This window comes from Neorhizobium sp. R1-B (assembly GCF_004368875.1).
GTDB lineage: Bacteria > Pseudomonadota > Alphaproteobacteria > Rhizobiales > Rhizobiaceae > Neorhizobium > Neorhizobium huautlense.
Genome location: NZ_SOEM01000008.1, coordinates 55,828 through 108,027 on the forward strand (window position 1 = coordinate 55,828; position 52,200 = coordinate 108,027).

Annotated in this window: 67 protein-coding genes and 1 pseudogene (2 of these 68 cut by a window edge); 30 read left to right on the plus strand and 38 right to left on the minus strand. The window is 60.9% G+C overall.

The window, feature by feature from the left end; genetic code table 11:
- Positions 1–283 carry the 3' portion of a DUF2336 domain-containing protein gene (locus tag EDE05_RS13325; protein WP_134101327.1) on the plus strand. Its footprint begins 752 nt before the window's first position, so the window shows 283 of its 1,035 coding nt (coding positions 753–1,035); the start codon falls outside the window, past its left edge; the stop codon is at positions 281–283.
- A 7-nt stretch (positions 284–290) separates the two neighbouring features.
- On the opposite strand, the gene EDE05_RS13330 is transcribed toward EDE05_RS13325, so the two are convergent.
- A complete protein-coding gene (locus EDE05_RS13330; protein ID WP_134101330.1) occupies positions 291–632 on the minus strand; it encodes a DUF1491 family protein in 342 nt (113 codons plus the stop codon).
- Positions 633–749: 117 nt separating this feature from the next.
- On the opposite strand from EDE05_RS13330, the gene EDE05_RS13335 reads away from it, so the two are divergent.
- The 3 genes from EDE05_RS13335 to EDE05_RS13345 all read left to right on the plus strand — a co-directional run bounded on the left by EDE05_RS13335 (position 750) and on the right by EDE05_RS13345 (position 2,107).
- Positions 750–1,085 (plus strand): GIY-YIG nuclease family protein, encoded by a 336-nt coding sequence (locus EDE05_RS13335; RefSeq protein ID WP_134101333.1) that lies wholly within the window; start codon positions 750–752, stop codon positions 1,083–1,085.
- A 108-nt stretch (positions 1,086–1,193) separates the two neighbouring features.
- Positions 1,194–1,361: a Thivi_2564 family membrane protein gene (locus EDE05_RS13340; RefSeq protein WP_105371678.1), complete on the plus strand. Its 168-nt coding sequence runs from the start codon at positions 1,194–1,196 to the stop codon at positions 1,359–1,361.
- Between the two features lie 497 nt (positions 1,362–1,858).
- Complete coding sequence (locus EDE05_RS13345) at positions 1,859–2,107, plus strand: hypothetical protein (RefSeq protein ID WP_134101337.1); 249 nt, start codon at positions 1,859–1,861, stop codon at positions 2,105–2,107.
- Between the two features lie 79 nt (positions 2,108–2,186).
- Here EDE05_RS13345 and EDE05_RS13350 read toward each other — a convergent pair whose 3' ends face one another.
- On the minus strand, positions 2,187–3,002 hold the full coding sequence (locus tag EDE05_RS13350) for an oxidoreductase (RefSeq protein WP_134101341.1): 816 nt from the start codon (positions 3,000–3,002) through the stop codon (positions 2,187–2,189).
- An 89-nt stretch (positions 3,003–3,091) separates the two neighbouring features.
- On the opposite strand from EDE05_RS13350, the gene EDE05_RS13355 reads away from it, so the two are divergent.
- Positions 3,092–3,523, plus strand: a complete 432-nt coding sequence (locus EDE05_RS13355) for a helix-turn-helix domain-containing protein (protein ID WP_134101345.1) — start codon at positions 3,092–3,094, stop codon at positions 3,521–3,523.
- A 49-nt stretch (positions 3,524–3,572) separates the two neighbouring features.
- Here the strand turns inward: EDE05_RS13355 and EDE05_RS13360 are convergent, their stop codons facing one another.
- The gene (locus EDE05_RS13360; RefSeq protein ID WP_134101349.1) at positions 3,573–4,073 is read right to left on the minus strand and encodes a DUF2243 domain-containing protein; all 501 of its coding nucleotides are present in this window, start codon (positions 4,071–4,073) and stop codon (positions 3,573–3,575) included.
- 212 nt (positions 4,074–4,285) lie between these two features.
- On the opposite strand from EDE05_RS13360, the gene EDE05_RS13365 reads away from it, so the two are divergent.
- Together EDE05_RS13365 and EDE05_RS13370 are read left to right on the plus strand one after the other, a co-directional pair.
- Positions 4,286–5,794 carry an ATPase domain-containing protein gene (locus tag EDE05_RS13365; protein ID WP_134101353.1) on the plus strand — a complete coding sequence of 503 codons (1,509 nt, stop codon included), beginning with the start codon at positions 4,286–4,288 and terminating at the stop codon, positions 5,792–5,794.
- Positions 5,787–7,844 (plus strand): hybrid sensor histidine kinase/response regulator, encoded by a 2,058-nt coding sequence (locus EDE05_RS13370; protein WP_166675461.1) that lies wholly within the window; start codon positions 5,787–5,789, stop codon positions 7,842–7,844. Before EDE05_RS13365 ends, EDE05_RS13370 begins: the two co-directional genes overlap by 8 nt.
- A gap of 74 nt (positions 7,845–7,918) precedes the next feature.
- On the opposite strand, the gene EDE05_RS13375 is transcribed toward EDE05_RS13370, so the two are convergent.
- Entirely contained in the window at positions 7,919–8,851 is a 933-nt protein-coding gene (locus tag EDE05_RS13375; protein ID WP_134101357.1) for a peptidoglycan-binding domain-containing protein, read from the minus strand.
- Entirely contained in the window at positions 8,823–10,355 is a 1,533-nt protein-coding gene (locus tag EDE05_RS13380; protein WP_166675454.1) for a PAS domain-containing sensor histidine kinase, read from the minus strand. Before EDE05_RS13380 ends, EDE05_RS13375 begins: the two co-directional genes overlap by 29 nt.
- Positions 10,356–10,816: 461 nt before the next feature.
- Between EDE05_RS13380 and EDE05_RS13385 the strand changes: the two genes are divergently transcribed.
- Together EDE05_RS13385 and EDE05_RS13390 are read left to right on the plus strand one after the other, a co-directional pair.
- Positions 10,817–11,242: a DUF5330 domain-containing protein gene (locus EDE05_RS13385; protein WP_134101623.1), complete on the plus strand. Its 426-nt coding sequence runs from the start codon at positions 10,817–10,819 to the stop codon at positions 11,240–11,242.
- Positions 11,243–11,432: 190 nt separating this feature from the next.
- Positions 11,433–11,852, plus strand: coding sequence for a SufE family protein (locus EDE05_RS13390; RefSeq protein ID WP_112802767.1), 420 nt, complete (start codon positions 11,433–11,435; stop codon positions 11,850–11,852).
- A gap of 40 nt (positions 11,853–11,892) precedes the next feature.
- Here the strand turns inward: EDE05_RS13390 and EDE05_RS13395 are convergent, their stop codons facing one another.
- The 11 genes and pseudogenes from EDE05_RS13395 to EDE05_RS13445 all read right to left on the minus strand — a co-directional run bounded on the left by EDE05_RS13395 (position 11,893) and on the right by EDE05_RS13445 (position 20,869).
- Positions 11,893–12,306, minus strand: coding sequence for a hypothetical protein (locus EDE05_RS13395; protein ID WP_132410625.1), 414 nt, complete (start codon positions 12,304–12,306; stop codon positions 11,893–11,895).
- An 88-nt stretch (positions 12,307–12,394) separates the two neighbouring features.
- The gene (locus EDE05_RS13400) at positions 12,395–13,198 is read right to left on the minus strand and encodes a DUF6456 domain-containing protein (RefSeq protein ID WP_134101365.1); all 804 of its coding nucleotides are present in this window, start codon (positions 13,196–13,198) and stop codon (positions 12,395–12,397) included.
- Entirely contained in the window at positions 13,191–13,613 is a 423-nt protein-coding gene (locus EDE05_RS13405; RefSeq protein ID WP_166675455.1) for a helix-turn-helix domain-containing protein, read from the minus strand. The genes EDE05_RS13400 and EDE05_RS13405 overlap by 8 nt, the downstream gene beginning before the upstream one ends.
- Before the next feature lie 299 nt (positions 13,614–13,912).
- Entirely contained in the window at positions 13,913–14,344 is a 432-nt protein-coding gene (locus EDE05_RS13410) for a MucR family transcriptional regulator (RefSeq protein WP_105371694.1), read from the minus strand.
- A 441-nt stretch (positions 14,345–14,785) separates the two neighbouring features.
- The gene (gene mnhG / locus EDE05_RS13415; protein WP_105371695.1) at positions 14,786–15,124 is read right to left on the minus strand and encodes a monovalent cation/H(+) antiporter subunit G; all 339 of its coding nucleotides are present in this window, start codon (positions 15,122–15,124) and stop codon (positions 14,786–14,788) included.
- Entirely contained in the window at positions 15,121–15,525 is a 405-nt protein-coding gene (locus tag EDE05_RS13420) for a cation:proton antiporter (protein ID WP_134101369.1), read from the minus strand. The genes mnhG and EDE05_RS13420 overlap by 4 nt, the downstream gene beginning before the upstream one ends.
- Positions 15,522–15,995, minus strand: a complete 474-nt coding sequence (locus EDE05_RS13425; protein WP_134101372.1) for a Na+/H+ antiporter subunit E — start codon at positions 15,993–15,995, stop codon at positions 15,522–15,524. Before EDE05_RS13425 ends, EDE05_RS13420 begins: the two co-directional genes overlap by 4 nt.
- Positions 15,992–17,557 (minus strand): Na+/H+ antiporter subunit D, encoded by a 1,566-nt coding sequence (locus EDE05_RS13430; protein ID WP_134101375.1) that lies wholly within the window; start codon positions 17,555–17,557, stop codon positions 15,992–15,994. The genes EDE05_RS13425 and EDE05_RS13430 overlap by 4 nt, the downstream gene beginning before the upstream one ends.
- Before the next feature lie 77 nt (positions 17,558–17,634).
- On the minus strand, positions 17,635–18,012 hold the full coding sequence (locus tag EDE05_RS13435) for a Na+/H+ antiporter subunit C (RefSeq protein ID WP_105371699.1): 378 nt from the start codon (positions 18,010–18,012) through the stop codon (positions 17,635–17,637).
- A gap of 86 nt (positions 18,013–18,098) precedes the next feature.
- A pseudogene (locus tag EDE05_RS13440) lies at positions 18,099–18,515 on the minus strand (Na+/H+ antiporter subunit B); the annotation flags it as partial.
- Positions 18,512–20,869: a putative monovalent cation/H+ antiporter subunit A gene (locus EDE05_RS13445; RefSeq protein WP_134101378.1), complete on the minus strand. Its 2,358-nt coding sequence runs from the start codon at positions 20,867–20,869 to the stop codon at positions 18,512–18,514. The gene EDE05_RS13445 and the pseudogene EDE05_RS13440, both read right to left, overlap by 4 nt.
- A 171-nt stretch (positions 20,870–21,040) precedes the next feature.
- On the opposite strand from EDE05_RS13445, the gene msrB reads away from it, so the two are divergent.
- On the plus strand, positions 21,041–21,451 hold the full coding sequence (gene msrB / locus EDE05_RS13450) for a peptide-methionine (R)-S-oxide reductase MsrB (protein WP_105371701.1): 411 nt from the start codon (positions 21,041–21,043) through the stop codon (positions 21,449–21,451).
- 49 nt (positions 21,452–21,500) lie between these two features.
- Here the strand turns inward: msrB and EDE05_RS13455 are convergent, their stop codons facing one another.
- From EDE05_RS13455 to EDE05_RS13465, 3 genes are all read right to left on the minus strand, one after another.
- Positions 21,501–22,307 carry a class I SAM-dependent methyltransferase gene (locus tag EDE05_RS13455; protein WP_208325211.1) on the minus strand — a complete coding sequence of 269 codons (807 nt, stop codon included), beginning with the start codon at positions 22,305–22,307 and terminating at the stop codon, positions 21,501–21,503.
- Positions 22,308–22,391: 84 nt separating this feature from the next.
- Positions 22,392–23,267, minus strand: coding sequence for an aldose 1-epimerase family protein (locus EDE05_RS13460; protein ID WP_134101382.1), 876 nt, complete (start codon positions 23,265–23,267; stop codon positions 22,392–22,394).
- Between the two features lie 77 nt (positions 23,268–23,344).
- Positions 23,345–23,713 (minus strand): helix-turn-helix domain-containing protein, encoded by a 369-nt coding sequence (locus EDE05_RS13465; RefSeq protein ID WP_134101385.1) that lies wholly within the window; start codon positions 23,711–23,713, stop codon positions 23,345–23,347.
- Positions 23,714–23,819: 106 nt separating this feature from the next.
- On the opposite strand from EDE05_RS13465, the gene EDE05_RS13470 reads away from it, so the two are divergent.
- Complete coding sequence (locus tag EDE05_RS13470) at positions 23,820–24,698, plus strand: NAD(P)-binding domain-containing protein (RefSeq protein ID WP_134101388.1); 879 nt, start codon at positions 23,820–23,822, stop codon at positions 24,696–24,698.
- Positions 24,695–25,120 (plus strand): GFA family protein, encoded by a 426-nt coding sequence (locus tag EDE05_RS13475; protein ID WP_134101391.1) that lies wholly within the window; start codon positions 24,695–24,697, stop codon positions 25,118–25,120. The genes EDE05_RS13470 and EDE05_RS13475 overlap by 4 nt, the downstream gene beginning before the upstream one ends.
- A gap of 2 nt (positions 25,121–25,122) precedes the next feature.
- On the opposite strand, the gene EDE05_RS13480 is transcribed toward EDE05_RS13475, so the two are convergent.
- The gene (locus EDE05_RS13480; RefSeq protein ID WP_112802747.1) at positions 25,123–25,533 is read right to left on the minus strand and encodes a cupin domain-containing protein; all 411 of its coding nucleotides are present in this window, start codon (positions 25,531–25,533) and stop codon (positions 25,123–25,125) included.
- Between the two features lie 192 nt (positions 25,534–25,725).
- Between EDE05_RS13480 and EDE05_RS13485 the strand changes: the two genes are divergently transcribed.
- Positions 25,726–26,445 carry a hypothetical protein gene (locus tag EDE05_RS13485; protein ID WP_134101398.1) on the plus strand — a complete coding sequence of 240 codons (720 nt, stop codon included), beginning with the start codon at positions 25,726–25,728 and terminating at the stop codon, positions 26,443–26,445.
- A 343-nt stretch (positions 26,446–26,788) separates the two neighbouring features.
- The gene (locus EDE05_RS13490; protein WP_134101401.1) at positions 26,789–27,424 is read left to right on the plus strand and encodes a DUF1062 domain-containing protein; all 636 of its coding nucleotides are present in this window, start codon (positions 26,789–26,791) and stop codon (positions 27,422–27,424) included.
- Here the strand turns inward: EDE05_RS13490 and EDE05_RS13495 are convergent.
- Positions 27,415–28,341 (minus strand): SDR family oxidoreductase, encoded by a 927-nt coding sequence (locus EDE05_RS13495; protein WP_134101404.1) that lies wholly within the window; start codon positions 28,339–28,341, stop codon positions 27,415–27,417. The two genes, EDE05_RS13490 and EDE05_RS13495, sit on opposite strands and share 10 nt — an antisense overlap.
- 96 nt (positions 28,342–28,437) lie before the next feature.
- Here EDE05_RS13495 and EDE05_RS13500 point away from each other — a divergent pair, with 96 nt between their 5' ends.
- A complete protein-coding gene (locus EDE05_RS13500; protein ID WP_134101408.1) occupies positions 28,438–29,007 on the plus strand; it encodes a TetR/AcrR family transcriptional regulator in 570 nt (189 codons plus the stop codon).
- Here the strand turns inward: EDE05_RS13500 and EDE05_RS13505 are convergent.
- Entirely contained in the window at positions 28,998–29,933 is a 936-nt protein-coding gene (locus EDE05_RS13505) for a DMT family transporter (protein ID WP_166675456.1), read from the minus strand. The genes EDE05_RS13500 and EDE05_RS13505 overlap by 10 nt on opposite strands.
- Positions 29,934–30,020: 87 nt before the next feature.
- Between EDE05_RS13505 and EDE05_RS13510 the strand changes: the two genes are divergently transcribed.
- From EDE05_RS13510 to EDE05_RS13520, 3 genes are all read left to right on the plus strand, one after another.
- A complete protein-coding gene (locus tag EDE05_RS13510) occupies positions 30,021–30,563 on the plus strand; it encodes a MarR family transcriptional regulator (protein WP_245519907.1) in 543 nt (180 codons plus the stop codon).
- A 3-nt stretch (positions 30,564–30,566) separates the two neighbouring features.
- On the plus strand, positions 30,567–30,956 hold the full coding sequence (locus tag EDE05_RS13515) for a hypothetical protein (protein ID WP_134101418.1): 390 nt from the start codon (positions 30,567–30,569) through the stop codon (positions 30,954–30,956).
- A gap of 198 nt (positions 30,957–31,154) precedes the next feature.
- Positions 31,155–31,568, plus strand: a complete 414-nt coding sequence (locus EDE05_RS13520; protein ID WP_134101421.1) for a hypothetical protein — start codon at positions 31,155–31,157, stop codon at positions 31,566–31,568.
- Positions 31,569–31,710: 142 nt separating this feature from the next.
- Here EDE05_RS13520 and EDE05_RS13525 read toward each other — a convergent pair whose 3' ends face one another.
- Positions 31,711–32,409 carry an IS1595 family transposase gene (locus EDE05_RS13525; protein ID WP_166675457.1) on the minus strand — a complete coding sequence of 233 codons (699 nt, stop codon included), beginning with the start codon at positions 32,407–32,409 and terminating at the stop codon, positions 31,711–31,713.
- Between the two features lie 578 nt (positions 32,410–32,987).
- Between EDE05_RS13525 and EDE05_RS13530 the strand changes: the two genes are divergently transcribed.
- Both EDE05_RS13530 and EDE05_RS13535 read left to right on the plus strand, forming a co-directional pair.
- Positions 32,988–33,230, plus strand: a complete 243-nt coding sequence (locus EDE05_RS13530) for a helix-turn-helix transcriptional regulator (RefSeq protein WP_105371715.1) — start codon at positions 32,988–32,990, stop codon at positions 33,228–33,230.
- Complete coding sequence (locus tag EDE05_RS13535; RefSeq protein WP_134101427.1) at positions 33,227–34,588, plus strand: type II toxin-antitoxin system HipA family toxin; 1,362 nt, start codon at positions 33,227–33,229, stop codon at positions 34,586–34,588. The genes EDE05_RS13530 and EDE05_RS13535 overlap by 4 nt, the downstream gene beginning before the upstream one ends.
- Before the next feature lie 215 nt (positions 34,589–34,803).
- Here the strand turns inward: EDE05_RS13535 and EDE05_RS13540 are convergent, their stop codons facing one another.
- Complete coding sequence (locus EDE05_RS13540) at positions 34,804–35,301, minus strand: GNAT family N-acetyltransferase (protein WP_134101431.1); 498 nt, start codon at positions 35,299–35,301, stop codon at positions 34,804–34,806.
- A 115-nt stretch (positions 35,302–35,416) separates the two neighbouring features.
- Between EDE05_RS13540 and EDE05_RS13545 the strand changes: the two genes are divergently transcribed.
- Positions 35,417–35,890, plus strand: coding sequence for a hypothetical protein (locus tag EDE05_RS13545; RefSeq protein ID WP_112802727.1), 474 nt, complete (start codon positions 35,417–35,419; stop codon positions 35,888–35,890).
- A 2-nt stretch (positions 35,891–35,892) separates the two neighbouring features.
- Here EDE05_RS13545 and EDE05_RS13550 read toward each other — a convergent pair whose 3' ends face one another.
- The 3 genes from EDE05_RS13550 to EDE05_RS13560 all read right to left on the minus strand — a co-directional run bounded on the left by EDE05_RS13550 (position 35,893) and on the right by EDE05_RS13560 (position 37,443).
- The gene (locus EDE05_RS13550) at positions 35,893–36,561 is read right to left on the minus strand and encodes a hemolysin III family protein (protein ID WP_112802725.1); all 669 of its coding nucleotides are present in this window, start codon (positions 36,559–36,561) and stop codon (positions 35,893–35,895) included.
- Positions 36,562–36,696: 135 nt separating this feature from the next.
- Positions 36,697–37,017: a TraR/DksA C4-type zinc finger protein gene (locus EDE05_RS13555; RefSeq protein ID WP_134101434.1), complete on the minus strand. Its 321-nt coding sequence runs from the start codon at positions 37,015–37,017 to the stop codon at positions 36,697–36,699.
- Between the two features lie 15 nt (positions 37,018–37,032).
- On the minus strand, positions 37,033–37,443 hold the full coding sequence (locus EDE05_RS13560) for a universal stress protein (RefSeq protein WP_134101437.1): 411 nt from the start codon (positions 37,441–37,443) through the stop codon (positions 37,033–37,035).
- 202 nt (positions 37,444–37,645) lie between these two features.
- Here EDE05_RS13560 and EDE05_RS13565 point away from each other — a divergent pair, with 202 nt between their 5' ends.
- Together EDE05_RS13565 and EDE05_RS13570 are read left to right on the plus strand one after the other, a co-directional pair.
- Positions 37,646–38,509, plus strand: coding sequence for a VOC family protein (locus tag EDE05_RS13565; RefSeq protein WP_134101440.1), 864 nt, complete (start codon positions 37,646–37,648; stop codon positions 38,507–38,509).
- Between the two features lie 88 nt (positions 38,510–38,597).
- Positions 38,598–39,758, plus strand: a complete 1,161-nt coding sequence (locus tag EDE05_RS13570) for an AI-2E family transporter (RefSeq protein WP_112802717.1) — start codon at positions 38,598–38,600, stop codon at positions 39,756–39,758.
- A 5-nt stretch (positions 39,759–39,763) separates the two neighbouring features.
- Here EDE05_RS13570 and EDE05_RS13575 read toward each other — a convergent pair whose 3' ends face one another.
- Positions 39,764–40,156, minus strand: coding sequence for a DUF930 domain-containing protein (locus tag EDE05_RS13575; protein WP_105371732.1), 393 nt, complete (start codon positions 40,154–40,156; stop codon positions 39,764–39,766).
- A gap of 416 nt (positions 40,157–40,572) precedes the next feature.
- Here EDE05_RS13575 and EDE05_RS13580 point away from each other — a divergent pair, with 416 nt between their 5' ends.
- The 4 genes from EDE05_RS13580 (at position 40,573) to EDE05_RS13595 (ending at position 44,189) form a co-directional block, all read left to right on the plus strand.
- On the plus strand, positions 40,573–42,681 hold the full coding sequence (locus EDE05_RS13580) for a S9 family peptidase (protein ID WP_134101443.1): 2,109 nt from the start codon (positions 40,573–40,575) through the stop codon (positions 42,679–42,681).
- Positions 42,682–42,715: 34 nt separating this feature from the next.
- A complete protein-coding gene (locus EDE05_RS13585; RefSeq protein WP_134101447.1) occupies positions 42,716–43,228 on the plus strand; it encodes a DUF1697 domain-containing protein in 513 nt (170 codons plus the stop codon).
- Between the two features lie 13 nt (positions 43,229–43,241).
- Positions 43,242–43,781 (plus strand): hypothetical protein, encoded by a 540-nt coding sequence (locus EDE05_RS13590; RefSeq protein WP_134101451.1) that lies wholly within the window; start codon positions 43,242–43,244, stop codon positions 43,779–43,781.
- Between the two features lie 138 nt (positions 43,782–43,919).
- The gene (locus tag EDE05_RS13595; RefSeq protein WP_134101454.1) at positions 43,920–44,189 is read left to right on the plus strand and encodes a hypothetical protein; all 270 of its coding nucleotides are present in this window, start codon (positions 43,920–43,922) and stop codon (positions 44,187–44,189) included.
- A 55-nt stretch (positions 44,190–44,244) separates the two neighbouring features.
- Here EDE05_RS13595 and dmeF read toward each other — a convergent pair whose 3' ends face one another.
- The 3 genes from dmeF to EDE05_RS13610 form a co-directional block, all read right to left on the minus strand.
- Entirely contained in the window at positions 44,245–45,237 is a 993-nt protein-coding gene (dmeF, locus tag EDE05_RS13600; RefSeq protein WP_134101457.1) for a CDF family Co(II)/Ni(II) efflux transporter DmeF, read from the minus strand.
- 30 nt (positions 45,238–45,267) lie between these two features.
- Positions 45,268–45,540 (minus strand): Ni(II)/Co(II)-sensing transcriptional repressor DmeR, encoded by a 273-nt coding sequence (dmeR, locus tag EDE05_RS13605; RefSeq protein ID WP_112802707.1) that lies wholly within the window; start codon positions 45,538–45,540, stop codon positions 45,268–45,270.
- A 74-nt stretch (positions 45,541–45,614) separates the two neighbouring features.
- Positions 45,615–45,821: a hypothetical protein gene (locus EDE05_RS13610; RefSeq protein WP_105371739.1), complete on the minus strand. Its 207-nt coding sequence runs from the start codon at positions 45,819–45,821 to the stop codon at positions 45,615–45,617.
- A gap of 84 nt (positions 45,822–45,905) precedes the next feature.
- Between EDE05_RS13610 and EDE05_RS13615 the strand changes: the two genes are divergently transcribed.
- Both EDE05_RS13615 and EDE05_RS13620 read left to right on the plus strand, forming a co-directional pair.
- The gene (locus EDE05_RS13615; RefSeq protein ID WP_112802705.1) at positions 45,906–46,322 is read left to right on the plus strand and encodes a helix-turn-helix domain-containing protein; all 417 of its coding nucleotides are present in this window, start codon (positions 45,906–45,908) and stop codon (positions 46,320–46,322) included.
- Between the two features lie 211 nt (positions 46,323–46,533).
- The gene (locus EDE05_RS13620) at positions 46,534–47,031 is read left to right on the plus strand and encodes a GNAT family N-acetyltransferase (protein ID WP_134101460.1); all 498 of its coding nucleotides are present in this window, start codon (positions 46,534–46,536) and stop codon (positions 47,029–47,031) included.
- 19 nt (positions 47,032–47,050) lie between these two features.
- On the opposite strand, the gene EDE05_RS13625 is transcribed toward EDE05_RS13620, so the two are convergent.
- The 6 genes from EDE05_RS13625 to EDE05_RS13650 all read right to left on the minus strand — a co-directional run bounded on the left by EDE05_RS13625 (position 47,051) and on the right by EDE05_RS13650 (position 50,506).
- The gene (locus EDE05_RS13625; RefSeq protein WP_105371742.1) at positions 47,051–47,383 is read right to left on the minus strand and encodes a type II toxin-antitoxin system HicB family antitoxin; all 333 of its coding nucleotides are present in this window, start codon (positions 47,381–47,383) and stop codon (positions 47,051–47,053) included.
- Positions 47,380–47,634, minus strand: a complete 255-nt coding sequence (locus EDE05_RS13630) for a type II toxin-antitoxin system HicA family toxin (RefSeq protein ID WP_105371848.1) — start codon at positions 47,632–47,634, stop codon at positions 47,380–47,382. Before EDE05_RS13630 ends, EDE05_RS13625 begins: the two co-directional genes overlap by 4 nt.
- Before the next feature lie 40 nt (positions 47,635–47,674).
- Complete coding sequence (locus EDE05_RS13635) at positions 47,675–48,592, minus strand: cytochrome c (protein WP_134101463.1); 918 nt, start codon at positions 48,590–48,592, stop codon at positions 47,675–47,677.
- Between the two features lie 64 nt (positions 48,593–48,656).
- On the minus strand, positions 48,657–49,100 hold the full coding sequence (locus tag EDE05_RS13640) for a cytochrome c (protein WP_112802697.1): 444 nt from the start codon (positions 49,098–49,100) through the stop codon (positions 48,657–48,659).
- A 164-nt stretch (positions 49,101–49,264) separates the two neighbouring features.
- A complete protein-coding gene (locus EDE05_RS13645) occupies positions 49,265–49,708 on the minus strand; it encodes a cytochrome c (protein ID WP_134101466.1) in 444 nt (147 codons plus the stop codon).
- Between the two features lie 165 nt (positions 49,709–49,873).
- On the minus strand, positions 49,874–50,506 hold the full coding sequence (locus EDE05_RS13650) for a LysE family translocator (protein WP_132410568.1): 633 nt from the start codon (positions 50,504–50,506) through the stop codon (positions 49,874–49,876).
- Positions 50,507–50,639: 133 nt separating this feature from the next.
- On the opposite strand from EDE05_RS13650, the gene EDE05_RS13655 reads away from it, so the two are divergent.
- Positions 50,640–51,332 carry a YafY family protein gene (locus EDE05_RS13655; protein WP_134101470.1) on the plus strand — a complete coding sequence of 231 codons (693 nt, stop codon included), beginning with the start codon at positions 50,640–50,642 and terminating at the stop codon, positions 51,330–51,332.
- Positions 51,333–51,362: 30 nt separating this feature from the next.
- Here the strand turns inward: EDE05_RS13655 and EDE05_RS13660 are convergent, their stop codons facing one another.
- Positions 51,363–52,200 carry the 3' portion of a metallophosphoesterase gene (locus EDE05_RS13660; protein ID WP_134101474.1) on the minus strand. 5 nt of this gene lie beyond the right edge of the window, so only the last 838 of its 843 coding nucleotides appear in the window; its start codon lies off the right edge, out of view; the stop codon is at positions 51,363–51,365.

Below are 52,200 nucleotides of genomic sequence, written 5' to 3' on the forward strand. Positions count from 1 at the left end.
GCGGGGAGAGGACGCGATCTTCATCCTGCAACGGATCTACGATCATCTCGGCAGCCATGAGGATGGCGTCACGCGCGCTGAAGCGCTCTGGACCATGCTCGACGAGGACGAATGCGGCAGGCGGATCGAAGCCTGGCGCCGGGCCGACAGTTATACCTATGCGGAACCGAAACAGCAGCCGGCCGCGGCCAACCAGACGCAAGAGCACGAGGCCGAACCCCGCATCCTGCGCACCAGCGCCAGCCTCCGGCGCGCGGCGGCCGGCGTCCACCGGGCTCGCTAGAGCGGGATCAGGCCGGCCTCACCACCTCGAAAAGATCGGTAACGTCTTCGGTCTCCAGTTCCACGAGCCAGAGGTCCGGATCAAAACGCAGCTCGCGCGACAGGATCTCGCGGACCGCGTCCGGCTCAGCCTTTTCCGCCCTCACCTCGAATTTGCGCTGCCCGTCGTCCTCGCCGAAGAAGTTCTGCGGTGCCGGAGCATAGAGTGTTTCCGACCCATCGCGAAAGCGGTGGCGGATGAAGACGGCGCCCGCTTCCTCCGCGCCCTTCTTTTCGACTGCGGCAAAACCACCGAGCCCGAAGACGCGGCGGATCAGGGCGGAGACGAAGATATGGGATTTCAGACGCATTCCCCCTCTTACGGCGGTTCATCGCCCGGCGCAAATGAGGAGCGGTATTTTACCCGGGTATAATATTGCAATAATTTTATCCGGGTGATATTGAGGATCTCAAATGAGGAAGCCGATATGACCATTACCGACAGAAAAGCGGCAATCGCCGCCTACAAGGAAAGAAAGGCGCCCGCGGGCATCTATGCGATCCGCTGTCTCGCCACCGGCCAGCAATGGGTCGGCCGGGCGGCCGATCTCGACAAGATCAGGAACCGCATCTGGTTCACGCTGCAACACGGCAGCCACGTAACCAAAAGCCTTCAGGCCGCCTGGAACGCTTACTCGGACGCGGACTTCGAGATCAGACGGCTGGAGGAGATCAGCGAGGAACTGACGGGTTATCTGAAAGACCGGACGCTGAAGGGCCGCCTTATCCACTGGGCTTTCGAGCTTGGAGCCGAGCCGATCTGAGGGCCTTTCAATGCCTGCACGAGCTCGACCGCCCCCCTTTCCTTTCCCGCGCCGCACCATAGTTAAAGCCTCGTGCCATAAGGCATTGTCTTCAAAAAGGAGTTGGGCTTGGGTACTTCCGTTCTGATCAGCATTCTGATCACCTTCCTGGTGATCGTTCTGGTTCTCTATCTCATCGCACGCCTGCCGATCGACGGCCGCGCAAAACAGATTGCGCGCATCATCGTCATTCTGATCGGCATCATCTCGCTCCTGAAATATCTCGCGGTATTCTGATCCCGATTGCGGCCGGATCACCTCGACTTCAGAAAAGTCCGGCCGCAATCGCCGTCTCCAGTTGCGCGCGCGGCAGGCGCCACGAGGGTTTTCCACAGCTAATGACCAGAGGAAGCGGGATCGATCATCCGAGCTAGAAGGGCCGGAAAGCGGTCTTCCGTTTGCGGTCGGCAACGTAGCCCATGCTAATAAATAGAAGCCCATTTCCTCTATCCGGCAGCGATGAAAATAAATTCGTGACCGCGGAGCATTTGCCGCCCCACAAAGAAATTCATTCCCACACCCTTCTCGCCAGCGCGTGATACGTCACGCAGGACTTGCCTCAAACAGCGGCAGAACTGCCGATTTCCAAGGCAAAACATCTTCCTTCGGCTGTTTGCCTACCTCTTTAGGCTGAATTGCATGGGAGGGATGACTCTTCCAACTTGCCTCAGCCGATCGGGCTAATCCGCAGCCGTTCGGCGACACGTGAGGCTCAAGAGGAGGGGCGTAGCGACATGAAATTTTTTCTTCACGTAGACGAGCAGAGGGGTCTCATTCACGATCTGGAAGGGATTGATTTTCCTTCCGTCGAGAAAGCCGTTGTCGAGACCTTCTTCGGCATGCGTGATATCGCTGCGGACTGTCTGAGGAGCGGCGAGGAGCTGACTCTTAAGGCCATCGCGATTGCCGACGAAACCGGCTTTGTCTTCGCGACAATCACCTCCAACGACGCGCTGCAGGGCCTTTTCCCGACGTTCAGTTGACGTGCGACTTATATGGGGGAAGAGAGGCGCCAGGCCGCACCGGGTCCTGTGACGGGCATTGCGCTGGCGCCGGCAGCTGTTAGACGGGTAAGTTCATTTGCTTGCGCAGGCTCTGGTCGAAGGCGCTTGACGGAACGAGGCGTCGCAGAAGATGAAGCCGGCGCGCCCGCTTGCCGGCGGGGTAACGGAGTTTCGGCGATGTGGCAGCGGCGGCGCTAACGACGGTGGCGGCGACCGATTCCGGCGCGTCGCCCGCCTCGATGGCGCTATTCCAGACCGCATTCATCGATGCTCGCGCCTTGTCGTAGATGCCGAGCATCCGATCAGGTTGGGTCGCGTTCTGTTCGAATGATGTACGGGTGAATGCGGGTTCGACGAGCAGGACGCGGATGCCGTCGGTGCGGACTTCGTGATCGAGCGATTCGGAATAGCCTTCGATCGCGTGTTTGGTCGAGGAATAGAGTGCGCTGAACGGGCTCGGAAGGAAGCCGACCACCGAGGACATATTGATGATACGGCCGCCGCCCTGACGCCTCATGACCGGCAGGACTTCATTGGAAACGCGCATTACGCCGAAGACATTGACTTCGAACAGGGTCTTCGCCTGATCAACCGAGGATTCTTCTGCGCCGCCGATCAGGCCGCTACCGGCGTTGTTGACGAGCAGGTCTATGCGGCCGGCTTGGCTCACCACGTCCGCCACCATCCGCCGTACGGACTCCTCGTCCGTCACGTCACAGACAAGCATCGTCATCCCGCTTGCTGCGTCCGGCACGGCCTTCCGGCTGGTCCCGAATACCCGGTATCCCTCACGCTGCAGCGCTCGCGCCGTCGCTAGTCCGATGCCGGAGGAAGCGCCCGTGACCAAGGCGACACCGTGTTTTGTATTGCTCATCTGTCTCAGCTTTCATTTTTCGGTGGAGCATCTATGCAAGGCTAGTTACTATCATTTCGAAAGTAAGTCACTATCAAAAAGATATCGACATGCAAAATCTTCTGGACCAACCATGCCTGATCGCCCGCAGCCTCGCATTGATGGGGGATGCATGGAGCATGCTGATCCTGCGGGACGCCCATGCGGGGCTCACCCGCTTTGACGAGTTCCGCAAAAGCCTCGGCATCGCGCCGACGATCCTGACCCGCCGGCTTTCGGCACTGACCGACGAAGGGTTGCTGGAAAAGCGCCGCTACTCCGAGAGGCCGCCGCGGGACGAATATGTGCTGACGACGGCCGGGCGCGACTTTCTTCCGGTCCTGTTCGCAATCGGCGCGTGGGGACGAAAGCATCGCGGCGGCGGGCAGGTAACTCGGTTTTTCGACGCCGAGACGGGAACGGAGATCGATCCCGTCACTATCGACCGCTCGACCGGCACTCCGATCGGCACACGCCCCATTCGCATCGTGACGCCCGAATAAAGCAGAAAGGGTCCGGTTTCCGTGACTCGGAGCTTATCAGCTGACTTTTTTATCGCGCCATCGTCTGCTGTGCCCACTGCTCCTTCTTACCGGCACGAAGGAGCAGCCAGCCAATGATGACCATGATCGCGCCCCAGATTAAAAATCCGATATCCCAGTAGATACGGTAAGCCTCAGCCACGGTTTCATTGACGTGATGGAGGCCGAGCAGCTGGTGGTTAATCAATCCCTCGATGAAGTTGAAGGCACCGAAACCAATCAGCATAGTGCCAATAAGGAGCTTGCTGGACCAGTACAGGTGGCGGCGGTGGGCGTGGCGCCAGAGGATGAACAGCCCTGCTGCGACGAAGAGATACGTGCTGCTATGGAATATGCCGTCCCAAAGCGTGTTCAGCTCCAGATCTTCAATGGTTGAGATCGGATACCGGGAACTGAGCATATGATGCCATTGGAGCACCTGGTGCAGGACGATGCCGTCTAAAAAGCCTCCAAGGCCGACACCGAACAGGATGCCGGCACTTATGGGAAATGTTCGTTCTTGCGGCTGCATGACCAGTATGCTCCTGCACTTGCGTTCTTTCGCGAACCTATAAAGCTCCCCGAGGTTCCGTCGGCCTTCCGAATTTAAGATGTTGTGGCCGCTTGCTGCCCGAAACGCCGGTGCAAGGCCGAAATGCACCCCTATAATTTCCCAACGGAAACATGCCCGACTTGCAACCAAATACGTCCGCGCTAGTTCTTTTCTTCGATCCAGGAGGAAATATGAACGAAGTTTCGAGTAAAAAAGCTAAGACCGGCGTACAAGGGCTGGACGATATATTGTCCGGCGGCCTCACCCGAAGTCATGTGTTCCTGCTTGAAGGTTCGCCGGGGACAGGCAAAACAACAATCGCGTTGCAGTTCCTCACGCAAGGTGCGGAGCTTGGCGAACGCTGCCTTTATATAAGCCTCTCCGAAACCGAGGAGGAGTTGCGGGACAGCGCCCGGTCCCACGGTATGGAAATTGACGAGCAGATCGAGATCTTCGAACTTGTACCGCCCGAAAGTCTGCTTGATGCCGATCAGCAGCAAAGCCTTTTATATTCGTCCGACCTTGAGCTGGGGGAGACGACCAAGCTCATATTCCAGGCCTTCGAGCGGGCGAAGCCGGCCCGGGTCGTTATCGACAGCCTTTCGGAAATCCGGTTGCTTGCGCAGAGCTCGCTCCGCTACCGTCGCCAGATCCTTGGGTTGAAGCATTTCTTCTCCCGCTCGGATGCAACGGTATTGCTTCTTGACGATATGACCGCGGAACATATGGACAAGACCGTCCACAGCGTGGTCCACGGCGTCATACATCTCGAACAGCTTGCTCCGGATTACGGGTCGGAGCGCCGGAGGCTCCGGGTCATAAAATATCGCGGCCAATCTTTTCGCGGCGGCTACCACGACTTCGTGATCAAGACCGGGGGAGTGGCCGTCTTCCCCCGCCTGCGCGCCGTCGAGCACAGAACAGGCTTCGAGCGGACAACGCTGATCAGCGGTATCCCGGAATTCGACGAACTTCTCGGGGGTGGGATCGAGCGCGGCACCAGCACTCTCCTGATTGGCCCGGCGGGGACCGGCAAAAGCCTCTTTGCGTTGCAGTTCATCAAAGGGTTGGTGAAGCACGGAGAAAAAGCGGTCATATTCCTCTTTGACGAGGAACTAGGCCTGCTGTTTTCCCGCACGAAACCCCTGGGTATCGACCTCGAAAAGATGCGTGACGACGGTCTGATCCACATCGAACAGCTGGATGCTACCGAATTGTCACCCGGTGAGTTCGCCCACCGCGTCAGGGATCGGGTAACAAGCCTCGACGCAAAGGCGGTGATCATCGACAGTATCAACGGCTACCAGGCGTCGATGCCGGAGGAGAATGCCCTCATCCTGCATATGCACGAATTGCTTCAGTACCTGAACCGGCAGGGTTGCAATACCTTCTTGACCGTTGCACAACATGGTCTGGTCGGGGATATGAAATCACCCGTGGATGTCACTTATCTTGCCGACACCGTCATCCTGCTTCGCTATTTCGAGGCCCACGGCAAGGTTCGCCGCGCCGTTTCGGTGATCAAGAAACGGACCGGCAAACACGAGGAAACCATTCGCGAATTCCGCATCAGCGGCGCCGGACTGACTTTGGGCGAGCCGCTTTCGGAATTTCAGGGTATTCTGCGCGGCGTACCGAAATTTGTGGGCAAAAGTCAGCCGCTATTGCCGAGCTCAGACAAGGAAGACCACCATTCCTAATCAAGATGCTATCGGCCTGATCTACGCGCCGCTCGGCCGAGACGCGCAGATCGCGGCTTCGCTTCTGATCGAAGCCGGAATAACGTCGAAGGCAGCGCCGGATCTTCCCACCCTCGTCGCGAGCCTAAATGACGGCGTCGCTTTTGCCGTGATAACGGACGAGGCCCTACGTTCTGCGGATCTGCGTTCCCTCGCCTCGTGGATCGAGCATCAGCCGAGCTGGTCGGACTTGCCGTTTATCATCCTGACAGCGCGTGGCGGCGGCCCAGAGCGCAATCCCGTTGCCGCCCGCCTGTTGGGCGTGCTGGGCAATGTGAGCTTCGTGGAACGCCCTTTTCACGCGACGACTTTCATCAGCGTGGCTCGTTCGGCAATGCGAGGAAGACGACGGCAATACGAAGCCCGCCTTAGGATGGAAGCCCTGGATGAAGGCGAGCGGCGCCTCCAAACGGCGCTGGAGGCGGGACGCCTGGGTGCCTGGGAGCTCGACCTTGCAACCAACGAGCTGACGACGTCGCCCACCTGCAAACGGATTTTCGGCCGTGATCCCGAAGATCGCTTCACCTATGACGAATTCTTGGCCGCCACTCATCCGGACGATCTCGAACGGGTGCAAACTGCGGTCAGGACTGCGATTGCGGCGGGCTCGGAATACGCGATCGAATACAGAACCGTCTGGAAAGACCACTCCATCCATTGGGTGGAAATTCGGGCCCAGCTCTACAGGGATCGAACGGGTAGCGTGATCAAGCTGGTCGGCGTATCGGCCGATATCACCGAACGGCTGAGGGCGAAGGAACACCAGCGGCAGCTCAACGAGGTTCTGGAGGAAAGGGTCGCGGAACGCACGCGAGAACTTAAAGAGGCCCACGCCCAGATGATGGCAGAAATGAGCCAGCGCGAGCTGGCCGAAGAGCAGCTTCGCCAGGCGCAGAAGATGGAGGCCATAGGGCAGCTTACAGGCGGCGTGGCTCACGACTTCAACAACCTCCTGATGGCCGTCCTCGGGAACCTTGAGCTCCTGCGCAAGCATGTCGGAGACGACATCAGGGCAATCCGGTTGATCGACGGCGCCTTGCAGGGCGCAAAGCGTGGCGCCTCGCTCACCCAGAGACTGCTCGCCTTCGCCCGCCGGCAGGACCTTCGTATAGGGCCTGTCGATCTCGGCGGCCTCGTGATGGGGATGAAGGACCTGCTGGCGCGCTCCGTCGGCTCGGCGGTCTCGATAGAGGTTGCCGTTCCCGATCAACTTCCGCCCGTATCGGCCGATGCCAATCAGGTTGAACTGGCCCTCCTCAACCTCGCCGTCAACGCGAGGGACGCGATGCCGGATGGCGGGACTATCCGTATAGAGATCAAGGAAACCGAGCAGATTTCAGGAACGGATGTGCTCGCTGCCGGACGTTATGTCGTTCTTTGTGTTGCCGACGAGGGCCATGGAATGGACGAGGAGACCCTGCAAAAGGCAATCGAACCGTTCTTTTCCACCAAGGAACTGGGCAAGGGAACGGGGCTGGGACTTTCGATGATCCACGGTCTGGCCTTGCAGCTAAAAGGGGCGCTTAAATTGTCGAGCACGCCCGGCAAGGGCACGACAGCCGAACTGTGGATACCCATCTCGACATCGTCCGCTCCGGAACAGGAACAAAGCCAAATGATACCGAACGACGAGTTAAACCCCGTGGCACCGAAGCGGATACTGTTGGTCGATGACGACGCTCTGATCGCCATGAGCTCCGCAGACATGCTGAGCGACCTCGGGCACCACGTCGTGGAAGCGCATTCGGGGAAAGAGGCACTCGCATGCCTCGCCGATCATGGCGGCTTCGACATCATGATTACGGACTATTCGATGCCGGGGATGAACGGTGCCGAGCTTGCCAAAGCAGCCCGCCAAATCGTCCCCGGGCTGCCGATTGTCATTGCGTCGGGCTATGCCGAACTTCCGCCGGGCCTGGACCTCGATGTCGCAAGGCTGGGAAAACCATATACTCAGGATCAACTGTCTCTGGAAATTCACAAACTGACCGCCGCCGTCGAAAAGGCCTGACCGCCACGGGGGTGAAGGCCCGACACCAGGAGCCCGCCCGATTGTTTCCGTCGGAGGCTGCGCATGCAAAGCCGCTAGAGGGCGCCGATCGATTTGAGCTTCTTCAGCACCATGGCGTTCGGTTCGCCGGTTTCCGGCAGGCGATAGTGCTTTTCGAAGCGGCGGATGGCGGCCTTGGTCTGTTCGCCGGCAACACCGTCGACTTCCACATCCGCATAGGCAATGTTGGAGAGCCCCCGCTGGATCTGCAGCACGAGATCCGTTGAAGGCGATGTCGCCGCGGACGGCCGGACAGCGGCGGGAACTGCGGCTGGCGGCCGGGCGGCAGCGGGGATGGACCCGGCCACGCGGCGAGCATTGGGGATTTCGGCAGGCGGCGTCATGGACGGAAGGCGCTCGGCGGCGCGGATTGCCGCCGCCACCGGGTCTTCGCTCCGGACGCCGGCATTCTGTGCCGGCCGGCGCGGCAAGGCAGTCTTCTGTATTGGCGCCGGCGCCGGCTGGACCGGTTTGACCGAGGCGGGAGCCGGCGCCTTGGCGGTTTCGACGGGAGCGGGCTTCGGGGTCATGGGGGCGGCCGGCACAGGTGCGGCGGTCTGCGGACGCGGAGCCGGCGGCATGGCCGGGACCGGAGCAGCGAGGGGGGCGGCGGCCGGATCGGAAACAGGTGCAGCAACAGACGGCGCTGTTACCGCGGGGCTTGCGCGTTCGATCCGGAAGGTCGTCGTGTCGGCGGGCGCGGTGCGCCGCACTGGCCGGTAGCCGGCGATCGCATTCGGGTCATCGGCATCGCGGGTGGCCAGGAAGGGTGCAGGATGACCGCCCGGCTGATACCACAGCGCATTGGCGGCAACGAAGCTGAAAACGATGCCAAGGGTTGCAAAGCCGAACAGAGGTTTTGGATGGCGCAGGGCCGCGCGCCCCGCCGCCGAAGCGAGATTCGACAGAAGACCCGGCTGCCGGACGGCTTTTTTCCTGTCAGGCGATTTTCGCTTTCGCGCGGTCATCGGCAAAATCCTGTTCGTCCATCATGGGCGCCTGCCGGACTGCCTGCAGCCGCGGCGGGAATTCAATCTTCTCCTCATGCAATTCGCCCGGTGTACCATCGATCCCCGAACCGTCAACCGGAAGCGCGACGGTGACCACCGTCCCCTCGCCCGGCCGGCTGGTGATCGAGAAGCGGCCGCCATGCAGCGCCACCAGTCCCTTGACCAGCGAGAGACCGAGGCCGGTTCCTTCGTACGAGCGGGTAAAGGCGTTTTCAACCTGCATGAACGGCTGTCCAATGAATTCGAGCTTCTCGGCGGCGATGCCGATACCCGTGTCGCTCACCGAAATCACCACGTCATCGCCCGACATCATGGCATCAATCGAGACGACGCCGCCGTGACCGGTAAATTTGATCGCGTTGCCGGCGAGGTTGATCAGAATCTGCTGCACGGCGCGGCGGTCCGCCACCACTTCGCAAAGGCTCCGCGAGGCGCGGCTCGTCAGGGTGATGCCTTTTTCGCGGGCCGTCAGATCCAGCATGGCGCGGCAGGCTTCCATCGCCTCCGCAAGCGAGAAGGGCTCGGCCAGCAGCTCGTAGCGGCCAGCCTCGATCTTCGACATATCGAGCATGGTGTTGACGACGGACAGCAGATGCGCGCCCGACTGGCGGATCAGCCCGACATATTCGCGCTGGCGGTCGTTCGCGAGCCGGCCGAAATATTCCCCCGCCAGCACATCGGAAAAACCGAGGATGGCATTCAGCGGCGTGCGCAACTCATGGCTGACCGCTGCAAGAAACCGCGACTTGGCTTCATGGGCGGAACGGGCCTCGGCCACATGGGCGGCGGCCTTGGCATGCAGGTCCTGCTCGTCCGAAACGTCGCGTGCCTGCGCAAAGACGTAGAGAACCTGGCCCTCGCCGTCGCGGATGGCGGTCATGTCGAAACGGACGGGCAGGAACTGGCGCCCGGCGGAGGAAAAGGGCCGCTCGATGCGGATATCGGCGACAGCGCTTGCCGCTCCCTGACGCAAGGCATCGAACGCCTGGATAAGGCCGATCCGATCGGACACGTGGATGAGTTCGGCAAGCGACTGGCCGGCCGCTTCGCGCAGGTTTACGGGAAAGCCGCTGCGGTCCCGTCCGCCCGTCTTCACGACATGGCCGTGCGAATCGAGAATCACCGACAGACCGGGGCAGGCATCGAAAAGCACGTCATCCGGCTGCGCGGCGACGGAAACCGCCACGGGACGCGGGAAGGCAAAGGCGGCCGCGACGCAGAGAAGGAAGAGCGAGAGCACCAGGGCGACCCCGACCGGCAGCGCCAATGCCGGCGCAAGAAGCATGGTCAACGCAGGCGGCACGACGACCAGCGCGGCGGCGCAGGCAAAGACCAGACGCCGCAGCCGTGCGATATCGCCGACGCGGGCTTCCTCGCCTTCGCCAAGGCGGGTCAGCCAGCGGATTGCGGTCTTGTCGACCAGCAGAACCGCCTTCCCGGCAATGTTACTCAATACGCGCACGCAAAACCCTGAACAGATAAATTCGACAAGGCCGACAATAGGCCCCGGCGGCTTAAGGAAAGGATAAAAATAGGGGTCGGCATCCCGGCCGGAAGGCCCCAAATCCGGCTTTGGGACATATTGGCCGACCGTTCTCTGCTTGTGGTTAACGGCGGGTAAGCGACGGATTTGGCTTGATTTTTCCGGTTCTGTTAACTTTTGTGGCAGCGGGAGGCACGGCAAGCCCAAGGCTTTCGGCGGACCTGCCGCAATTATGCTTAACATCGATCATTAAACTTCTAACGGACGTGTCCGCGGATGCCACACTGGAGAGGCGATCGTTCGAATTTTAGATAAATTTGCCGAAAATGCGAACGGCTGCGTCAAAGCCATATTTGCTTCCGGCCGATACAACCATGTTCAAGACCGGCACAGACCCGGCAGCCCGCTAAACCTTGCGGGAAAAACAGGTGGACAGGACGATGTGGTTTCTCATCAAGGGAAGTGTTTGGTTTGCAGCCGTGCTGGTGGTGCTTTCCTATTTCAGCAGCCGCCCGGCGACCGAAACCCAGGGCGCCTCGGCACTTGAGGTCAGCGACGCATTCACCGCCGCGACCGAAGCCTATCAATATGTCAGCGCCATCTGCGCCGAAAAGCCGGATGTCTGCGAAAAGGGTGCGGAGACCTTCTCGGCGCTCGGCGTCAGGGCCAAGGAAGGTGCTCGCGTAGCCTTTGAACTCCTCGACAAGCAGTTCGGCAGCAGCAAGCCCGCACTGGACACCGCCGTGCTTGCCGACCCGCAGCCAACGCCTTTCCCGGCGAAACCTCTCGAGAGCGCGGCCGCCGCGGCCTCCGACACCATCTTCACCGGCACCGTGCCGGTGCCCCAGAAGCGCCCGGCCCACTGAACGCTGGCGCCTCCAAACGAATTTTAAAGCATGCGCCGGGCTCCGTTGCCTCGGTTCCCGGCGCCGGACTGCCTGCCCTGCTATTCGGCTTTTTGCTGACGCCGTGAGGAATGAACTCCTCACGGCGCATTTTTTTCTTCCATACCGACAGTCAATAACTATATGGAGCGCAGGTAATTGCGGAGCGCCCATGGCCAGTCTCGAACAGATCCTCGATGATTTCGCCTTCCTCGACGAGTGGGAGGACCGCTACCGCTATGTGATCGAACTGGGCAAGGCCCTGCCCGACCTTGCCGACGACCAGAAGACCTCCCAGAACAAGGTGCAAGGCTGCGCCAGCCAGGTCTGGCTCGTGAGCCATATCGACGGCGGGGCGGATCCGGTGATGACTTTCGACGGCGATTCGGACGCCCATATCGTGCGCGGCCTCGTCGCCATCGTGCTCGCCGTCTATTCGGGCAAGCGCGCCTCCGAGATCGCGGCGACGGACGCGATCGAGATCTTCGACCGCATCGGGCTCGTCGAACACCTCTCCTCGCAGCGGGCCAACGGGCTTAGGTCCATGGTCAAACGCATTCGCGAAGAGGCGAAGATGAAGGTGGCTGCGTAAGGCGCCGGCCTCCCCACTTGAGGAACGAGGCATGCCTTGACTATTTCAGAACGGTTACGTTCATCGTGGTGTCCGCTATCCTTCCATCCCCGAATGGCGCGCGCAATACAAACCTGTCTTTGCCGACATAACCGCGTTTGGCCGTATAGTAGGCAACCAGCCCCATCACCTTGACCGTCCGGCACTTCTCTAGTTTACCCTTTGCATCCGGAAAGATGGGTTGGCGCACGATCTCGAGACGACCATGCTTGGGTGCCTGAACAATACGAGTAGCCGGGACATCGGCGAGGCTACAGTCGTTGTTGATATGCCAGTGCTGGCCGAGCTTGGTGCGCTCGCCGCTGAGCACCGTTCTGGACACCGACCGGCGTTTGAAGCTGTCGTCGGCTACTGCGCAATCTGAAAACAACAGTGCGATCATGGCGGCAGACAAAGCCGCAATAGTGTATTTCATTGCTTACCCCTGGGTTGAGAAGCGATTGAATATTCGCTTCTCCCAGGAAGTCAATTCGACCACAAGACCCCCAGCATCATCCGCGAAATCACAGCTCCGGCCGGTAGTCCTCCGTGCCCCAATGGTGGCTTTTGCGAGGATTGGGCGCTTGCGGGGGCGCATAGTGGCGGGAAAGCACCAGAAGTGCGGTCCTGAGCATTAGCTTGGCCGAACGCGCCGGCCACTGGCGTTCACGCTCCACCGTCTCCAGTCCCTTGGAGAAGCAGCATACATCCACCGCCACGCCTGATAATTCCGGTCCCATGGCATCCACCGCCTTGGAGAACCGGATCCGTGCCGCCATCGCGCTGTCGGCGATTTCCGCCTGCCCGCCCGCCTGGCCCTTCGTCCGGGTCGCCAGACGCGGCTCCCAGGACGATGTGACGCGCGGCTGGAGCTGGCCGCGGGTGAAGTCGGACAACAGCCGCTCGCCCGCATCGATCGCCTCCGCAGGAAGAAAGTCCTTGCCGTCGCGGTCCTTCAGCCGGGCGACTACCCCCAGCGGAGATTCCAGAAGATTGCGGCGAACCGGCTGGCGTGCGCCCTCCACCTCCGCCGAGGCAATGGCGAACTCGCCATGCTGCTCGATGAACGCCTCCTCGCCCGTCACCAACGACCGGCGCAGAAAGGCGGAGGCTTCGGCAGTGGCGGAGATTCGCGTCGCAGACAGATGCACCAGGCCGAGGGAGCGTGCCTGCGATACCACGGCCTCCGGATAAAGCCGCTCCTCGACGCCCGAGAGCCTGATTTCGCCGCCCTGCGTCCTTTGAATGCCGCAGTCGCCGCGGGCCAGTTGGCGGATCAGCCTGAGAAGTTGTTTCCTCGATGCAGGATTGGATGCCCTTTCAATCATGAGACAGCACTTCCGACAGGCCCAAGACGGCAGTGGCGATCCGCTCTATCGCGGAGACGAAATCATCGAAGGCCGCGTCGTCGCGGCGATCTTCCACGACATGGCAGGCATGGCCGACCGTGGTGCGATCGCGCCCGAAAGCATGTCCGATATCGCGCATGGGGATTTGAAGCGAAACGTGGCAGACATACATGGCAATCTGGCGCGCATGGCAGGCGCAGCGGCGGCGGTCGCGGCGCAGCATCAGCCGGTCGCCGAACAAAAGGATCAATTCTGCAACCATCTGGCGGACGATTCGGCATGCGGTCCTGATCGGCATGCTGGCGGGAAGCCGGGACGGATCGGCCGGTGCGTCGAAGGCCGGAAGGCGGCCGCCCTGCGGAACCTGCGGCTCGAAATGTTTCTCCAAAGGCATGACAACTCCTCAATGAATAGGAATTAATTCATACATCTTAGAGCAAGAGTGAGCACATAGAAATCGCGAGTCCGAAAATTGTCGGCTGAAAACATTATGATTTTTTGCAAATGCTTGAAAGGAAATGGGATTTTTTTCCTCTATTTATCCTCCTCGTTGAAGCCAGGAAAAAACCGGGCACAATGGCCCGGCCTTTGTCCGTATACCGCTCGGGCATACAACTCATCCGCCCGTCGTTTGCGCGATCGGTTCCTTTCGGACGAGATTAAAATCCTCCCACGCCTGACCGGAGTTCCGGATCAGGCCTTGCCGCGCTTGCGGCGTTGTCCAAGGCCCATTTCCTTGGCAAGTCTCGAACGAGCTTCCGCGTATGCGGGCGCTACCATCGGATAATCGGCCGGCAGGCCCCACTTCTCACGATACTCTTCCGGTGTCATGTTGTAGTGGGTCATGAGGTGCCGCTTCAACGACTTGAACTTCTGACCGTCCTCAAGGCAGATCAGATAGTCGTCCTCGATCGACTTCTTGATCGGAACCGGCGGCTTCGGCTTTTCGACGGCCGTAATCACCGGAGCGGGCGACGAGGTATTGCTCAGCGCCGAGTGTACGTCTGCGATCAGATTGGAAAGATCACTGACGGGGACCACGTGGTTGCTCACATAGGCAGCCACGATATCTGCGGTCAATTCCACCAGCAGATCCTGGCCTTTGCCCAATGCGATTTCTGTCATTTGTTGTCTCCTGTTCAACGTCATGGCAGGCTCTGCGACCTCCGCAGATCCTGCCGTTCGTAGAGTCTTTCGGAGAAAACCCCCTTGCCCCGCACCGTCTTGCGACCGAAGCCTACCCCTAAGCTTCATGCGGAAGAAAAGCCGATTTTCACCGGATATTGCTTTCGATTGAAATCTGCCCTGCGACCAGCTACTGTGTGTTCTTCCACTTGAAGAACTTGCTGTCTTTGCCCTATTGGCGATGGGGACGTCTAATCTCGAACAACATCTGCACTCTACTTGAAATGAAGTACCACCGCTCGCCTCAATGTCCAAGTGAGAAATTTTTCGGATACAGGGCTTTCTATCGGCTATAGACGCCCTAAATCAGCATTACTGACGTATAGACGGTAATTTCCTCAATTATGACAAGCTTATAACTCGTTTTGTGACGGGTTATATTCAGTTTTGGTGATCGTTCAGGTCATCCCGAACGGATTGCTCATGCAGAGGATAACCCATCTTGTGTGCCGCCATGGCGAGCAGATGGGCCGAAATCGGCGCTGTCAGGACAAAGAAGAAGAAACCCGCCAGCGCCCGCGCAAGGGTCGAAAGATCGCCGGCATGCAGGGCGACCGCCAGAAGCATGAGACCGGAACCGACAGTGCCCGCCTTGGATGCTGCGTGCATGCGGGTATAGACGTCCGGCAACCGGTTGATGCCGATTGCGGCCACCAGCGCAAATCCTGCACCGACCAGGATAAGAAGAGCGGTCAGCAGGGCGATCAACACCGCGATCATTTTTTTGCCTTTCGACTGAAGGCGGGGCCGCCGCCCGGCTTGCGGCTGCGCGCCAGCTTGGTTTTTTGCGCCGGGGGCGGAGCGGGCATCACCGGGCTCGCCTTCGCCTCGGGCGCTTCTTCACCCCTGCCACGCGCCAGGATGAAGCGGGCGAAGGCGACGGTCGCCAGAAAACCGACCAGGCCGAGGGAGATGGCGATGTCGATATAGAGCGTGAAGCCGGTGCGGATGGCGATAAGAGCAATAAAGCCGATCACGATGCCGACCAGCATGTCGAGCGCCACCACCCGATCAGGAAGCGTCGGTCCCTTGATGACGCGCCAGACGGTCAGCACGAAGGAAAGGCCAAGCACCACAAGCGCCAGCCAGAGGGCCGAAGAGAGGATCGTCTGTGCCGTCATCGGAAGGCCTCCATGATCTTCCTTTCGAAACCGGTGGCAATGTCGCGCCTGGTCGCCTCAGGGTCCGAGCAGTCGATTGCATGGACGAACAGCGTCTTGCGGTCCGCCGACACATCGACGGAAAGCGTTCCGGGCGTCAGCGTGATGAGATTGGCAAGCAGGGTGATCTCGAAATCCCGGTCGACCGTCAGCGGATAGGCAAAGATGCCCGGCTTCAATTCCATGCGCGGGCTCATCACCAGGACGGCGACCTTCCAGGCCGAGAGCGCCAGTTCCTTGAAGAACAGGACAAGCAGGGACAGGATGCGGCCCATCCGCCGCCAGTAGCCGCGGGCACTCATCTGTTCGCGAACGATCCACAGCGACAAGGTGGAAAGCGCGAAACCGAAGATGAGATTGTGCAACGTGCCGCTGCCGGTGACGGCGACCCAGACGACGGAAAAGACCAGCGAGAGGATATAGGTGGTCACGGCGCGGCACCCCCGGGGAAAACCGACCCGATATAGGCCGACGGCTCGGCAAGGCCCGCTGCGGCTCTCTGCGAAAGATCCAGTACCGTCTCCGGAAACAGACCGAAAAGAATGGAAAGCGCCGTCAGGCAGCCGAGCGGCCAGGCGATCCGCCAGTCGATTGCGGTCACCGGTTCGGGTACCATCTCAAGCACCGGCTCGGACCGCGGCCGCCAGTAGGCGAGCAGGAAGACGCGGGCAAGCGCCATGGTGACGATGAAGGCGGAAAGCAGGATGGCTGCGGCGAGCCACCAGGCGCCGATATCGAGAGAAGCCTTGAGAAGCACCAGTTTTGGCCAGAGCCCCGACAGGGGCGGCAGACCGGCGGCAGCCAGGAAAAGGGTCAGCGAGGCTGCGGAAAACCATGGTGCACAGCGATAAAGCCCGCCAAGAGCAGAGAGGGTCCAGGCGCCGCCGAGCCGTGCCGCTTCGCCCGCCACCAGGTAGAGCGCCGTCATCGTCACCACCGAGTGCAGCGCGTAGAGGATCGATCCACTGACGGCCGCCGGCGTGCCGATCGCGACCCCAGCCAACATATTGCCGATACCCACAATCACCACATAGCCGACGAGCCGGCGCAGATCGTTCTGCGCCAAAGCGCCCAGAGCGCCGATGACCATGGTCAGCGCGGCGGAGATCGCGACGATGAAACTAAGCTCCTCCCGCTCGACGGGAAAGAGCATGACGGTGACGCGGATCAGCGCATAGATGCCGACCTTTGTCAGCAGGCCGCCGAACAGCGCCGACACCACGATGCGCGGCGTGTGATAGGAGGCTGGCAGCCAGAAATTCACCGGGAAAGCCGCGGCCTTCATGGCAAAGGCGAGAATGAAGAGCGCCGTCAGCGTGACGAGCGGGGCAGTCACTCTGAGCCCCGATGCCTTGCCGGCGATATCGGCCATGTTGAGCGTGCCGAAGATTGCATAGAGATAACCGACGGCGATCAGGAACAGCGTCGTGCCTATCAGATTGAGCACGGCATATTTCAGCGCGCCATCGATCTGCTCGGGTTCAGAACCGAGGATCAGCAGGCCGAAGGAGGAGATCAGCAGCACTTCGAACCAGACATAGAGGTTGAAGATGTCGCCGGTCAGGAACGCCCCGGAAACCCCTGCCATCAGCAGCATCAGAAACGGAAAGAAGCCGTATCGGCGTCCGCCGGCATCGATGTCGCGGAGCGCAAAGACACCGGCAGCTAGCGCTACCACGGCCGAGATGAGTGCCATCAACGAGCCGAAGAGATCAGCGGTGAACGCAATGCCGAAAGGCGGCAGCCAGCGGCCCATGACCATGGTGACCGGCCCCTGTATCGAAACGCGCATGAGCAGCGCCGCATCGAGGAGAACGAGCAGGACCAGACCGGTGATGGCGATCGTCCCGTGCAGGCGCACGGATTTGCGCACCATCATCAGGAGCGCACCGACGCCGATCATCAGCACGACCGGCAGGACCACCAGCCAGTCGGCGATTGCAGGCGCGGCAAGGACAAGGGCTGCGGAGAGATCGGTCGAAGGGGCGGCCATTTATAGAATCTCCCTCGGGGCAAAAGCACCGCTGGGCGATACGGTTCCGGAAGGGACAACCTGCAACACCATGCTTTCTAATACCCCATCGGCGGACGTTCTTCGTCCCGCGGTTCGGCAAGACGCATCTCGTCGGTATTATCGGTGCCGAGCTCCTGGTAGGCGCGGTAGGTCAGCACCAGAAGGAAGGCGAAGAAGGAAAAGGAGATCACGATCGCCGTCAGGATGAGCGCCTGCGGCAGCGGGTTGGCGGCGCCCGCCGGCAAGGCGTCCATGCCGTTCGGGATGATCGGCGGCACTTCGCGCGTCAGTCGGCCGGTGGTGAAGAGCAGCAAGTTGACGGCATTTCCGAGCAGTACGATGCCGAGCAGGATGCGCACCGTATGCTTCGACAGCATCAGGTAGATCGCGGCCGCGAAAAACAGGCCGATCAGAATGGCAAAAGGCGTTTCCATCAGCCCCTCTCTTTCGGCTTATGGGCGGGTTTGCGGGGCCTTTTCACCCGGACAGGCGGCGGCTGTTCGCCAATGGCTTCAGCCGGCTCGGACTCTTCCTGCTCCAGCGCCAGAGCGATCGACGTGATGGCTCCGACCACCACCAGATAGACCCCGATATCGAAGGACATGACTGTCGCGACAGGCACTTCCACACCGAGGATTTCCGGGTAAATCCAGAGGCCGGTCATGAAGGGCACGCCGGCAAAGATGGAGATCAGGCCGGAGAGTGCTGCAAGCAGGAGGCCCGCCCCGGCGATCGCCATCGGATGAAAGCGGATGGCGCGGCGCACGGCCGAAACCCCGAAGGCAATGCCATAGATCGCAAGCGCAGACGCGGCAATCAGCCCGCCGATGAAGCCGCCGCCGGGCTCGTTATGGCCGCGCAGGAGGACGAAAACGGAAAACAGAAGCATCAACGCCGTCAGCACCGGGGCGACCGTGCGCAGGATGAGCGTGTTCATGGGCGACCGCCTTGCTTATCTTCAGCAGCGACACGCCTGCCCGCCTTCACCCGGATCAGGGCCAGGACCGCAAGGCCGGTGATCATGACCACGGCGATTTCGCCGAGCGTATCTGTGCCGCGGAAATCGACGATGATGACGTTCACGACATTGGCGCCGTGGGCAATCGTCTTGGAATAGGTGTTGAAAAAATCCGTCAACAGGTTGTCGAACGGCGCCTCCACCGACTTCAACAGCAGCAGCGTGAAGCCGAGCCCGCAGGCGACGGCAATCACTGCGTCGAGCAGCATCTGTCCCACCGGCCTGTGGTCGCGCGGGGAAAGCCTCAGCCGGGTCATGACCAGCGCCAGGATGACGACCGATAGGGTTTCCACCATGAACTGCGTGAAGGACAGATCCGGCGCCCCGAACAGCAGGAAAATCACGGCGACGGCAAATCCCTGAATGCCGAGCGACACGATCGCCGTCAGCCTGTCCGCGGCACGAAGCACGGCAATGAGGCCGATCAGCGCGATCAGCAGGAAGGCCGCCTCCTGAACCAAAATTTTTTCGGGCCAGTTCGGCATGCCGGGCAGTTCGCCGAAGACGAAGGGCGGAACCAGCAGCGTCAGCGCCAGCAGGATGAAGGTCGCCGTGACATAAATCTCCAGCCGCCCCGGCTGCACGAAGCGGGTGACGGCGCCGGACAGCCGGATCAGCCCGGAGATCAGATGATCGAAGCCGCGGTCGGGCCCCGGCCCGAGGTTTTCCAGCACGCGGACCATCAGGGCGCGGGCAGTGTCGAGCCGCCAGTAGACGAGCACGCCGAGCGTGATGGTGACCAGCGAAAGCAGCAGCGGCAGACCGACATGCGGCATGGCGGCAATCTCGACCGTGACCCTCCGATCGACAATGGCGCTCGCCATAGGCGATGAGACGTATCGATGAGCAAGGCCGGAGAAAAGTGCCCCGAGCAGGCCGAGTGCAGCCAGCACCACAGGCCCGAGCCAGAGCGCCGCCGGGCCTTCGTGGGCCTGTTTCGGCGTCTCGACGCGAGGGCCGAGAAACGGCTTCAGCCCGACGGCAAATGCGATCGCGAACATCAGCGCGTTGCCGACCACGGCAAGAGCGGTGAAAAAGACCGCGCGGGGATTTCCGGCCGCAAGTGCTGTGTAGATCTCCTCCTTGGCAAGAAAACCAAAAAACAGCGGCAGCCCGCCCATGGAAAATGCCGCAAGCAATCCGGCAGCGAAGGTGATCGGCATTGCCGCCTTCAATCCTCCGAGGCGCGTCACGTCGCGGATACCTGTTTCGTGATCCACTGCGCCGGCGACCATGAAGAGCGCGCCCTTGAACAGCGAATGAGCGACCAGATAGAGCACCGCCGCTTCCACCGCGTGCGGCGCACCAAAGCCGGTGAGCATGACGAGAAGGCCGAGCGAGGCCATGGTGGTATAGGCGAGCATCAGCTTGAGGTCCGTCTGCCGGATGGCAAGGAGGGTACCTGATATCAGCGTGATGCCGCCGAAGAAGGGCAGCAGGATTTCCCAGGCGGGCGTGTGCCCCATCACCGGGTTCAGCCGCATCAGCAGATAGACGCCGGCCTTCACCATGGTTGCCGAATGCAGGTAGGCCGAAACCGGCGTCGGCGCCTCCATGGCGTTGGGCAGCCAGAAATGGAACGGAAACTGCGCCGATTTGGTGAAGGCGCCGGCCAGCACGAGAATAAGCGTAGCCAGATAGAACGGGCTTTCGCGCAGCCCGTTTTCCAGATGGACGAGCAGCGAAAGCTGCGTGACCCCGGTGATATTCCAAAGAAACACGAGGCCGGCGAGCAGGCAGAGCCCGCCGCCGCCGGTCACCACCAGCGCCTGTAGAGCCGCGCGGCGGGCGGCCTCCCGCTCGTGATCGAAACCGATCAACAGGAAGGATGTGATGGAGGTGAGTTCCCAGTAGACGAAAAGCATGAAGAAACTGTCGGAGACGACAAGCCCGAGCATCGCACCCATGAAGAGGAGGATGAATGCCAGGAACCGCCCCTGATCCGGATGGCCTTTCATATAGCCGCCGGAATAGACGACGATCAGGGTGCCGATACCGGTGATCAGCAGCGCGAAGGTGAGCGACAGGCCATCGAGAAACCAGGAGAAGGACAGGTTGAAGCTCGGCACCCAAGCATAGCCGCCGGTCACCACTTCACCTGCGGCAATCTCGCCCAGGAAGGTGCAAAAATGCAGGAAGGCAAGTGCCGGAGCGAGCGCCAGGAACCAGGCGGCTTTGTCACCCAGCAAGCGGGTGAGACCGGGAGCGAGGACAGCCCCCAGAAAGGGGAGAAAAAGGACGATGAATGTCAATGCCGACACATTGGCAGCCATGTCATCTCCTCGGGTTGAACGCCAGAAATTCCCCCGAGCATTCGGAAGGAAATGGCTTTCTAGGGTAAAGCTTTCCCAGCCTCAAGCAAAACCGGGCACAACCCACAGAAACACGGCTTTCCGCCGGGGCTGCGGATGCCTATCTATGGGAAAAACGAAAGGATCCCGCCGATGTCCGATGTCACCACCCCCAAGGTTCACAAGAGCGATGTGGAATGGCGCGAGCAGTTGTCGTCCGAGCAGTATCGCATCCTCCGGCAAGCCGGCACCGAGCGCGCCTTTACCGGCCCCTTCTGGAACAGCAAGGAGAAGGGCCTTTACCGTTGCGCCGGCTGCGGCGAAGAACTCTTCGTCTCCGATACCAAGTTCGATTCAGGCTGCGGCTGGCCGAGCTATTTCGAGCCGGTGAAACCGAATGCCGTCACCGAGTTTCGCGACACATCGCACGGCATGGTGCGGACGGAGGTGCGCTGCGCCAATTGCGGCGGTCACCTCGGCCACGTCTTTCCCGACGGCCCGCCGCCGACCGGCCTGCGGTACTGCATCAATGGCCACGCGATGACCTTCGAGCCGCTGAAATAACATGGGCGGCGCCGGCATCGCCGGCGCCTTTACCGAACGCCTCTGTCTCTTACGCAGCCCGGCCGCGGATCACCCAGGCCCGTGCCCGAAAGGCTATGGAGCCGTCGCTCTCATAAGGAAGATCGGTCTCCAGTTTGTCTCTGAGCCTTTGCCTCTGGTCGGCGGGCAGGCTGACGCAGTAGCCCGGCGCCGGCCCCGCCCCCAGGGTGAAGGGACGCCAGAAGTCGTCGAAATTCGAAAAGCGTGTCGCAACCTCGATCTCACCCGCTTCGACATCCGCCCATCCGGATTGCTGCGCAAGGTTTGCCAGTTGATCCTTCGTGCAAAAGGGGAAGCGACGATCCTCGCTGAGGTCGCGGGCAGCGGCATCCAGCGCGCCGGCCGCCGTCCAGAACGCGCGCATGAACCCCATGCCGCCGCCCGGATAATCCCAGACATAGAAGGCCAGGGTGGCACCCGCCCTCGCAACGCGCGCCATTTCCTGCAGCGCCTTTTGCCGGTCGGGTACGAAGTTGACCATCAGTCCGGAAACGACAATGTCCATGGCGTGCGAAGAGAGCGACAAGGCTTGCGCATCGCCCACCCGGAACTCGGCGCGAGGATCCTTCACATTCGCCCGCGCCTTGTTCAAAAACCCTTCCGATGGGTCGATGCCAGCCAGGCTTTTGGGATCGCAGGTAGCGAGGATCGCCGCCGACAATGCGCCCGTGCCGCAGCCTACCTCCAGCCAATCGAGCTTGGCGCCCGGCTGCAGCCATTCGAGGAAACGTGGCGCGACCTTCCGGCTCCATCGACCCATATAGAGGTCGTAGCTGTCGCCCATCTGCCATGCGTCATGCCGGGAAGCTTCGGTCACTGTTCATCCTCCACCCATATGCGGACCAGATGATACGTGCGTGCGTCCTTCCGGAAAATAGTCCAAGGGAGGTAGACCGGCCGCTCAGAGCCGGCCGGGCAGTTCCACCGTGAATGCGAAGCGCGCCTTTGCGCCGGGCTGCAGGATGGTGCTGTAGGGGCGCTCGGCAAGGTCGTCGGAACCGCCGAGTTCGGCGGCCGTGCCGTGCCAGGGCTCGATGCAGATGAAGGGTGCGCCGGGTTTTTGCCAGAGCGCCAGGTTCGGCAGGTTCTCGAAGGAGAACTTGAGCGCCGGCCCATCCTCGGCGGCATAGGCGAGACCTTCACCGGCGCCTTCGGGAAAGATCATCGCATCGGCCTCGAACATGGCATGGTCGAGTATGAGCCGGCCTGACTTGAAGGGGGAATCACGTCTTTCAGGGTCTATCAGACCATTGCCGAGGCGGACGAGCGCCGGTTCTGCGCCGTTGTCGAGCGTCACGGTATGAACCTGCCCATCGGCCCCCGGCAGCGGCCAAAGGAAGGCCGGATGGAAGCCGAGGCCGAAGGGCATCGGCCGCGTGTCGCGGTTTTCCACCTCCGCCGACACGGTGAGCTTGAGGCCGTCCAGCGCGTGCTCGACCGCCAGCAGAAATTCGAAGGGATACACGGCTCGGGTCATATCGGAAGCAGCCAATTCGTAGCGGCACATGGTTTCGGTTGCCGCGACCAGATCGAACTCGCTGCGGCGGGCAAAACCGTGCTGCGCCATCTCGTAGGATCTGCCCTCAATGCTGACCCTGTTTTCCGGGGCCTTGCCGACCATGGGGAAGAGGATCGGCGAGCGGCCGTTCCAGAAGGCGGCATCGCCGTTCCACAGCCAGGAACGGCCGTCGGCGGTTGCAAGGCTCTGCATTTCCGCGCCGAGAGAAGAGACATCGACCGTCAGATGCTGGTTTGCAATTCGGGTCTGGCTGGGCATGGCGGCTGCTCCTGGGCTTTCATTCGGGGAGAGGCGATATCAATTCTGGATGACGCTCGTATCAAGGCGGTCAGTCTTCAGGCACTGAGCGCGATCGGCCGCTCGGCCTGCTCTTCGGCTTTCAGCGCCATGCGGATCTCATAAGCCTTGCCCCAGTCCGCCATGACGCCAACCGCTTGGTTGAGGCTGCGGCCGAAATCCGTCGCCGAATATTCCACCTTCTGCACCTTTCCCGGAAACACCTCGCGGCGGATCAGATCGTCCGCCTCCATTTCGCGGAGCTGCTGGGCGAGGACCTTTTCGCTGATGCCCGCCAGGATGCGCCGGAGCTCGCCGAAACGGCGCGGCGCCACGTTGATCTCCCAGAGGATGTCGGTCTTCCATTTTCCGCCGATCACATTGAGGGCGCTCGCAAAGCCGCAATCGTCATCCGGCAGTCGTTTCATCCTTGATCTCCTAACCTCAACGTAACCGCTTACCAGAAGGTGCGTAATTTACCGGCCTGGGCCGGCAGCCATATCAGAGTGCATCGCAAATATGGAGTTCTACCAGATGACCACAATAGGTTTTCTCGGCGCCGGCCGAATGGGCACCGCACTTGTCAGGACGCTTTTGAAGAATGGCCATCAGGTGCAGGTCTGGAACCGGACGGCGGAAAAGGCGGAAGCGCTCACGGCTTTCGGCGCGACAGCGAAGCCAACGCCGGAAGAGGCTATCGGCCGGGTGGACATCGCGATCGTCAACCTGCTCGACTATGCCGCATCCGATGCGCAGTTGCGCCGGCCCGCCGTCACCGAGGCGCTGAAGGGCAAGCTTCTGGTGCAACTTACCTCCGGTTCGCCGATGACCGGCCGGGAAACCGGCGAATGGGCGACCGGTAACGGCATTGCCTATCTCGACGGAGCGATCATGGCGACGCCGGATCTGATCGGCGATCCGGAAACACTGGTTCTCTACAGCGGTTCGCGACCGCAATTCGAACAGCACCAGACTCTATTCATGTGCCTCGGTGGCAAGTCCGCCTTCGTAAGCGAGGATTTCGGCGCGGCCTCGGCGCTCGACAGCGCAATCCTCGCCCAGATGTGGGGTACGCTGTTCGGCGCGCTTCAGGCGCTTGCCGTCACTCGCGTGGAAAAGATCGACCCGGACACCTACGCCCCATTCCTGAAGCAAAGCCAGCCGGTCATCGATGCGGCCACCAAAGACCTGATGCAGCGCGTCCGTGATGGCCGTGACCGCGGCGACGATGCTACATTGGCAAGCATCGCCGCCCATAACGCGGCCTTCCACCATCTGCGCGACATTGTGCGGGACCGCGGCATCAATCCCGCAATATCAGATGCCTTCGGCAGCCTGTTCGAGGCGGCGATCGCCAAGGGCCATCAGGAGGACGACTTTGCCCTGCTCGCTCGCTTCATGGTGGCTGCGTGAGCGGTAACAAAGCCTCAGATCACCCGGCCACCCGCACCGCGAGCTGCGCCTGCGGCAGCTTGCGGCTTTCCTTTCGCGGCGGGCCGGCGCGCGTTTATGCCTGCGCCTGCCTCGAATGCCAGCGCGCCACCGGCACTGCCTTCGCCTATCGGGCGCGGTTCAACCAGGAGGATATCGTCGAAGACGTCGGCGAGCGGCGGCGCTTCCGGCGCATGACTGAGGCGGGCCACTGGATGGACCAAATCTTCTGCCCGACCTGCGGGACGCTCATCTACATGGAGGCGGAAGTGATGCCGGGAGCGCTCGTCGTTTCCGTCGGCTGCTTCGGCGATCCCGATTTCGCACCGCCCGCAGCACTTTTCTGGGCCAGGCGCAAACACGGCTGGTACGAGCTCGACGAGGCGGTCGCCCGGAAAGACTGAGGTCAGTCCTTCGCGACCTCGCCGGAATACTGGTCGTCTGCGACCGGCTCCAGCCATTCGGCCGTCTTGCCGTCGAGGGCCTCCTGTATGGCGATATGGGTCATGGCGGTGGTGGCCGTTGCCCCGTGCCAGTGTTTTTCGCCCGGCGGAAACCAGATGACGTCACCGGGGCGGATCGTTTGGATCGGCTCGCCCCAGACCTGCGCCAAGCCGCAGCCGGCGGTGACGACCAGCGTCTGGCCGAGCGGATGGGTGTGCCAGTTGGTGCGGGCGCCGGGCTCGAAGGTGACGGATGCCGCAACGACGCGGGCGGGCGCCTGCGCTTCGTTGAGCGGGTCGAGGCGCACTGCACCGGTGAAATAATCGGGCGGCTGCCTTTTCGACGGCTGCGATCCACTGCGCTTGATGTCCATGGTGATGTTCCCGCTGTTATCCGCTCTCCTCCCTCACATAGGAGGGGAATATCGAGAATTAAGCCCGTTCGCGAAGAATATCGCCGCGGTGGCTTTCTTAACAGGCGCGAGCGTATAGCGTAGCTTTGCCCTGGCTTGCCGCGCGCCATGCGTAACCGGCTCCAAAGGCGATGACAAACCAAGGGGTTTCGGATGCGCTTCATTTTGCCGGCATTGTTCGTTTTCGCAACGGCGGTTGCCGGGATCACCGGAGCTGCGGCAGAGGATGACGGCCTGCCGCCGGTGGATTATCCAAGCCTTCCGGCCGCCGTCGCCACACGCGCGGAACTGGTCCCGGCAGGCTGGACCGTCGAGGCAGAGGCTACCGGCGATCTCGACGGCGACAGACGGCCGGATCTCGCCCTCGTCCTTCAATCGGAAAAACCGGATCTCAGCCCCTCCGGCGAACCGCTCGTCGGCCCGCGCATGCTGGTCGTCGCATTCGGAACCCGCAAAGGCTATCAGCGGATCACGGTCAATCACCAGCTGATCCCGCGTGCCTCCAGCCGCTTCGTCGAGGACTATTTCGATGCTGAATCAGGCGCATTGAGCATCGAGCGGGGGACCCTCACCATCAAGCTGCATTATTTCGCCACGATGGGCGGCTGGGGCATGTGGGACAAGACCTATTCCTTCAAATGGAGAAAGAACGAATTCGTCCTTTCCCGCTACGACCACGACTACACCCATCGAGCCAAGGGCGACACCAAACGGATCATTGCCGACTACGAGGCCCGAAGGCTCAGAGTGATCACGGGCAATATCCAGGAGGACGCCACGAAAACGCAAAAGTTGAAATTGCCCGAACCGTCGACGGTGACGCTGGAACAGGTCGGGGACGGAATGAAGTTCAGCCCGATGCCCGCCGAATAATGCTCGCGGGAAAGACCGCGCCGTTTTGACTTTTCCGTGCCGTCTGTTATCCCTTGCAACCGAAGAGCGTCGGCTTTTGAGGTTCATTTTGCCTAAGTAACTCCCGGTCTCGACAGTTTCCCCTTCCATGCGGGCAGGCCGATCGCCGCCGCGTGGGAAATTCTGTTCATCGGGGTGGCGGCTTGAGACCGGTTTGGCATTGATCTGCCAGTGCTGCTCGAAAGCCGCCCTGAGACGCCCGACGCCTTCTTCTCCATAAGTCCGGACCATCGCCACGCCGCGCCCGAAAGGGCTTCTCGACTGCCGTTCCGAATGAACTTCCAGACCGGAAGATCAAAACGGCATGTGCGACATCCTTCATGTGGAATGGACCCTCGTTCCCAAAACTCCACCCCAGGCAATACTCCGCTGCAGTTCCTGCGGCGATACGAGGCCCTTCCGCTCCAGCGGACGGACCCGCCTCAACGCCAACGGCAAACAGCTCGACGCCTGGCTCATCTACAAATGCATCGACTGCGACGGCACCTGGAACCGGCCGATTTTCGAGCGGCAATCGGTCCGCTCGCTCAACCCGGCCCTCGTGGAAGCTCTGCAGGCAAGCGCTCCCGGCTACGTGGCGCGCCTCGAATTCGATCAGGAAGGACTGAAGGCTTCGGCAGGCCGCATTGAGGAAAGCGAGGAATTCGAGCTGCACAGGCGAACAATCTGCGCTTCGGGGAATCGGGCGAGAATCGTCATCACGCTCGCTCTCCCCTACCCCGCCAGCCTGCGGCTCGACCGGCTGCTGGCCTCGGAGTTGCAGCTTTCCCGCAGCCGGCTGCAGGTGCTTTTCGAGGCGGGCGATATCCGGGTCGAGCCGGCGCGGAAGGACGCGCTGAAACGCAGCATCCGCGACGGCACCGTGATCACGCTGGGCCTGCGTGACGAAGCCGAACGGCTGGCGACAGGACGGACAGCGATGGGCGGCTATCAGCGGTAACCGGTGGCGTCGGCCGGCTTGCCCGCTTCCTGCACCTCTGTCAGGTAACGCCAGCAATCCGGCCGCGAGCCATCGACATCGTCGAATTCGTAGACCTGCGCGAGCCCGCCACTGGAGAGCGACTGGCCGTTCCATCTCGCGCGATCCGGATCGGCGGCCAGCGCGGCGATCGCACGGCCGATGAAATGCGGCGTCTCGGAGATGCAGAAATGAGGCTGGATGGTGATCGCGTCGCGCCAGTTTTCCTCGCTGACCTCGTATGCCTCCAGCATCATTTCAGACCGCAGCCAGCCGGGCGTGATCGAGACCGACATGCAGCCGTGCTTTTCGAGATCCTTCGCATGCGCCCAGGCCATGCGCGTCGCCGAGGTTTTGGCAAGGTCGTAGAAAGGCGACAGGCGGTAGTGATCGGAATTGTAGTCGGCCGTGCCGTCGGTGACTTCCACCAACAGCCCTCCCGGCCTTTCAATCATCAGTTTCAGCGCGTGATGGGCGGTGATGAGATGGGTGTCGATCGCGAGCCGGAGCAGGCGCAGGCCGTTTTCAAGATCGTGCTCCCAGACCGCCTTGTCCCACTCGAACAGGCGCTCGCCGCCCCAGATGTCGTTGACCAGAATATCCAGCCCGCCCTGCTCGCTGCGGATCCGCTCGACCAGCGCCGCCACATCCTCCGAAACAAGATGATCGACGGCAACAGCGATACCGGTGCCGCCAGCTTCGGTCACCAATGCCGCCGTCTCCTCAATCGTCTCGGGCCGGTCATATTCGGAGCGCTTTCCGCGCGTCGAGCGGCCGGTGCAATAGGCCGTTGCGCCGGCGGCACCGAGCTCGACCGCGATCCCCCTGCCGGCGCCGCGGGTGGCACCCGCCACCAGCGCGATCTTCCCGGAAAGCGGCTTTTTCTCCAAATCCGACATGGGACCTCCTTCCCTTCGCTCCCCGCGCAGTTAGAACTGGTTTCGCAGACAACTTCTATATATAAACGTTTATTCGTTTATTATTTGCGAGGCAAGATGCCGAGACCAAAAACCATGCCGGATGGCGAAGTGCTGAAGGCCGCCCTGAAACTGATGCACGAAAAAGGCCCGGACGCGCTGACCTTCGCCTCCCTTTCTACGGCCTCCGGCCTTTCGGCTTCGACGCTGGTGCAGCGGTTCCGCAACAAGGAAGAATTGGCCCGGGCGGCCCTGCTGCATGCGTGGGACGAGCTGGATGCCAAGACGGAAGGGGCCATCTCGGCGGCGCCCAGGACACCGGGCGGCGCTGTGGATATGCTCGTCGCGCTCTCCGGTGATTATGGCGGCATCGAAGCCTATGCTGAAGGACTGCTGATGCTGCGCGAGGATTTTCGCGATCCCCTACTGCGGGAACGCGGCAGAGCCTGGGGTGAGCGGCTTTCGGGCGCTATCGCCGATTGTTTTTCAGAAAAGGCCGGCGCGCCTGACGATATTGGCATGCTGATGGCTTCCCAATGGCAGGGCTGCCTTCTCTGGTGGGGTTTCAATCCGACGGAAACGATCGCCGCGCATGTGCGCAAAAGCCTGGAGGCGTTTCTGGCGGCGATAGGCCTGCCTCACAGGTAGGAGCTTGCACGCAGCCTGGGGAAACGAAACGGAAGACCCTTCAGCGATACGATCGCAACACCTGCAAGCACGATCGCGGTAGCGACGATTTCGCGCAAGCTCACCGGTTCGCCGAGCAGGACGAAACCGAGCAGGATCGTCCAGGGCGGCAGGAAATAGCCATTCATCGAACCGACGGTGGGGCCGGCCTTTTTCAGGATGCTCATGTAGAGAACGATGGGCAGTGCCGTGCCGAAGACGCCGAGCACCAGCAGGACGACCGCCGCATCGAGCGCCGGCGCGAAGGACGACATCCCGCCGAGCCAGATGACGACAGCGAAGGTCGGCAGGCCGGAAAAGAGCTGCTGGCCGAGCGCAAGCCGCATCGGCTGCGGGTTCGGTATGGCGCGTACATAAAGATTTCCGAGCGCGTAGCTCAGCGCCACAATCACCATGGCGCCGACGCCGTTCAGGCTGACATCACCCGCGCCGAACGCCGCGGGGCCGACCAACATGACCATTCCGGTAAAACCGGTGGCGAGCCCGAGCGCCACCTTGAGCGTCAGCCGCTCGCTGGCGAACAGGGCCTGCGCCAGAACCGCGACGATAAGCGGCGTGGAAGCCTGGATCATCGAGGTGAGGCCCGCCGAAATCTGGGTGAGCGCATAGGCTGTCAGTGCGTTTGGCACGACGCCCTGCAGGAAGCCTAGAACGATCCAGTCACGAAGCTCATGCCCGCGCGGCAGGACCTGATGCCCGGCGGCCGCCATGAAGGCGACGATCAGACCGCCTCCCATCAAGCCGCGCAGCGCCGTGAGCGCCAGCGGCGAAAGCGAAGTTCCCGCGATTTTCAGCAGGATGAAGGCGCTTGCCCATAAAAAGGAGCAGACGAGCATCTGCACGATCAACGGCACAGCGAAAGACTTCCGTATAGCAAGCGTGGGCATCGCGGCCTCCCATTTATCTTCATGTGAAGATATTTGCATGAAATTTATCTTCATGTCAAGATAGTTTGAAATTGCATGGGAGACCGCATGAGCCGCGAACACAAACCGCAGGACCACATCGATCGGGCACGGGCCCAGTGGACAAAGGAACTGCCGGACCTGGATACGGAGCCGATGGAGATCCTCGGCCGCATCTACCGCCTGTCGCGGCTGATGACGCCGTCGATCGAGGAGATATTCGCCTCCTTCGGGCTGGATCGCGGCGAGTTCGACGTGGTGGCGACCCTCAGACGCTCTGGCCCGCCCTACCGGCTCACGCCTACTGAGCTTTACCGATCGCTGATGGTCGCCTCCGGCAGTCTCACCCATCGGCTGGGACGGCTCGAAAAGGCTGGTCTCATCCGGCGCGTGCCGTCGGAGCACGATGGCCGCAGTCTTGCAGTCCAGCTGACGGAAGAAGGCATTCACCGGGCCGAAGCGGCATTCCGGCGGGACATGGCCAATGAGGCGGACGCCATCGCCTCTTTCAACCGGGAAAAGAAACGGCAGATTTCCGCGCTGCTGCGCGAACTGAACCTGACGGTCGAGGCCTATCTTGCTGCACGGGCGGATGAAGCCCCGGAGACTTGAGCGATGGCAGTGCTTGGCGAAGAGGACAAGGCGTGGCAGCCACTCCTGCCGCATGAGATCGCCGCTGTTCTGGAAAAAGCGCCGTTCCCCTGGTGGATCGCCGGCGGTCATGCAATCGAGGCTTTCGTCGGCCACACGGTCCGGCCGCATGGGGACATCGACATCCTGATGCTCAGAACGGACCGTGTGGCGGCACGGGCACAGCTGAAGGATTGGGACTGCTGGGCGGCCGATCCGCCCGGGACCCTGCGCCCCTGGCGAGAGGATGAGACGCTGCCCGCCACGGTCGATCACATCTGGTGCCGCGGGCACGCCGACGACGCCTGGCGCTTTCAGCCCATGTTTGACGACGGCGATGGCGAGACATGCGCTCGCGGCGCTGTCCCTCGGTAGTTCGTCCGGTTTCGGAAATGGGATGGCGGCATGCAGGCGGACTTTTCTACCTCGCGCCGGAAATCCAGCTTTTCTACAAAGCGAAGTCTCCAAGGCCGAAGGATGAAAAGGACTTTTCCGCAATTAGGCAGCAACTGCCACCAGACTCCTGGTCGCCTGAACGCATAGGATCCTCGCGATCCTATGGAGTGGTTGCGAATGGTTCTTGTTGCAGACGAGTTGAAGCGGAAGCGGGCCGAGATCGGTGCCAAGATCGAGGAGCTGCGGGCGAAGATCGTATCGCTGGAGAGGCAGCAGGCCGCGTTCGACGTGGTCATCCCGTCCTACGAACCGGAATACTCGCCTGCCGGGACACCTCGAGCCGCCACCTGGCGCAAGCGCCAAGGCGTCATTGAAGTCTCGGAGTTGCTGAAGGATGTCGATCGCCGTGGCTTCGTGCTGCGCACGCTCCGCGAAGCCGCGCACCCGATCACGACGGCGGAGTGCGCCAAGGCCTTCGCACGCGAGACTGGTCTGGCCGAAGACGACGCCCGGCTCGGACAGGTCGCAAATCGATTTTCCCAGACGCTCGACCGGCTTGCCAGGACGAACCGTGTCCGCCGTGCCGGATAGGCTGACGGGTGTCGCTACCTCTGGGAAGTCGCGGCGTAGGTGTCGGGGTTTTCGCCGCCGTCCCAGACCAGATCGGGCGGATGCCGACCCTGCCAGTAGCCGCAGAGGTTCCGCGACGTCTTCCGGGACATCGCGAAGTGGATCATCCCCAGAGCAGCATGCCGTTGTCGACGTGGCGGTTGTCCTCGCCCCAGGCGATCTCCGCCGCATACCAGTCGAAGTACCGCACCGAGAAGCGGTGATGGATACCGACGTAGGACCGCTGGATGCGGCTGAAGAAGCTTTCGACGTGGTTCGTGTTCACTCCGCCCTTCGTCTGGTACTCCTTGCTGTGGTTCACCCGGAACAGGTCCTGCAGGCCTGCCAGGTCGTCGTACGAGAAGCGCTCGTCGGCATGGATGCGCGATCCTTTGCGGACGTGCTTCCTGACGAATTCCCATGCCTCGTTCGGATGCTCGCTACGCACGACGCGGGTCAGCGTCCGCTCTCGGCCGCGGCCAAACGGCGTCTTCTCCCGGAGCGTCAGGATCGTGAGGCGCATGAAGTTCTGGTACTCGGGGCGGCGTCGGTCGACGCGATCGCGGTTCTTCTGCTTGATGTGACCGCCGGCGTACTTGCCGTCGATGTGGATCTCGCCCTCCAACATCATCCGGAACCGTCGGGTCGCGACCGCCTCGCGCATCTTCATGAGCAGCACCCATGCCGTCTTGTACTGGACGCCGAGCTCGCGGGAGAGTTGGAGCGCACTCTTGCCTTTGACCGAGTTCACCGAGAACCAGAGGCCAGCCAGAATGTCCTGGAAGCTCATCTTGCGGAAGGCGAAGACCGTGCCGGTCGTCACCGAAAATTCCCGGCGGCAGGCCGGCATTTGAAGCGCCGACGCCGGATCTCCCAGCAGTTCGTATGCGAACAGCGGACGCAGGTCGGTCGCCCTTCCGTATCCGGCCAGCGGATGAGGCAGAACGCCTTGGAGGACTTGGCGTCGTCGAACGAGCGGAGATGGCTAAGCGTGAACGTCCGGCAATACGGGGACAGCAGGAAGTGCTGGTTTCCCCAATATTTCTACCCTCCGGAGGACCTCCAGATCGGGTGCGGCCTTGCGCGGCTGCGGAATGACGGACGGCAGGTTGTCGGAGACCATGTTCAGTTCCCTGTAGGATACGCGATACGACGGGACCTCGCCGGGTGCGGCGAGCGGAAGTCAGCGTCGTCGTATTCGTATGATCCGGAACATGCGGCGGAACATACCAGGGTGGTCGTCAGGAGTCGATCGCGAACGGCTCGGCGTTATCATCTGCTTGCAAAAATCTTAATTGCGATTATGTTAGCACTAAAGGCCACTATTCGCGTTTAGGTGTTATTATGTTCGCATTTAAGATGTCATCCCCCGTCGAAGTCATTCGAGGCTTGTCGGAAAGAATGAAGCGCCGAAGAATCCAGCACGGACTGACCCAGCGGGAACTGGCGACAAGATCGAATGTCTCATACGGATCACTGAGGTTATTCGAGGAAAGTGGGAAAATTTCGCTCGAGAGTCTCGTGAAAATTGCCTTCGTCCTTGAGGCCGAGGCTGAGTTCGACCACTTGTTTCCAAGTCGGCCGCCGCAGAATATCGATGATGTCGTTGATCGTCCTCTTAAGCAGCGGGTGCGCCGGAGATGAAGTTCAAACCAATCCAGCAGATGAGTGTTTATCTGAATCTCGAAGGGAGCGACAAGAAACTCGGCACACTTGCCTGGAGTGGCAAGGAACGAAGGGCCTACTTTGAGTACTCGGCGGAGTTTCTCGCGGCACCCCTTCTGATCTCGCCATTCCATATGAAGGTCGCTACTGGCTTGATCGCGGCGCCGCGCGACCCGTTCGACGGGCTCCATGGGCTATTTAACGACAGCCTACCTGACGGTTGGGGCCGTCTATTGCTGGACCGTCGTCTCCAGCGAGCTGGCATCGACTACACTCAACTCACTCCTATCGACCGCCTTTCCGCAGTGGGCAGAACGGGCATGGGCGCGCTGACATATGTTCCTGACTTGCCGGACGACCAGAAACAGCCGACCGATGCCGATCTGGATTGGTTTGCTGATCAGGTGGAGCTGGTGCAGACGGAAATGGATGTCGCTGACATCGATAGTTTGCATGGCGCGCAAGGCGGGTCCGCGGGCGCACGGCCAAAGATCATGATCGGCTTCAACAGGGTCGAAAACACATGTGTGTTGGACTACGGCCAGCAGTTGGATCCGGGGTACGAAAGATGGATGGTCAAGGCTCCCAGTTCTGACGACCCGCGCGAAATCGGCGCCGAGGAAAAAGCCTACGCGTTCATGGCGGTAGCTGCGGGACTGGAGATGGCTGAGACCCGCCTGTTTGACACCCGTAAGGGAAGACGACTTTTCGCGACAAAACGGTTCGATAGGACACGTGCCGGCAGGCTCCACATGCACACGGCAAGCGGCCTGTTGAATGCCAGCCACCGCGAGGCATCACTGAACTATGAGCAACTGCACAAGCTTACGCATATGATGACCCGCGATGCCGGGGAAGTTCTCAAGATGTTCCGAAACATGGTGTTTAACGTCTATGCTAGGAACCGCGACGACCATGCGAAGAACCACGCTTTCTTAATGGACGGGAATGGTCGGTGGTCATTGGCGCCTGCATACGACCTTACCTTTTCGTCCGGGCCAGGCGGAGAACACAGCGCCGCAATCGCCGGAGAAGGAAGAACGCCTGGATTGCCTCACCTCTTGGCGGTCGCCAGGGGGGCCTCGATCTCGGATCAGGATGCCAAGGATGTTATAGAGCACGTGCGAACGGCCGTCGATCGATGGCCGGAGTTTGCTGAAAAGGTGCAACTATCCAGATCCCGTACCGCTGAACTGGACAATTTCTTGAACGGTAATAGGCCAATTCATACGCTTGGCGTGTCCTATGATCGGAATGACTACAGCATTTCTGGACCAACGCGAGCAGTCAAAACCTCAAGCGACGATGATATGGAGGGGTTCAGCCCGAAGCGCTGAATCCCTCTTACAAGTTTGGTGGCAGTTGCTACCTAATTTCGGACTTTCCGCCATCCTGCCTCTCTTCGGCAAAGTGCGGAAGGCCTGGCTGCGCGAGGCGATCATCATCGCCTATGGGGCAGAAAATGCGTGGCTGGCGAGGCTTTAGAGACCTTCCTCGTCCGGGAACAGGATCTTCTCGTAGTCCGGGCACCGTTGAGGACGTGAGTATGGACTCACCCCGAGACCTTCAATTCCATGCAGGTGAGGTCGAGCCAGCGGCCGAACTTGGTTCCGACTTCGGAGAATTTTCCGGCGATGCGGAAGCCGAGCTTCTCATGCAACCGAATCGAGGCGTCGTTTTCGGATTCGATCGCGGCGATCATCACATGCATGCCATTGGAGGCGGCGCGGGCGATCAGTTCCTGCATCAGCAGCCGGCCAATGCCGCCGCCCCTGGCATCACGGTGTACATAGACCGAATGCTCAACGGTATGACGATAGCCATCGAAGGCCCGCCAATCGCCATAGGATGCGTAACCGGCGACCTTGCCGTCCAGTTCCGCAACCAGCACCGGAAAACCTTTCGCCTTTCGGGCGGCAAACCATTCCTTCCGGTTTTGAAGATCGACCAGCACGTCGTTCCAGATGGCCGTGGTATTGGCAACGGCGTCATTATAGATTTCCATGATGATCGGTAGATGGGCTTCGGTTGCGTCGCGCACCAGGGTCATGATTTTTGTCCATTATAATATCTCTTTATCCACTTTAGCAGACGCACATCACTTGTCCACAATTGTTGCGGAACCGCTCTTCTGGTAAAGCCGCTATCGGGAATGGAGGATTGGAATGCGGGTTTTCCTGGCCGCATTGGCAACACTTGCCGCGGTGTCGGCGCAAGCGGCCGAGTGGCAGACCTATTCCAACGACCGTTATGGCTTTACCGTCGAGCTGCCCCCCGGTTTCGTCATGCAGAGGGCGCCGGACAACGGCGATGGCGGCACATTTCTCGGCAGGAACGGTGACCGGATCTTCGTCTTCGGGACCTTCCTGGTCGACTTGTTCTTTGACGATGAAGCGAGGAACCGCATCGCTCAGTTGAAGAAGCTCGGCTGGGATATTTCCTATTCGCGGATCGAGCCGGATTGGGCGAGCTATTCCGGCACCAAGGGAGACCGCATCCTCTATGTCCGCGGCAACTGGCTGTGCAAAGACGCAGCGGCCTTCGTGCATCTGGAATACCGCAGCCGGGATCGCAAGGCCTATGATGCGATCGTCAAGCGGATGATCGCAAGCCTCAAACCCGTCGGCTGCCCCGAGTAAGGTCAGAGCCCGCCGCCCGACAGGCTGAAACAGGTCATCACGGCGCCGTAATGCACCGCGGCGGCGGCGACGACGAAACCATGCCAGATGGCGTTTTGAAAGCGCAGCCTCTCCCAGACGTGGAAGATCACTCCGAGCGAATAGATGAGGCCGCCAATCACGATCAGCCAGACGGTGACCGCCGGCAGATAGGTGGAAACGGGGCCCATCACCATCACACCGCTCCAGCCCATGCCGAGATAGAGCAGGATCGTCAGCTTATCGTAGCGGCCGGGAAACAGGCATTTCAGCATGATACCGACGACAGCCGTCACCCAGATCGCCAGCAGCATGGCGAAGATCCAGGCGTCCCCCGAACCGCGCTGCAGAAACGGCGTATAGGTCGCGGCAATCAGGATGAAGATCGCCGAGTGGTCGAAACGCCTCAAAAACCATTTGGTGCGGGAGTGCGGCCAGATGTTGTAGGTGAAGGAAATCGACAGGCAGAGAACGAGGCCGAGGCCATAGACCCACGCGGCGATGATCTCGCCATGGCTCGACCAGACAGTCGCATAGAAGATCAACGCCGTTGCCCCGACCAGCGCGAAAACGATCCCGATGCCGTGGATGATTCCATCCGCGACGATCTCGTGAAAATCGTAATGCCGTCCGAAGTTGAAGAGTTCGCTCATCCTGCCTTCCGCCCTCCCGATCCAAGAATGGCCATAGCAATGGCGGAAGGCAAGAGACAAGCGCTTCACATTAGGTTTTAGGTTTTAACCTTCCGGCTCAGCCTTCCAGCGTAAACCGTCCAATGTAAACTCCGGTTAAGCCTCGCCGGCACAGGCTTGACACAGCGGCGTATGCGGTACGGTGCCTAGTCGTCTTTCGGCGATCGGCTGGCCGCATTTCGCACAGATGCCGAAGGTGCCGGCATCGATCCGAGCCAGTGCGGCATCGATCGCAACGAGCTCCTTCTCGCCGGCCTCACCCAATTCCTCGAGCACTTCGTCATTGTTGCGCTCGACGGCGCGATCGTCGTCATCAGGGTTGCGCGGCGTGGTGAAATCCTGCTCGATCCGGCTCAGCCGGTTCTCAAGCTCGGCCTTGCGGGCCTTGAGGATGCTCTGATATTTGGCGGTATTCATCTCGACAATTCCTTCTCAGCGGTCGATCAGAACCGAGCATTTCGCGTGGCGCACGACCCGGTCGGCCGTGGCGCCGATGAAGTAGTTGGAAATATCCGGCACATGGGATGCGACGATGACGAGATCGGCCTTGCGCTGTTCGGCCGCGGCGAGAATCTCCCGCGCTGGCGAACCCTGGCGTATCTCGATATTGGCCGGGAGGCCGACTTTTTCGCGCAGGTTCAGAAGAAGCTGCTCGGAGTCCTGGCGCGCCCTGACCATCAGGTCGACCGAGACATCGGCCACGTAATAGCCGGGAAGGTCTTCCACCACGTTGAGCAGAACCAGGCTGCCACCCTCATCGAGAAGCGTCGCTGCCTTACGGAAGATCCTCTCCCCCTTCTCCAGTTGAGCTACGTCGACAGCAACGATGATTTTTGCGTACATCTCACTTTCCTCATTCGTTTTCCCCATTTTTCTAGGATCGTCCCGAGGGAACTGCGTTGATCGAAGTCAACGAAGAGCTATCCGGTTGTTCACTTTTACGAAACGATGCATCGCCGTTTTCTGGCCTTTTGTGAACGCAGCACCTGCGCCATATCATATCGCAACACGGCATCGGCCGGCTAATCAAACGAGGATTTTTTCCATGACCGGCAACGTTCAATCTTTCGCACTGACGCGTCCGGCGCATGTAAAGGGCGCGCATCTTATCGTCAGCGATCTAGGCAGGGTTTCCAGCTTTTATCAGCATATTATCGGGCTGCGGGTGCTCGAACGGAATTCGAGCGGAGAGATACTCGGGGTCGCGGGCCAGCCACTACTGACGCTCTCAACCGGCAACAACGTCGCCGCGGCGCCACGCAATGCGGCGGGCCTGTTCCACACCGCCTTTCTGGTACCTAACAGGCAGGAGCTCGCCCACTGGCTGGCCCATGCCGCCCACAACAACGTCCGCCTCGACGGCGCCTCGGACCATCTGGTCAGCGAAGCGATCTATCTTTCAGACCCGGAAGGCAACGGCATCGAGATCTATCGCGACCGAACGCCCGAAGAATGGACCTATCACCATGACGGCACGGTAGAGATGGCGACCGAACGGCTGAACCTGCAGGCGCTCTACGAGCTCGCGCCTAAGGAGAACTGGGGCGGCATGGCGGACGGGACAGCTGTCGGCCATATCCACCTGCAGGTGGGCGACCTTCCTGAGGCGGACGCCTTCTACCGGGACGTTCTCGGCCTGAAGGTCATGGCCCGTTATCCGGGTGCGCGCTTCTTTGCCACCGGCGGTTATCACCACCACATCGCCGCCAATATCTGGAACAGCCGCGGCGCCGGGGTCCGCCAGGGCAACATGACCGGCCTTTCGGACTACAGCATTGTCTTCAACGAAAAAGAGGCGCTCGACAGGGCGCTCACGGCGCTCGACCGCCAGGAGATCGCCGCTACCAAAACCGCCGAAGGATGGTCCCTGAAGGACCCCTGGGGCATCGGCCTGACGCTCGCAGCCTGACCTTTGCCGCATTTCCTCCCATGGAAGCGGCGTTCCGGAACCGGAGCGCCGCTTTCGCGTTGAAAGGCATCACGGGGACAGCTGGAATATGGCGATCTTGGGTGCGCACGGCGCCAAGCCGAAGAAACAGCCGCTGGAGCTTGCGTTAAACCGCAAGGACACAGCGGGCATCTATCCGGAAGAAGACGAGGTTGCCGAGCATCTTCCGCTCGGTCGTGAGGCGCTCGACGTCGCCATGGCCTGGGCGGTGATCGGCATCTTCGCAATCGCTTTCTTTGCCCTCGTTCATTACATGTCGATGATCCTGATCCCCGTCACGCTCGCCGTGGTGGTGGGATTGATTCTCGGGCGTGTAGCCGACCGCCTCGGGGAAGCCGGCGTGCCGCGTTTCGGCATCGCGTTCATTCTGTCCACGCTCGTCTTTGCCGTGCTCTTTGTGATCATCAACTCGCTGGTGGAACCACTCAGCACGCTCATCAAGGAAGGCCCCAACTTCATCGAGCGGACGATCAACCGGATCATGCCCTTTCTCGAAAGCCAGCACTGGCTGAACATCTCGCCTGCGACCTTCGAAACCGGGCCGATGTCGATGCAATCGCTGCTCGAAAACTCCAGCAACATCTTAGGCGTGATCACTGCCAATCTGACGCCGGCGATCATCCAGGGGCTGATCTTCTTCGCCGCGCTGCTGCTCTTCCTCTACGGGCGGCTGAAGCTGAGGAGAACGATCATCCTCGCCTTCCCGACGCGGCGGCAACGGCTGATGGCAATCCGGGTGCTGAACTCGGTCGACGAAGTGCTGGGCTATTACTTCGCCACTGCCAGCGTTCTCTATCTCGCGCTCGGGGTGTCGATGACGCTGATCGCCTATTTCGGCGGCCTCGCCATGCCGATGCTCTGGGGCCTGTTTGCGTTTCTGTCGAGCTTCATCCCGTTTCTCGGGATCACGCTGATGACGCTTTCGGTTGCGGTTGCCGGCATCCTGACGCACGACGCCCTGTTTATCGGACTTATCCCCGCCTTCATCTTCTTCTCCGTACACCTGGTGATGGAGAACCTGATCTTTCCCGCCATCATGGGCCGGCAGTGGGAGATCAATCCCTTCCTGGTATTCGTCGCCATCCTGTTCTGGACCTGGATGTGGGGAGCGGTCGGCGCCATGCTGGCGCTGCCGCTCTCCCTCATCATGATGACGGCACTCTCGGAACTTTTCCCCGAGCGCAAGACGACGCCCCATCTGCCGGGCTGATCGCCTCAGTCATAGAGAAAGTGCTGCTCCCACTCGTTGCGGGGCACCTTCGAGCCGATCTTGTAGTCGAAGGACATGACCGTCAGGCCTTCCTCGCCCGTCTCGCATTTGTATTTGAGACGGTACCAATCGCCGCCGCTGCGGAAAACGGCGCCGGGGGCGCGGATCGAATTGCCGGCCTCGATCGGGTCGGCAAAGGTGTAGGCGATCACCTTGTCGGGCTTGTATTCGCCCTCGGCGTCTTTCTTGATGCGGTCGATCGCTTCGAGATCGCAACGCTGTTCTCGGCGTTCGTCGGGTGCAAGCGCGTCGAGCTGTTTGGCGATGCGGGAGTCGAGGGCATGTGCCGGCAGGGCGGAAAGAACGAACAGAACCGCCAGCGACCAGTGTTTCTTCATAGCATTTCCTATCCAATCTGACTCGGACGGCGCGGAAACTAGGAGATGGATCACCCGTTGACCACCTACCAGAGCGGGAAATAACCTGACGTGATCAAGTTGGGGGACAGCGGGATCAAGTAACTGCGACCTTGCAAGCGCTTTGGCTCTGGTACGCCCGTTGCTTGTTTTATCATCGGCGTCACGCTGCATTTAACAGCGATGAAGGTGCTTGAAAGGCTGAATAGATGATCGAGAACCTTATGCTGCTTTTGCCCCGATGGTCGGGCTGCTGTTGATTGCAGCTTTCGTCTATTGGCAGAACGAACGCGACGCAAAGCGCCAGGACAAGAAATAACGCGCCGACCTTCCCGCTTGCCTCCAGCGCAAGCGCCCCCTATCTCTGGCACTCCTTTCAGACAATCCGGAGTGCTTCCTTGGACACCGCCTCGAAAAAGCCCTTTGCCCATCTTCCCGCGGCCCCCGTCGCGCCGAAGAAGCCGGTCTCCGACAGCCGCCACGGCATTGACCGCTTTGACGACTATGCCTGGTTCCGCGCCGACAACTGGCAGGCCATGTTCAAGGATCCGTCGATTCTCGACCCGGAGATCCGCAAGCATCTGGAAGCGGAAAACGCCTATATGGAAGCGGCGATGGGCGATACGGCGGACCTGCAGAAGGTGCTGTTTGCAGAGATGCGCGGCCGCATCAAGGAAGACGATTCCTCCGTTCCGATGAAGGACGGTCCTTTCGCCTACGGCACGCTCTACGTGACGGGCGGAGAACAGCCGCATTATTTCCGCACGCCCCGCGATGGCGGCGAAAAGCAGATTCTGCTGAACGGTGACAAGGAAGCCGAGGGCAAGGACTATTTCCGCCTCTCCGGCATCGACCACACCACCGATCATGCCAAGGGTATCTGGGGCTACGACGACAAAGGGTCGGAATATTTCACGCTGCGCATCCGCGACCTTGCGAGCGGCGAAGACCTTTCGGACGTCTTGGAGAATACCGCCGGGGGCGGCGTCTGGGCGCCGGACGGCGAGAGCTTTTTCTACACGCTCCAGGACGAAAACCACCGTCCGTCCAAGGTCTTTCACCACATCGTCGGGACACCGCAATCGGAAGATCGTCTCGTCTACGAGGAAGAGGATCCGGGCTTCTTCATGGGCGTCGGCGGCTCGTTGCTCGACGACTTCATCTATATCGACATCCACGACCACGAAACTTCGGAATATCGGCTGCTGTCGACGAAGGATCTCAGCGCCCAGCCGATGCTGGTCGCCGAACGGGTGGAGGGCGTGGAATATTCGATGACGGAGGGCGGCGACGTCTTCTACATCCTGACCAATGATGGCGGAGCGAAGGATTTCAAGATCGCCCAGGCCCCGGTCCTGGCACCCGGCAAGGAAAACTGGACGGAGGTCGTGCCGCACGAGCCGGGCCGGCTGATCATTTCGCATATGGCATTCGCGCGCCATCTCGTCTGGCTGCAGCGCAAGGACGGCCTGCCCCAGATTATCATCCGCGACCGACAGACCGGCGAGGAACATGCGATCGCGTTTGCCGAAGAGGCCTATTCGCTCGGACTGCAGGGCGCGGCGGAATACGACACCAACATCATCCGCTTCTCCTACTCCTCGATGACGACACCATCGCAGCTCTTCGACTACGACATGGCGACGCGCGAACGGGTGCTCCTGAAGACCCAGGAAGTCCCCTCCGGCCATAACCCCGAGGACTATGTGACGCGCCGGGTGATGGCGCCGGCCCATGACGGAGAACTGGTGCCGGTTTCGTTGCTCTATCGTAAAGATACGCCGCTCGACGGCTCCGCCCCCTGCCTTCTCTACGGCTACGGTGCCTATGGCATCACCATCCCGGCCGGCTTCAACACCAACAACCTGTCGCTTGCCGACCGCGGCTTCGTCTTTGCCATCGCCCATATCCGCGGCGGCAAGGACAAGGGGTTTGCCTGGTACGAAAACGGCAAGATGGAGCATAAAGAAAACACGTTCAAAGACTTCATCGCCGCAGCTGACTATCTGAGCGAGCAGAAATTCACGTCTTACACGAAGATCATCGCCGAGGGCGGCTCGGCTGGCGGCATGCTGATGGGTGCTATCGCCAATATGGCGCCCGAAAAATTCGCAGGCATTATCGCCGCCGTGCCTTTCGTCGACGTACTTAACACCATGCTCGACGACACGCTGCCGCTCACGCCCCCGGAATGGCCCGAATGGGGCAATCCGATCGAATCGCTCAACGAGTATCAATGGATCGCCGCCTACTCTCCCTATGACAATGTCGGTGCAAAGCCCTATCCGCCGATCCTGGCGCTTTCCGGCCTGACGGACCCGCGCGTCACCTATTGGGAGCCGACCAAATGGGTGGCGAAGCTGCGCGAACAAGCGCCGGAGGCAGGCCCCTATCTTCTGAAGACCAATATGGCAGCCGGCCACGGCGGCAAGTCCGGCCGCTTCCAGCGCCTGGAAGAGATCGCCTTCGAATATGCATTCGCCATCAAGGTGGCGGGGAAGATGTAGAGGCTGGAACAACAGATCCCGGGAGGTGAGGACGATGACCGTCTATGTGGCCCTGCTGCGGGCGGTAAATGTTGCAGGCACCGCACTTCCGATGGCCGAACTCAAGGCGATCTGCGAGGATCTCGGGTTCGAGGACGTGAAAACCTACATCCAGAGCGGCAATGTCCTGTTCCGCTCGGACGACAGCGAGGCCGCGGTCGCGGCAAAGCTCGACGAGGCGCTCGGAAGGAAATTCGGCAAGCGGCCGGGCGTCATGGTGCGCACGACGGAAGAGCTGGAGGCGGCAGCGGCGAACGCGCCCTTCCCCGATGCCAAGCCGAACTTCCTGCTCGTCTATTTTCTGCCGGAAAAGGCATCGACCGACGCGCTCAAGGGCATGGTGGCGCCGGATGGCGAGGAGGCGGTCGTGGCCGGACGGGAAATCTATGTCCATTATCCAAATGGCTCCGGCCGTTCAAAACTGAAAGTGCCGGCGCTCAAACCCGGCACGTCACGCAATCTGAACACGGTCCGCAAGCTCGCTGAACTGGCGCGAGCGATGGAATAGGCAAGCGGGCGGCATGGCGGGCATCATCATTCCGAGCGTCTGTTTCGCCGTCATCATCTATGTCGTCGGGACGATCTCCTGGTCCATCTGGCGACAGCGCAGGAGCACGCCTGCCGACTGGCCGCCCTACCCTCTCATCAACGCCAGCGACGAGGAGATGGATAGTCGAGCGGCCGAACTGCGCGACTTGCTGTCCTGCAAGCCGCTCGGCGCGGAAAGGGCGCGCCAGCTCTGGGACCAGTTGCAGCGAGCGAAAATCGGCGAAGGCCTGATTCACCAATTCCACCGCGACTTCTGCGGCCACGGACTGATCCGCACGGATGCCGGCATTGTTCTTTGCGATATCCAGGATGGCTGTTTTCCGGGCGCGGCCATCGCCACATGGTCTACGGAGGAAGAGTTCGTCGCCTTCTTCTCCCGCCAGAGCGATTTCACCATGAGCGGCTGGGATCCGGCCGAACCGGTCTTTTTTACCGAGGACAGCCGGTACCGGAACAATCAGCGGCTGACGACGACGATCATCGACGGATTTCTCCAAGGCATGAACATATAAGGAACCGGCGCGAAGCACGGGCCGGTTGTACTTCTTTGTCAAGAGTCCGCCGTCAAGCCAAAACACTCGCCGCAAGCCTCGCGCAAGCTTCAGACGTTAACCCTTCGTTAACCATTCTGAACACAGGCGCGTTTTGCCATGAAGATCGATAGCGGCCTCAGCGGCTATTATTATCCCAACCGGACGCAAGAGGTGGACCGGAAGACGGAAGAAGCGCCCCAACGGGAGGCGCTGCCCATTCAGCGCTCTCCCAACGCGTTGACCGGCAGCAGCACGCTGCTTTCCTCATCGCTTGCCAATGCGCTCTGGGTCATGGAAACCGGCGAGACCGGTTCGTCTGTAGCCGAGCAGTCGATGCCGGCCGTTCCGCAGGACTGGGTCGAAGGTATCTACCAGGAATTCGCCTGATCCTTTCCGATCCACCGAAAAACGGAAACCGGTTTCCGTTTCTCCCCAAATTGCTTTATGCCGCATCCGCCGGCGTTACCTCCACCGTGACATGCGACAGGTTCGTCATCTCCCGGAGTTTCTCCTTATAAAAGGAAGGCGGCCGCGGTTTTGGCGTTATCAGGGCGACGATCGCCGCATGATGCCCCGGCCCCACCTGCCAGACATGCAAGTCGGCAATCCGGTCTTCCTCCGTTTCCACGTTCCGGCGGATTTCGCCGGCAAGGTCATCGTCATCCGGCTGGGCATCCAGGAGAACCCCGGCGGTGGCGCGGATCAGTCCCCAGGACCAGCGCGCGATCACGAGCCCCCCGACAATGCCCATCACCGGATCGAGCATATCCCAGCCGTAGCTGCGCCCTAGAATCAGCGCCAGGATCGCCAGCACCGAGGTCAGCGCGTCGGCGAGCACATGCAGGTAGGCCGCGCGCAGATTGTGGTCTTCGGCATGATGGGCGTGATCGTGCCCGCCGTGATCATGCCCGTGGTCGTCGCCGTGGCGATGGCCGCCGTCATGTCCATGGGCATCATGATGATGGTGATGGCCATGATGGTGATCCTCTCGCAAAAGCCAGGCGCTCAGCAGATTGACCGCCAGCCCCAGGATGGCGACCAGAATCGCCTGGTCGAAATCGATCGGAACAGGACGGGCGAGACGAATGGCGCTTTCCCAGGCGATCAGAAGCGCGATCAGCGCCAGTACGATGGCGCTCGCAAATCCCGCAAGATCGCCGAGCTTGCCCGTCCCGAAGGTATAGCGCGGATTGCGGGCCTGCCGACGGGCGTAAACATAAGCGAGCGCCGAAATCAGCATCGCACCCGCATGCGTCGACATATGCCAGCCATCGGCCGTCAACGCCATCGAACCGAAGATCGAACCGGCGGCAATCTCCGCCACCATCATCGTTGCGGTCAGCGCAATCACCAGCCAGACCCTGCGTTCGTTGCGCTCGTGATCGGCGCCGAGAAATACGTGGTCGTGCTTCAACTCTTCGACGGAATGGGCCATCGCGGTTCTCCCCTTTTTTGTCGACCCCGGTTAGCGGATATAGGTTCTGAGCGCCTCGGCGAGTTCTTCCGCCGCCTGCGCCCTCTCTTTCTCATCTGCAGCGTGCAGAACGTGCTCATGAAGGTGATCCTCCATCACCTCGCCGGTGAGGCCGGCGAGCGCGCCGCGAATCGAAGCGAGCTGACGCAATACTTCACCGCAAGGCGCCTCCGCCTCCAGTGCCCGTTCCACCGCCTCCATCTGCCCCTTCAGCCGGCGCACCCGCGCTAGAAGCTTTGACTTTTCCCGAATGGTATGGGCCATGGGTTGCTCCGAAAGGTAATATAGGGGGGTAGGCTACTTGGAGTCTTATCAGAATGCAAATTGGGTCATGCCGTCTAGCGCGAAGACGTACCCCCCACGAAGGAGCCGCCTCCTTCCCGCTCGTCCCAGTGCCGCCGATCCGCCGGCGAACGCCTGAGGACCTCTATCGCCAAGACCAGCCAGAAACCGGCAGCGATGGCGACGAGCACCCAGAAGGCCCGGAAATGACCTCTGGAAAATTCTTCGAACCTGCCGTGGCAATATCTGCAGCTTGCGTCCATGACGTCACCTCTCCGCTTGCGCCTTGTTCAGTGACCACCTAGATAATTCCTATAGTCACTAGAGCTTCAAGAGGAATTTTCGCCATGTTGTCGATCGGTAGTCTCTCAAAACGCACGGGCGTGAAGGTACCGACCATTCGCTACTACGAGCAGATGGGCCTCTTGAAAGCGGCCGAACGCTCGGAAGGCAATCAGCGGCGCTACGAAAGGAGCGATCTGGAGCGGCTTGCCTTCATCCGCCATGCCCGCGACCTCGGCCTCGACATTCCTGCAATCCGCGAGCTCATCCGATTGAGCGAACATTCGCAGCAACCCTGCGCCGATGCCGACAGGATCGCCGCCGAACATCTGGCGGCGGTGCGCGAAAAGATCGCAAGGCTGAGGAAGCTGGAGCAGGAACTCGACCGGATCGTCTCCCATTGCGACGGCGGCCATTCGATCGAGGAATGTTACGTGATCCGCGCCCTATCGGATCACGGACTTTGCGAGAGTGAGCACTAACGGGCCGTCGGCCATTCTTAATCGCGCTTGACAAGTTCCTCGATCGGGAGCATTCAACGCGCATGATCAAGACGCGCACCATCATCGCCTGCTCGTATTTTTGGGCCTACCTCTAAGGGGCGGCTCGACAGATCATCATGTCAACAAGCCGCCGTCAGGCGGCTTTGTTCATGAGAAACGGCACCTGACGGCGAAATAAGACCGAAAAAGGATGCCGGAAATGACCGAAGATACCGAAATCTCACTGCTCAGACCGCCCGTTGTGACCATCCGCAGCGCGAAATCGCGAGACCTGCCAGAACTCAACGAGCTGATCGCGGCGCTGGCCGCCCATCACAACGACCCCGCCGCCATCACGCCCGAAAAGCTGGAACGCGACCTTTTCGGTCCCATGCCCTGGATCACCGCGCTTGTTGCCGATACCGGTTCGGGATTGATCGGTTACGCCATTCTCGTGCCGCTCTACAGGGCCCAGGAAGGCACACGCGGCATGGACCTTCACCATCTTTTCGTGCGCGACGGTCATCGCGGCCACGGCATCGGCCAACACCTCGTCGCCCGCGCCCGCGAAATCGCCAAGAACGCCGGCTGCGACTACCTTTCGGTCAGCGCCGCGACCGGCAATTTCGCAGCGCACCGCTTCTACGAGCATATGGATTTCAAGCCGCGCCCGGTGACCGGCATGCGCTATATGCAGGCGCTGGCATAAACGCGCGACTGGCCAAGGTCTATCCGGCCGCCTTGGCCAGTACCTCTCCTGCCCACTCATTTAGGCTTTTGCCGGCAAGTTCCGCAGCTTGAGCGGCGCGCCTATGGATTTCGGGGCTCACGCGGAACATCATCTTTCCTGAATAAGGTTTCTGCGGTTCCTTACCGACTTTGGCACAGGTCTCGATATAGTCGTCGACCGCTTCACGAAAAGCAGTCCGCAGTTGGTCCACACTATCCGCGTGGAAACCGACACCGTCGCGGATGCCGGAAATCTGGCCAAACAGGATGCCGTCCTCGTCATCGTATTCAATACGAGCGGAGTAACCCTTGTAAGTCATTACATTTGTCATGGCATTATCCCTAGACGGATCAAGTAAGTACGTGCTGCACGCACTTGATAGCGCTTTGCTTCCTTAGCTGGATGCGGTCGATGGAAAGTCTCGATCTCCCCGTCCCTGTCAAAACGGACACGAGACCCGCTCCCCTCAATGACGACGCAACCAGCAGCAACAAGCAAGCTCTCGATAGCCGCCCATTCGAGCGTTCCGGATACCGGATCCCTAAAGACAGCTTCCAGTGTCTTGCGGTGCTTGCCGTTCATATAGACAAAGTAGTAGATGATAGCATTTTTTGCAAGCACCTCACTCTACGGGCGGCACCGCCTTCAGATAAGCCGCGATAGCTTCCAGATCGCTCTTCGGCAGATGCGCGATGTTCTGCTGGACCTCGACCATGGAGCCGCCGACGCTGTCGAAGTCGGGCGTGAAGCCGGTTTCGAGATAGGCGGCAATGTCGCCGTCGCTCCAGGACCCGACATCCTTGCTCCCAGAGGTGATATTGGGGATGCTGCCCTTGCCTTCCGGATTTGGACCGCCGGCCAGCCAGCGGTCGGGCTGGAAGCCGCCCATGGGGTCGCGCGGTGTATGACATTCGCCGCAATGGCCCGGTCCTTCCACGAGGAACTGACCGCGCTTTACTTTCTCATCGGTCGAAGCCAGCGCAACGCGCGGCTGGTCGTTGAAATAGAGATATTTCCAGACGCCGACGCCAAGGCGGATATTGTAGGGGAAAGCAAGTTCGTGCGGCGGAGCGGCGTTGGAATTTGCCGGCAGCGTCTTCAGGTAACCGAAGAGATCGTTGATATCCTTCGCCGAAAGGCGGGCATAGGAGCCGTAGGGAAAGGACGGATAGAGATGCTCGCCGTCCGGACCGACACCGCGGGTCATGGCGTTGCCGAATTGCGCCAGCGTCCAGTTGCCGATGCCTGCCTGCGGGTCCGGGGAGATATTCGGGATATGGAAGGTGCCGAAGGGACTGGGCAGCGCGCGTCCCCCCGACATCACCTTCAAGGCGTCTCCCTTGGCGCCGGTCGCGGCGTGACAGCCCGCGCAACCGCCGGCCCAGAACAGCTGTTCGCCGGCGCCGAGATCCGGATCCCCGAGATTGGCCCAATAGCTTTCCGGATGAGGATCGGGTTTCGTGAGCGCCCAGGCTATCCCGGCGCCGACCGCCACAACGACCGCGCCGGCCACCAAGACTTTCGCCCACCGAGACGCCATGATCTTCTCCTTGAAAGTTCGTGAAGGCCGGCGGCGGACCGCCGCCGGCGTCCGGTCCCACCGATCAGTTCATGGGAGCCCGGTAGGTCTTGTGACAGTCGGAACAGATCGGACCCAACCGTCCCAATGCTGCCGCAACACCTGCCTTATCGGCCGGCATGGATGCAAGCAGCGCATCGGCTTCCGACCCGAGCTTTGTCGCCAGAGCGCGGAAGTCATCCGGCTTTTCCCAAATCGCCGGTAGCGCCTTGGTCTTTCCTTTGTCCGAGCCTGCCGGAAATTGCTCCGGAAATGCTTTGATATTGGTGCTGATGGTCGTCAGCGCCGTTTTCACAACCGTCGCATCATATGGCTTCTCGCCCTTGGCGATCGCACCCAGAGCGCCGGCCGACTGCCCGTTTTCCTTCATCAGCTTTTGCCGGGCAGCGATCGCATCCTCCTGCGCGACCGCCGTGGACAGACAGAGACAGGCGGCAGCCGCCGCAATGGCATAAGACCTCAACTGCATGTGCACATTCCTCCCGTGAGCCGGCAGGGCCGGCCTGTTGACAACGGCTCACGATGCGATGGGTGCTCGGCGGGAGGAAGTAACAAGGCAGTGATAATATTCAATATTTCGCAATAGACGAAGGGCCGGAACGGCGGAGCGGCTTGCAGCCGCCCCGCAAGCGGCTACTTCTTCACGCGATAGGTCTGGTGACAGTCGCTGCAGCTGCCTCCAAGAGCGTTCATCGCCGAGCCGACGCCGGCCTGATCGGCCGGGACGGCGGCCAGCAGCTTATCCGCTTCGGCAGCGAGCTTTTCCGCCTTGGCGTGGAAGTCCTTGGGGTTCTGCCAGACCGCCGGAGCAGCTTCCGTTTCCGAACCTGCTTCCGAGCCAGCAGGAAATTGATCGGGAAAAACCTTCATGGTCGTGCTGATGGTCGTCAGCGCCGCTTTTACGGTCTCGGCCTCGTACGGCTTCTGACCCTTGGCGATGCCGCCGAGCGCGCCGAGTGCGCCGCCTACGGCTTTCATCTGGCTCTGGCGCCGAACCTGAGGTTCCTCCTGGGCAATGGCAGCGGACAAACCAAGACAGCCGACAACGGCAGCGAGGGCAATCGATTTAAGTCGCATGAAAGACATTCTCCTCTTTGGCATCGAATCCGGGCGGTCTCTACGATGCGCCGCACCATGACCGTCCGGCCGATGACAAAGAAGTAACAAAACGGTGAGATCGCCTTAGGAATCAAATCTCTAGCTGGGGGCCGCTGCGGCGTTCGCTCCTCGGCTGAGCAGCTATCACCCCTTCAAGCCCTCCCACAGGGTGAGAAGCGAGACGCCGAGCAGCAGCAGGCCGGCGGTCCGCCCGACCCAGATGGTGGCGTTGCTGTTGCCGACGAGAAGCGTTCGAGCCCTGCCGGCCACCACTGCCAGCCCGCCATAGATCGCGAGTTGGGTCGCCGACGTCATCACCGCCATGACCGCTGCCTGCGGCGCGAGGGGACCGAAATCGGGGCGCAGGAACTGCGGATAGACCGCGAGCATGAAGAGATAGGCCTTCGGGTTGATAAGGCAGGTGACGGCACCGCGCCGGAACGCATCCCAGTTGGAGCGGGTGTCGGCAGGCCCTACGTGATCGACTGTGATGGAACTGCGGATCAGGCTGATGCCGATCCAGGCCATATAGAGCGCTCCGAGAATAAGGAGCGGCCTGAACAGCACCGGCATCAGGCTTGCCAGCAGTCCGACGCCGATTGCGCCGTAGAGCGAATGCACCAGCCCGCCCAGCATGATGCCGGCGGTGGCGGCAAGACCGGCAGTCCGGCCACGGGTGAGTGCATTGGCGAGCACGAAGATCATGTCCATGCCCGGCACCACGATGATGCCGAAGAGGAGGGTGAAGAAGAGCCAGAGGTTTTCCGTATAGGTCATGTCAGTTTCTCTTGTCGCACTTTTGGTCTCCGGAAAGGGGAAACCTTGTTTTTCAACCGGATATGAGGTCCTATACGTCAAGCCAACTGACAGCGTTCTGTCAGTTGGCGTCATTTCGGCGACAGGAAAAAGCATGCGCAAGGCGTCGCGCCTCTTCGAGATCATCCAGATTCTGCGACTTGCCAGGAAGCCCGTGACGGCGGCCGAAATCGCGGCGCAGCTCGAGGTGACGGTGCGCTCCATCTACCGGGATATTGCTGCACTTCAGGCGATGCGGGTGCCGATCGAGGGTGGGCGCGGCATCGGCTATATCCTTCGGCCGGGCTTTACGCTGCCGCCGCTGATGCTGTCGATCGAGGAGACGGAGGCGATCGTGCTGGCGCTGGCGCTTCTCGAGCGCACCGGCGACACCGGCCTCAAACAGGCGGCCAAGCAGGTGAACCGCAAGATCGCCGGAGTCGTGCCGCCGCCGCTCGCCGGGCTGTTTTCCGACAATGCGCTGCATGCCTGGGGTTCGCCGGCACCGGTGCCGGAAGCGGTCGACCTTGCCATGGTGCGCCGAGCGATCCGCGACGAGCAGAAGCTGGCGCTCGACTACCGCGACGAGCTGGGCCGGGCGACGGAGCGGACGATCCGGCCGATCGCGCTCATCTATTATTCGCAGACCGCCAATATCGTCGCCTGGTGTGAGCTTCGACAGGCGATCCGCAATTTTCGCGCCGACCGGGTGGAGCATTGCGGCCCAGCGGACGATTTCTTCCACGGCCAGGGGGAGAGACTGAGAGCCTTGTGGGTACAGGGCTGGACCGCATCGGAACCAGCCTGAAGCCTGTCGCGGTCCGCGGGATACTCCACATTAGAAGGAAAGCGTGCGGCTTTCCTCACGTCCATGACCGATAATCTCCATGCGGTCGGGAAAAATTTCGACGACGGCGAAGGTGTTTTCCGTCTCGGTATCGACCATGCCCTTAAAATTGATATACCAGGTCGTGCCGTCGCGGCCGAGATTTCCGGCATGGTTGTGGCCGTTCAGATAGGCCAGCACATTGCCCGAACGGGCAAATAGCTGGGTGAGCCGCTCGTGGTCCCAGAGGTTATGTTCGTTTGCCGGATAAAGCGGATAGTGCCCCATGACGACGACCTTCTCGCCAGCCGCATCGGCGCGTGCCAGCGTGTCTTGCAGCCAGGCGAACTGTTCCTCGCCGATGCCGCCGTTCCATTCCCTGGCGTTGATCGCGCCCGCGGCCTGCAGCGCCTCCAGCCGCTGCTGCGCCAAAGTATGGCGCGGATGGCCGCCCGGCGTCGAAAACAGACTCACCTCATTGCCGTCGATCACCACGAAGCGGACTCCGCCCCGGGAAAAATCATGCCAGGGCGCCGGCATGCCGAGCCGCGCGTGAACGTCGTCCAGCCGCTCCGGCGACAGGAAAAAATCGTGGTTTCCGGGGAGCAGGAAACTCTCGTGGCGCAGGCCCTCATAGAGCGAGAGAACCGCGTCGTAGCTCTCCCAGTCGCGATCGATGAGATCGCCGAGCGTCGCTACGAAGGATAGATCCTCATCGTTCAGAATGCCGATGGCCTGCTGAAGTTTGGCCAGGCTGTTGCGATAATACCGGTCAAGCTCCGCCCAGGGCTCGGCATCGGCATATTGCGGATCGGCGATGATGCCGAAGCGGAGAAGAGGTTTTTCGTGG

What these genes read in the sequence shown, in the direction of transcription:
- EDE05_RS13550 (WP_112802725.1), bottom strand. Translation starts at nt 36,561, where the DNA reads ATGAGCGAACTCTTCAACTTCGGACGGCATTACGATTTTCACGAGATC.
- EDE05_RS13335 (WP_134101333.1), top strand. Translation starts at nt 750, where the DNA reads ATGACCATTACCGACAGAAAAGCGGCAATCGCCGCCTACAAGGAAAGA.
- EDE05_RS13445 (WP_134101378.1), bottom strand. Translation starts at nt 20,869, where the DNA reads ATGGCTGCCAATGTGTCGGCATTGACATTCATCGTCCTTTTTCTCCCC.
- EDE05_RS13535 (WP_134101427.1), top strand. Translation starts at nt 33,227, where the DNA reads ATGAAGTTCAAACCAATCCAGCAGATGAGTGTTTATCTGAATCTCGAA.
- EDE05_RS13650 (WP_132410568.1), bottom strand. Translation starts at nt 50,506, where the DNA reads ATGACCTATACGGAAAACCTCTGGCTCTTCTTCACCCTCCTCTTCGGC.
- EDE05_RS13410 (WP_105371694.1), bottom strand. Translation starts at nt 14,344, where the DNA reads ATGACAGAAATCGCATTGGGCAAAGGCCAGGATCTGCTGGTGGAATTG.
- EDE05_RS13595 (WP_134101454.1), top strand. Translation starts at nt 43,920, where the DNA reads ATGAAGATCGATAGCGGCCTCAGCGGCTATTATTATCCCAACCGGACG.
- EDE05_RS13505 (WP_166675456.1), bottom strand. Translation starts at nt 29,933, where the DNA reads ATGCCCACGCTTGCTATACGGAAGTCTTTCGCTGTGCCGTTGATCGTG.
- EDE05_RS13640 (WP_112802697.1), bottom strand. Translation starts at nt 49,100, where the DNA reads ATGCAGTTGAGGTCTTATGCCATTGCGGCGGCTGCCGCCTGTCTCTGT.
- msrB (WP_105371701.1), top strand. Translation starts at nt 21,041, where the DNA reads ATGTCCGATGTCACCACCCCCAAGGTTCACAAGAGCGATGTGGAATGG.
- EDE05_RS13575 (WP_105371732.1), bottom strand. Translation starts at nt 40,156, where the DNA reads ATGAAGAAACACTGGTCGCTGGCGGTTCTGTTCGTTCTTTCCGCCCTG.
- EDE05_RS13460 (WP_134101382.1), bottom strand. Translation starts at nt 23,267, where the DNA reads ATGCCCAGCCAGACCCGAATTGCAAACCAGCATCTGACGGTCGATGTC.
- EDE05_RS13645 (WP_134101466.1), bottom strand. Translation starts at nt 49,708, where the DNA reads ATGCGACTTAAATCGATTGCCCTCGCTGCCGTTGTCGGCTGTCTTGGT.
- EDE05_RS13375 (WP_134101357.1), bottom strand. Translation starts at nt 8,851, where the DNA reads ATGACCGCGCGAAAGCGAAAATCGCCTGACAGGAAAAAAGCCGTCCGG.
- EDE05_RS13330 (WP_134101330.1), bottom strand. Translation starts at nt 632, where the DNA reads ATGCGTCTGAAATCCCATATCTTCGTCTCCGCCCTGATCCGCCGCGTC.
- EDE05_RS13565 (WP_134101440.1), top strand. Translation starts at nt 37,646, where the DNA reads ATGACCGGCAACGTTCAATCTTTCGCACTGACGCGTCCGGCGCATGTA.
- EDE05_RS13585 (WP_134101447.1), top strand. Translation starts at nt 42,716, where the DNA reads ATGACCGTCTATGTGGCCCTGCTGCGGGCGGTAAATGTTGCAGGCACC.
- EDE05_RS13360 (WP_134101349.1), bottom strand. Translation starts at nt 4,073, where the DNA reads ATGCAGCCGCAAGAACGAACATTTCCCATAAGTGCCGGCATCCTGTTC.
- EDE05_RS13490 (WP_134101401.1), top strand. Translation starts at nt 26,789, where the DNA reads ATGTGCGACATCCTTCATGTGGAATGGACCCTCGTTCCCAAAACTCCA.
- EDE05_RS13610 (WP_105371739.1), bottom strand. Translation starts at nt 45,821, where the DNA reads ATGGACGCAAGCTGCAGATATTGCCACGGCAGGTTCGAAGAATTTTCC.
- EDE05_RS13430 (WP_134101375.1), bottom strand. Translation starts at nt 17,557, where the DNA reads ATGGCCGCCCCTTCGACCGATCTCTCCGCAGCCCTTGTCCTTGCCGCG.
- EDE05_RS13570 (WP_112802717.1), top strand. Translation starts at nt 38,598, where the DNA reads ATGGCGATCTTGGGTGCGCACGGCGCCAAGCCGAAGAAACAGCCGCTG.
- EDE05_RS13345 (WP_134101337.1), top strand. Translation starts at nt 1,859, where the DNA reads ATGAAATTTTTTCTTCACGTAGACGAGCAGAGGGGTCTCATTCACGAT.
- EDE05_RS13655 (WP_134101470.1), top strand. Translation starts at nt 50,640, where the DNA reads ATGCGCAAGGCGTCGCGCCTCTTCGAGATCATCCAGATTCTGCGACTT.
- EDE05_RS13545 (WP_112802727.1), top strand. Translation starts at nt 35,417, where the DNA reads ATGCGGGTTTTCCTGGCCGCATTGGCAACACTTGCCGCGGTGTCGGCG.
- EDE05_RS13635 (WP_134101463.1), bottom strand. Translation starts at nt 48,592, where the DNA reads ATGGCGTCTCGGTGGGCGAAAGTCTTGGTGGCCGGCGCGGTCGTTGTG.
- EDE05_RS13385 (WP_134101623.1), top strand. Translation starts at nt 10,817, where the DNA reads ATGTGGTTTCTCATCAAGGGAAGTGTTTGGTTTGCAGCCGTGCTGGTG.
- EDE05_RS13390 (WP_112802767.1), top strand. Translation starts at nt 11,433, where the DNA reads ATGGCCAGTCTCGAACAGATCCTCGATGATTTCGCCTTCCTCGACGAG.
- EDE05_RS13365 (WP_134101353.1), top strand. Translation starts at nt 4,286, where the DNA reads ATGAACGAAGTTTCGAGTAAAAAAGCTAAGACCGGCGTACAAGGGCTG.
- EDE05_RS13470 (WP_134101388.1), top strand. Translation starts at nt 23,820, where the DNA reads ATGACCACAATAGGTTTTCTCGGCGCCGGCCGAATGGGCACCGCACTT.
- EDE05_RS13350 (WP_134101341.1), bottom strand. Translation starts at nt 3,002, where the DNA reads ATGAGCAATACAAAACACGGTGTCGCCTTGGTCACGGGCGCTTCCTCC.
- EDE05_RS13540 (WP_134101431.1), bottom strand. Translation starts at nt 35,301, where the DNA reads ATGACCCTGGTGCGCGACGCAACCGAAGCCCATCTACCGATCATCATG.
- EDE05_RS13400 (WP_134101365.1), bottom strand. Translation starts at nt 13,198, where the DNA reads ATGATTGAAAGGGCATCCAATCCTGCATCGAGGAAACAACTTCTCAGG.
- EDE05_RS13590 (WP_134101451.1), top strand. Translation starts at nt 43,242, where the DNA reads ATGGCGGGCATCATCATTCCGAGCGTCTGTTTCGCCGTCATCATCTAT.
- EDE05_RS13560 (WP_134101437.1), bottom strand. Translation starts at nt 37,443, where the DNA reads ATGTACGCAAAAATCATCGTTGCTGTCGACGTAGCTCAACTGGAGAAG.
- EDE05_RS13485 (WP_134101398.1), top strand. Translation starts at nt 25,726, where the DNA reads ATGCGCTTCATTTTGCCGGCATTGTTCGTTTTCGCAACGGCGGTTGCC.
- EDE05_RS13435 (WP_105371699.1), bottom strand. Translation starts at nt 18,012, where the DNA reads ATGGAAACGCCTTTTGCCATTCTGATCGGCCTGTTTTTCGCGGCCGCG.
- EDE05_RS13630 (WP_105371848.1), bottom strand. Translation starts at nt 47,634, where the DNA reads ATGAACGGCAAGCACCGCAAGACACTGGAAGCTGTCTTTAGGGATCCG.
- EDE05_RS13465 (WP_134101385.1), bottom strand. Translation starts at nt 23,713, where the DNA reads ATGAAACGACTGCCGGATGACGATTGCGGCTTTGCGAGCGCCCTCAAT.
- EDE05_RS13395 (WP_132410625.1), bottom strand. Translation starts at nt 12,306, where the DNA reads ATGAAATACACTATTGCGGCTTTGTCTGCCGCCATGATCGCACTGTTG.
- EDE05_RS13355 (WP_134101345.1), top strand. Translation starts at nt 3,092, where the DNA reads ATGCAAAATCTTCTGGACCAACCATGCCTGATCGCCCGCAGCCTCGCA.
- dmeR (WP_112802707.1), bottom strand. Translation starts at nt 45,540, where the DNA reads ATGGCCCATACCATTCGGGAAAAGTCAAAGCTTCTAGCGCGGGTGCGC.
- dmeF (WP_134101457.1), bottom strand. Translation starts at nt 45,237, where the DNA reads ATGGCCCATTCCGTCGAAGAGTTGAAGCACGACCACGTATTTCTCGGC.
- EDE05_RS13530 (WP_105371715.1), top strand. Translation starts at nt 32,988, where the DNA reads ATGAAGCGCCGAAGAATCCAGCACGGACTGACCCAGCGGGAACTGGCG.
- EDE05_RS13615 (WP_112802705.1), top strand. Translation starts at nt 45,906, where the DNA reads ATGTTGTCGATCGGTAGTCTCTCAAAACGCACGGGCGTGAAGGTACCG.
- EDE05_RS13620 (WP_134101460.1), top strand. Translation starts at nt 46,534, where the DNA reads ATGCCGGAAATGACCGAAGATACCGAAATCTCACTGCTCAGACCGCCC.
- EDE05_RS13520 (WP_134101421.1), top strand. Translation starts at nt 31,155, where the DNA reads ATGGTTCTTGTTGCAGACGAGTTGAAGCGGAAGCGGGCCGAGATCGGT.
- EDE05_RS13405 (WP_166675455.1), bottom strand. Translation starts at nt 13,613, where the DNA reads ATGCCTTTGGAGAAACATTTCGAGCCGCAGGTTCCGCAGGGCGGCCGC.
- mnhG (WP_105371695.1), bottom strand. Translation starts at nt 15,124, where the DNA reads ATGATCGCGGTGTTGATCGCCCTGCTGACCGCTCTTCTTATCCTGGTC.
- EDE05_RS13555 (WP_134101434.1), bottom strand. Translation starts at nt 37,017, where the DNA reads ATGAATACCGCCAAATATCAGAGCATCCTCAAGGCCCGCAAGGCCGAG.
- EDE05_RS13515 (WP_134101418.1), top strand. Translation starts at nt 30,567, where the DNA reads ATGGCAGTGCTTGGCGAAGAGGACAAGGCGTGGCAGCCACTCCTGCCG.
- EDE05_RS13500 (WP_134101408.1), top strand. Translation starts at nt 28,438, where the DNA reads ATGCCGAGACCAAAAACCATGCCGGATGGCGAAGTGCTGAAGGCCGCC.
- EDE05_RS13480 (WP_112802747.1), bottom strand. Translation starts at nt 25,533, where the DNA reads ATGGACATCAAGCGCAGTGGATCGCAGCCGTCGAAAAGGCAGCCGCCC.
- EDE05_RS13510 (WP_245519907.1), top strand. Translation starts at nt 30,021, where the DNA reads ATGAGCCGCGAACACAAACCGCAGGACCACATCGATCGGGCACGGGCC.
- EDE05_RS13420 (WP_134101369.1), bottom strand. Translation starts at nt 15,525, where the DNA reads ATGACGGCACAGACGATCCTCTCTTCGGCCCTCTGGCTGGCGCTTGTG.
- EDE05_RS13625 (WP_105371742.1), bottom strand. Translation starts at nt 47,383, where the DNA reads ATGACAAATGTAATGACTTACAAGGGTTACTCCGCTCGTATTGAATAC.
- EDE05_RS13495 (WP_134101404.1), bottom strand. Translation starts at nt 28,341, where the DNA reads ATGTCGGATTTGGAGAAAAAGCCGCTTTCCGGGAAGATCGCGCTGGTG.